This is a genomic window from Halobacteriovorax sp. RZ-2 (assembly GCF_043196685.1).
Lineage (GTDB): Bacteria > Bdellovibrionota > Bacteriovoracia > Bacteriovoracales > Bacteriovoracaceae > Halobacteriovorax_A.
Genome location: NZ_JBEBMR010000004.1, coordinates 1 through 57,211 on the forward strand (window position 1 = coordinate 1; position 57,211 = coordinate 57,211).

A 57,211-nucleotide genomic window follows, 5' to 3' on the forward strand; every position below is an offset into this window, starting at 1 on the left:
GTAACTTCAATGATTCAGTTACGTCAGATCTTTCAAAAACCGTTTAAAACTTATTTTGGATTTCTTCTCATCTTGTTTGCCACCTAAGTAGCAAATCTTTTATACTATATTAAAATGTTAAAGAGCCTCTTGAAATAAATGGTGGACATGACAGGAGTCGAACCTGCGACCCCCTGCGTGCAAAGCAGGTGCTCTCCCAACTGAGCTACACGCCCACAAGATAACTTCTCACTGTTTTAAGCAGTAATTTGTTTCGTTCATCTCTCAAGGTGAAACGTAATTTATGTGACCTCGTTTCATATGTCAACACTCTTTTTTCTTTTTTTTTACTTTTTTTGCATTTTTTTTAATTTCCTATCATAATTTCATTAGAAAAGGAGAATTTAAATAATGACTATTGTAAAGCTTGTAAGAATATCCCTGTTTCTCTTCATCTTTATAGGATGTACTAAGAACACTGATACAAAAACACAGGAAGAGGTATCGGACAAAAAGGTCGATGTCTTTAAAATAAATGTAGATCGTACCGGATTATCTGAATCAGAGGGTATTATTAAGACTTCTCATGGGAATATTACGTTTAAATTTTACCCAAAAAAGGCACCTAATACAGTTGCACGTATAATCCAACTAATTCAAAGTGGATTCTATGATGGTTTATCATTCCATCGTGTAATACCGAACTTTGTTATTCAAACCGGTGATCCTACAGCTACTGGTAGTGGTGGTTCAGGTAAAAAGATTCAGGCAGAATTTAATAATATAAGTCATGTTACCGGAACTATGGCCATGGCACGTACTTTAACAGATGAGAACAGTGCTGATTCTCAGTTCTATATTGCTTTAACAGCACTTCCTCATCTGGATAATAAGTATACTGTATTTGGTCAGGTTGTTGATGGTTTAGAAATCTTAAAAAAAGTTAAGAAAGGCGATAAAATTATTAGCATTGAATATATTGAATAATTTAAATCTATAGACAAACTACATAAGCCTGCTCAATGCAGGCTTTTTTATTACTTATGAATATAAAAGAAATCAAAACATTATTAGATAATTTAAACTGCTCTTATCACTTTTCATATCGAACGAATAAAAGCTTTAACTTAATTGCAAACAATGTTGATACCAAGTTTAAAAGTAATACCTTTCCTATCTATAGTATAACTAAAACAATTATCGCATCTCTAATATTTCATTCAATTGAAAATAAAAAATTAAAACTAGAAGATAAGCTATCTACGTTTATTAGTTGTATGAATTATGAATGGCTAAAGAATACGACAATTGCTGAATTACTTTTACATCGTTCAGGCTTAGGTGATTATGGTTATACAAACGAATATAAGAATGCTGTAACCACTTGTCCTAGCAGGCCATTAAGCGAGAGTGAACTAATTAGTATTGTGACAAAGCAAGGCCAACAATCTAAAACAGAAAATAATTTTTTATATTCGAATATTGGTTATCTTTTTTTGAAAAAAATTTTAGAAAAAATATATTCAAAAACTTTTGAAGAATTGATTGAAGTTTTTTTTATTAAAAAGTTACAACTTAAAAATACCAAATCGATTATTACTCAAGAAGAATTTAAAAGTTTAACTTTTCCAACACAAAAAAGTTTTTACTTAAACGTTGAAGATGCAAGAGAGATTTATCATCCACAATGGGTTTCACATGGCCTTATAAAATCGACTCCTGAAGAGATAACAAAAGTTTTCAATTATATTTTTTTTGAAAACTTTCTTTCAAGTAAAACACTTAAAACTTATACAACTCTTTATAAAATCCCATTCAACGGTAAGTACTTCTCTCCACATTATGGATATGGAATTTTAGGTGATCCAAATTCAAATTTTGGTAGCTATTTTGGTCATGATGGAAATGGCCCAGGATACAGTGCCGGTGTATTTATTAACGAGAATAAGATTTTTTGCTTAGTTTTAGGAATAGAAGGAATTAGTAGTAAGGATTTAATTGCACAATTAATTACGTGTTAATAAAAAAAAAGCCTGCAATCGATGCAGGCTTTTTTTATTTTCCGTGTCTTTTTTTATCTTTTGTGTAAATGAATGTTTTTAAAATCAGGAGCCCAACAATTAAAAATCCAATAATCCAACTTGTCTTTGCAGTAAATTGTCCGTCTTTTACTGGTAATGGCTCTTTACTTGGTACTTGTTGTGTAGTCGTATTCGTGTTTTCAGACATACAAACTCCTTTTTGTCTTATTATCTAAACATTGATTCTAAAATAAGCACAGTAGCGTAAACTCCAGCTGAAATAGGAATTGCAGCAACAAAACGAGTCCACTTTGTTTCTTCATTTAAGTGCATGAAGTAGTAAGCAACTAGGAAAGCTTTTCCTAATGCTAAAAGAACTAGAGCACTATCGCGGTAAAACTTTGCAATATTTGTCATCCCAGGGATGATAAGTTCCACAACTGTTAGGAACGTTAGAACGAAGAAAATAAAAATATATAATTTCTTGTGTGAATGATGTGCGCCTTCAGCCATTTTATTCTCCATTTATAATAAATTAATTTTTTAAGTACTGTTCTTTATTAACTAATAAACCAAGATCAATCATTAGCTTATTAATATCTTTACTAGTTGAATCGTAATAACCTCTGATTTTACCATGTCCATCAACAAGAACAAGTTTTTCAGAGTGTGCAATATCAAACATTGTTACCGTTTCACCATTAACATTAGCTTCAACTTCTTGCATTTTCCCCATCTCAGTTCCAAAGCCGTCTATGATTGTAGCTTGCATATCTTCAGTCTTTCCAGTTAAGAAAGTCCAAATATAAGGGTTCGCTTGATGTTTTCTAGCGTATTTGAATAGTGTTTTAGGATTGTCTGTTTCAGGATCCACAGTAAATGAAACAAGAGCAACTTTTTGTCCTAAACCTCTTACTCTCTTTTGAATCTTTTGCATCTCGGCCGTAAGTCTAAGACAACTAGACGGACAATTTGTGAAAATGAAATTCGCAATATAAACGCGACCTTCTAATTCTTTAGACCCATATGTTTTTCCAAAACTATTAGTAAGTGAAAAGGCCGGCAGTTCTTTTACGACAGGTAGCTCAGGAGGAAGTTCTCTGAAAACCGATTTGAAAAAAGGTACAGAAAAGAAATAAAGAACAAAAACTAACCAAAACGCCTTCTTTGAGACAAGCGTTTCGATTAGTGAATTTGATCTTCTTATACCTAAACTAGTCATTATTTAACTCTTATTGATTTTTAATACGATCCATTAACTCTTTACGAGCTTCTGTATCTTTTAAACTCTTTAGGTAGTCTACATAGTGTGCAACGGCCCAGATTTGGTCATCAGTAAGAGTACCTTTCCAAGCGGCCATAGCTGTACCACCAACACCAGCAGCTAAACGTAGAGCAATCTCTTCAACTGTTTCAGCTGAACGAATTGTGTTCCAAGTAAAATCTGGTGGAAGAGATTTGAATCCCCACTCTGTTTCTTGAAGCTTAGACTGATAATCTGCATCAGAGAAGTCACCTTCACTCATACCTGTAAGCTGAGCAAGCTCCATTTTTGGTACGTAAGCTCTGTGGCATGACCAGCACATTGCATCTGAGTGGTAAACCTTCTTACCTTCTTCAATTGCAGACTGGATGTGAGCAACACCATATGGGTTTTTACCAAGAGTAATTTGTTTACCAAGTTCTTTATCTTTACCTTCCCAAACAGATGGAGCGAAAGTCTTGATGTATTGAACAACTTCAAACATTTGATCTTCAGTTAAGTCCCAAGGAAGCATTGCTGTTCCATGAAGACCTTTCTCAAGAATCTTGTATAAGTGCTTATCGTGTGGAAGAGTTCCTGCTTCAACTTCTCCAAATTTGAAGACACCTTTAGTAAAGTCACGTGGTGGAACTTTCATTGCCTTAGCTGCTACACCTTTTCCGTCACCGTCAACACCGTGACAAGGCATACAGTATTCAGTGTAAATTTGCTTCCCTCTGTTAAGAACATCTTTCTCAACATAGAGGCCACCTGCGAATACTTTATCTTCTTTGAAGTGGTTTTCCTGGCAAGAAACCAAAGATAAAATTGTAAACATTGCTGTTAAAGTTAATGCCATTTTCTTCATAGCTATCCTCTTAAAATACAAACATAACGATAAACATTACTAACCAAACGACACCTAAAAAGTGCCAAAACTTAGATACATTCTCTACCCAAGTTACCTTCTCTACACTGTAACCATTAATCGAAACAGGCAAAAGAAATAAAAGTGCAATTAAACCTAGAACAATATGCGCAGCATGTGTCCAAGTTAATGCATAAAATAAAGATGGGAATACTCCGCCAGAAGCTTGAAGTCCCATCGCGGCCATTGAGTTCCAAAGTTGCCATTGAACAAACATGAAACCAAGACCTAATAAGTAAGTTAATGCGAAATAAAGTCTCATGGCCTTAGTGTTTTGTTTATTGAATGCTGATTCAAACAACACTAGAGTCACAGAGCTTAACGCAATAACTATTGTACTAACCACAGGGATTGTAAGAGGTATTCTCGGCATTCCCATTGGTGGCCATACATCAACAGTTAGACGGTAAACAGAATAACCAAGTAGCATCGTAGCAAAGAGCATTGTAAAAGAAACAAGTAGGACAATCATCGCAATTGATGATGTGATCTTTCTCGCTTCTAGTTCTTTATTCGACATTACTTGGTTCATTCTAATTACGCCTCAACTAATTCTTCAGTTTGATATTGGAAATCCTTACCTTCTGGAAGATTAGGGTTTCCTAATTCGTGTGGTCCACACTTAACAACAGGAACTTCTTTGAAGTTATAAACTGGTGAAGGAGATGGAATTGTCCACTCTAGAGTACCAACATTCCAAGGGTTGTTAGGTACTGGTTCTTTTTCTTTCTTAAAGAAAATTGTGTAAACAAAGTTGATCACGAAAGGAATTTGTCCTAGACCCATAAGTAATGCAGAGTAAGTAACAAATGCATTAATTGGGATTAGTCTTTCCATGAATTCGTAAACAAATGGGTTATAAAGACGTCTGTGCATACCTGCGTATCCAACAATCATCATTCCCATGAATACACCATTTAGACCAATCATTGTGATCCAAAAGTGTACTTTACCCCAGAATTCATTTAGGAATTTACCAAACATTTTCGGCATCCAGAAATAAATTGCTGCGTATCCACCAAGAAGAACAGAAGCTGCCATCGTGTAGTGGAAGTGACCAACTACGAAGTATGTATCGTGTAGGTAAAGGTCAGTTGTAACTGTTGCTAGGTATAGACCAGTTAGACCACCAAGACCAAATACGAATACAACACCAAGTGAGAAGATCATTGGAGTATCAAATTTGATCGACCCTTTCCAGATAGTCCCTAACCAGTTTGCAAAGAAGATTGCAGATGGAATTGAGATCGTCATTGTAAGAGTCATAAACGTTTGAGTTAAAAGTGGACTCATTTGAGTCGTATACATGTGGTGACCGTATACAATTGTTGAAAGAATTGTAATTGAAGTCATTGAAAGCGCAGTTGCTTTCGCACCAAATGCTGGTTTTCTTGCAAAGAAAGAAAGTAAGTCAGATACAATCCCCCATGCAGGAAGAATAAGGATATATACTTCAGGGTGACCGAAAATCCAGAATACGTGTTGGTAAAGGATTGGATCACCTGTCCCAGTAGTTGCAGCAGCACCAGCTAGGAAGAAAGTTGTTCCAAATACACGGTCAAATAATAGAAGTAAAAGACCTGCACCAAGAACTGGAAGGAAAATCGCGTTTAGAATAGCTGTTAGCCATAGACCCCAAACAGATAGTGGCATATCAAAGTATCCCATACCCGGAGCTCTAAGAACGATAACCGTTGTAATATAGTTAACTGCACCCATTGTTGAAGAAACACCAAGAAGGAAAAGAGCAAGTGTCCAAAGAGTTTGCCCGGCCCCTGGTGAACCAATTAGCGTTGATAAAGTTGGGTATGAAGTCCAACCACCTGCTGCAGCACCTAGTGGTAAACATAGAGATGCAACAAGAATTAACGCTGAAGCAGCTGCAATCCAAAAAGAAAGCATATTAAGTAAAGGGAAGACCATATCTCTTGCCCCAATTTGCAGTGGGATAAGATAGTTTCCGAACGCCCCAATTAGAATTGGTGTAATAGCGTAGAAAATCATGATCGTACCGTGCATAGTAAAAAGCATCGCGTACGTATCTGGGGGAACTACTCCTCCTGTTGAAGGGAAAAGTAAGTTACCTAGAATTGGGAATGCCTCTCCAGGAAACGCTAGTGTCCAGCGAATCATAAGGGCCATCATCCCACCTAAACCTAGACCAATGATTCCGTACCAAAGAAATTGTTTTCCGATCACTTTGTGATCATAAGAAAAAATATACTTTGAGATGAAAGTCTTTGGCTCTGAGTGAATATGTTGCTCGAAAAATGCCATTTTATATTCTCCTAAAAGTTATCTTGTAATTAGTACTGCCACTTCCAACCCCAGAATAATTCAGGGTTTTCAGGGTCATTCTCATGAATAGCTTTCTCTTGAGCCTCTGCAATCCAAGCAGCATAGTCTTCTTGAGAGTAAGTAGTAAGAGAAGCTTTCATTCTATAGTGATATGTTCCACACATCTCTGCACAAGCAATATCCCAAGTACCAGCTTTAGTTGGTTCAAACCATAGACGAGTTAAACGACCAGGAATTGCATCAACCTTACGACGAGCATTTGGAAAATATAGTGAGTGAATTACATCTTTTGAAAGTACTTGAATAACAACTTTACGACCAACAGGCAGTCTTAAGTCATTTAACTGAACAACATCATCTTCAGTATTGAAAACATTGTCTGCACCAGCATATCTGAAGTGCCATGCCCACTGCTGACCAAGTGCTTGAATACGAAGTGGATTCTCGTCCTCTTTTGGCCACTTAGCAAAAACATTTACATAGTCTTCATTCGACATTCTTGTAATGTTCATATCGATTCCTAGGAATACCGATAGACCAATTACTGTCGCGATGATGATATGAATCTTCTTATTCCCATAAGTATAGTAAGGCTTTGGGTGTCTCTTTGCTGAATAAAAGTAAGAGAAACCAAATAATCCTGCACATACTAATGCAAAGAAAAAGAGGTTCATGTAAGTAGTGTAGCCAAATAACCAATCGATTAAGTGACCGTGCACAGAGATATCTTCAGGTGGTTTCATTCTTTCCCAAAGACTCATCTGCTTAGAAGTTGTACTAACAACTGTAGCTAAAACAGGTGTCAAAAATCCCATAGACCTTCCTTCTATTGAAATACTTTATTAATTTGAATTGATAAATTTTAACCCTTTTTTATAACATTTTCCACGATTTAGCTAAGGAAAATCATCAATGATAGCAAGAGTGGTAAATAGATTATAGAACCCCAAAAATATTGTCGGGCCCAAGTCACATAACTCGGCTCATCATGAATAAAAAAACTTTGCAAACTCTGTGCGAAAAATACGCCGTTCACGACTAGAGAGGCGATAAAAAAGTTCTTAGAATTAAGATCGAAGAAGTAGCCAGCACTACTAAATAAAAATAAGAGTAATGTCCAAAGAGCAATACAGACCTTCATTTTGGCAATCGAGTAGTAGTGAGGATAGACCTTAATATCCCCTTCCGCGTAATCTTGTTTATGGTAAATTGAGATGGCCATAAAGTGTGGAATTTGCCAGATAAACAGAATTCCAAACAATAAAATTGCTAGACCATCAATCTCGCCAGTTACAATTGTGCGGCCCATTACCGGTGGAATTGCACCAGGTAGAGCACCAACAAATAACGCAGCAGGACTTTTTCTCTTCATTGGCGTATACACATAAAGGTAAGAAAAAAATGCCAACGCACCGAGCAATGCAGTAACTTTATTTACATTTACATAAGTTAGACTGAAGCCAAGGATGAAAAGGGCCCAACCTTGAATAACGGCATAAATTGGTTTTATTCTTCCAGCAGGAAGAGCGCGATCTTTTGTACGGGCCATATTTGAATCAACTTCAATCTCCATGTAGCAATTAATTGTCGTTGCTGACATCACGATCAAAATTGAAAAAATAAGTGCATTAATCAAATAGAAGAAATCGACATATTGTCCTGTTAGAAGAATTCCCGAAACAATTGTCGAAACAACAAGTAAACCTAGACGTGGTTTGGTTAAACTTAATAAGTCACTTGCAACTGTGTGCCTATATCCACCAAAATATGTTTCTTCAAAACGCTTAAACCACTGGAATAAGAACAGTAGATTTAGAGTGATGATTACTGCTAATAAAAGGTGTAGTACTTGAAAGTAAGTTGTATCAGTTAGTAAGAATAATCTCTTTGCATTAAATAAGTGAATGAGAAATAAAGTAACTAAACTTCCTGTTAGCAACGAAAATTGCTTAAAGGCCTTTCCGTGTAAGAGTGTGATCGTTTTTCTGATATTGAAAAGAAAAGCTAGTAAGAAGCCTAGAAATAGAACTCCAAGATACTTATGAAGAGAATGAATTTGCGCAGCTACAGTTGAAGGCCAAAAACTTAGCCCCTCCGCCGTCTGACATAAGATATTAATATTATCCCCTAGCCCACATACATCTTTTGTTGCCGTTTGATGAACGATTCCACCAAAGAAGAACTGTACAAAAGCAATAAGTAACATAATGAAAACAAGGTCTTTTGCTGAAGGAGAATAACCTTTTAAATTCAAATCTTGTTTTTCTACAACTGGATAAAAAAGTTGAGAAAAGATAGCGATATAGGCAAAGCTTAGAATTAAGTGAAAAACACTAACTAAAGTTGGTAATTTATAAATAAAGTTAATCCCACCTAGAAGTGATTGGAGAACGAGAAGGAATAAACCTAAACGAACAGACTTCTCTTTTGGGTGCTTAATAAAGAGAAATGTATTTAAAACAATAATAATTCCAGCAAAAATTCTGTGAAGTATTGGATATATTGACGACTTATCAACAGTCGCCGCATAACAAATTGGCCAAGAAGTACATTCTAGGCCAGTGAAGTCCGCACTCACTAACCCACCAATGACAATTAAACCTAATGTTAATAAGATATTGATGAAGGCAAGTGTACGATACATTACAGCTCCACTTCTTGTGATTTTTTAAGGATGATTAATAATTCATAAATAAAATATGATAGTAAAATTGCAAATAGTAAGTGAACTGGTTGAGCAAATGCTGGGAATGCCAGATACGCTAAGATGACACCTGCTGTGATGACACCAATTAATACTAACATAATAGAGATACACTTCTTTTGGACAAAAGAGTTATCTTTAAACTCTTCCATAATTTTTCTAAGAGTGTAAGAAAAGCCTAAAAGAATTAGAATTGAGAATGAACGGTGGATATAAAAGATCATATCAAGACGATCAACCCAATTTGTTCGCGATAAATTCGGCTCAGTATTAGTAATTAAATCAATTTGCTCTCTAACTTGTGTACCAAGAACAATTTGAATGACAACTAGGCCAACAAGAACCCATAAGAAGTCTTTGTAGCGGTCGACATTATGCTTGCGAAGAAATTCAATTTCCGTCACTTCATATTTTAAATGAGCAAGGGCAAAAGCTAGGAATATCGCCAAGAGCATATGAATCGTAATCACCCCAGGGTGTAAGTGTGATTTTACAACCATTGCTCCTACACCACCATTTAGAACCACTAAGAACAGAGCTAGGCCAGATAGCCAAACAACCTTCTTATTTTCTTTTTTATAAGCAAATGAAAGGACAAATAAGATAATTGAAGCAATTCCAGTCCATACACCAGCCATTCTATTGAAGTACTCAGTCCATGTATGAATAGGATTAAAAACTGCGACTATACGGCCAGGTTTTGCAAATCGAGTCTGATAATCAGCAGGAAGCTGATCAATACTAGTCGGAGGAACCACTTGACCGAAACAAGTTGGCCAATCTGGACAGCCCATTCCAGCTCCAGTACTTCTAACCATCCCTCCAATTAGAATAAGTGCAAAAACAGTGATTATGACTACAGGCAAAAACTTTTTGAATCGTAACTTTTTAGAACTTTCCATTTCAACTTCAACTTGATTTCAACTTTCTTAACCCAACTAGAAATATGAATAATTTTCAATTTCAAAGTGATGGGATAGTATTTCTATATAGGAGTCAATATGCACAAAAATCACGGACCTGTCTATTATGGTGACTATTTAGAACTGAATAAATTACTCGATACGCAAAATCCTCTCTCTAAAAAATATGGAGATGAGGCACATGATGAAACACTCTTTATAGTTGTGCATCAAGTATATGAATTATGGTTTAAACAGATACTTCACGAGCTTAACTCGATAAAAAGCATTTTCTCAGTAGATAAAGTGGAAGAGTCATTTCTTTCAACAGTTTGCTCAAGACTTGAAAGAATTAAAAAAGTTCAAACGCTTCTCTTGGGACAATTGGAAGTCATGGAAACGATGACTCCAATGGACTTTCTTGAGTTTAGGGATTTATTAGTTCCTGCCTCAGGTTTCCAAAGTGTTCAATTTAGAGAAATAGAGATTCTACTAGGACTATCTACTAATCAAAGAAAAGAGGTTGATCGTGAGTACTTCCTAGGAAGACTCAATGAACAAGATAAAGAAAGACTTCTAAAGATTGAAAAAGAGCCTACTTTATTCTCGGCCCTTGAAAAGTGGCTAGAGAGAATGCCATTCACATTTAATGCAGAATTTGATTTCTGGAGTGAATATCAATCATGTGTTGAAGATATGCTATGCGGAGATGAGCTCACTGTCTTAGATAATATGGCAACTCTACCGCCAAAAGCATTAGAGATACAAAAGGCAAATCTTCAAAGTACTCGAGATACATTTGAAACTCTTTTTAATTCAGATGAATATAATAAATTAGTGAAAGAGGGAAAGAGAAGACTTTCTCAGAAAGCTACCCTAAATGCCCTATTTGTTCTTCTTTACCGAGATGAGCCAATACTAACTCTTCCATACACAGTACTAGCTCACCTTATGGATATTGATGAGAATTTTACTACTTGGCGTTACAAGCATGCGCTAATGGCACATCGAATGTTAGGAACTAAAATTGGGACAGGTGGGTCTTCAGGTCATCAATACTTAAAAGATGCTGCTGATAACAATCGTTCGTTTATCGATCTATTTAACCTTTCAACTTTTATTATTCCAAGATCACAAAGACCAGTTCTTCCTGAGAAACTAAAAACAGCGATGAACTTTAATTACAGAGACTAGAATGTATAAAAAATATTTTGAAAGATTTTTAAATGCAAACGAAGGAAAACTTCACTTTGCGGCCCACTCTCACCATTACTGGCCAGATGTCACAAGAGATGCGCAAATCAAGTATTGGGATGATAGTGCTAAATACGTTGACGAAAAGTGGGGTAAGTTTTTTTCAAATGAATTTGCCCAGCTGCAAAGTAATATTGCAAACGTTTTAAATATTTCAAAACCTCAGCAAATTACATTTGCACCAAACACACATGAGTTAGCTTATCGAGTTCTTTCAGCTCTCCCCCATGGTGCAAAGATCTTAACAACTGATAGTGAGTTCTACTCTTTTGATCGCCAAATTAATCGTCTATCAGAAGAAGAAATTTTCGAAGTGACTAAGATTGAGAATACTAATGACGAGAGCTTTATCGAAAATTTCATTCAAGAAGCAAATACTGACAAATATGATCTCATCTTCATTAGCCAAGTATTTTTTAATTCTGCCTTTGCAATTAAGGATCTCGTCTCTTTTGTAAAAGCAATTAATTCTAAGGCAGAAATTGTTATTGATGCCTATCATGCATTTATGGCACTACCAACAGACTTAAGTGAAATAGAAGATCGTATTTTCTACATGGCCGGCGGCTATAAATACTGTGGCTCAGGGGAAGGCTCATGTTTTCTTATCTCTCCTCAAGATACTAACCTAACTCCAAGAAATACAGGTTGGTTTGCCCAGATGGGAGATCTTACAAATTTTAGTGAAGACAAAGTCCCATTTAGTAATGATGGCTTTCGTTTTGCTGGATCGACAATGGACTTTACTGCCATCTATCGAATGAATGCTGTATTAAATCTTTGGAAGCAAGAAAACATTTCAGTACGTGACATTCATGCCCACGTTGAAAAAAATCAAACTGATTTCTTATCTGGTATCTTAGGCACAAAATTAGAAAGTAAAATCGTGACAACAACAAGTAGAGGTCATTTTATTGCTTTCAAATTTTCAACATCACAAGAATGTGAAGACTACGCTGCAGACCTCAAGGCCAATCAAGTGAATGTTGATTATCGCCGAAATATTTTGCGTTTTGGATTTAGTATTTATCAAGATAGTGATGATATAATTAAACTTATTAAAATAATTAAAAATATTGGTTAGGAAAAGATGGAAGAAAAGAAAAAGCAATCACAAGAAGAGCTTCAATCAGGGGCCTCTAACAAGAAAGGCCTTGCTAAAGTATTAGAGAATATTTTTAGAAAGAACCAAGCAATTGGTTATATGGCAGCAATGCTACCTCCGATTGTCGTTTACATTATTTGTATTACTCTTGGATTAACTCCTGGTTATATTTTTTTAACGACAGCATATGAAAGCGTTGCAGGCCAACACTTCCTTATTCAAGCTCTTGCAATGTCATTTGCATTTGTAATGTCTTATGCTGCTTATGCATTAACACTTATCTTTATCGTTCCATTCTTTAACTGGATCTATCCTCTTAAAATGAAACCATTTAAAGGAAGTTGGATTTCATTAGAAACTCTTCCTTGGTACTACCATAATGCGCTAACACAATTAGTTCGCTACACAGTCTTAGACTTCTTTCAAGCAACACCTATTATCACTTTATTCTATCGAATGATGGGGATGAAAATTGGAAAAAACTGTGTCATCAATACAACGAATATTTCTGACCCATGCCTCATTACACTTGAGGACTACGTAACAATTGGTGGCTCAGCAACAATCTTTGCTCACTATGCTCAAGCTGGTTTTCTTGTAATTGCACCAACTGTAATTAAAAGAGGTGCAACAGTTGGGCTAAAAGCTTCAATTATGGGTGATGTCGTTATCGGTGAAAAAGTTGTTGTTTCTCCACACGAAGCGGTACTACCAAAATCAAGACTTGATGCTGAAGAGAGAAAGAAAGCAAAGAAAGAATCTAGTAATTAAGATATTTCAAAAAGAAAAAGATTAAAACACCAGTTACTGAAACATAAAGCCAAATGGGTAAAGTCCACTTTGCCCATTTTTTATGACTCTTAAAACTTCCAGTCAAAGCATTCCAAAGAGTAATTAAAATCATCGGCAACATCACGATACTTAAAAGAACGTGAGAAATTAGAATTGCAAAATACACAGGCCTTACAAAACCTTGTGCGATGAATTTCGTATCACCATGAAAGTGATGATAAAGGAGATATGAAACAAGAAATAATGCAGAAGTAGCAGTTGCCCCCGACATGCATTTAATATGTGCTGAAACATTATTTTTCTTAATAAATCGCCAACCCACAAATAGTAAAGTTGCAGAAATTGAATTCAGTACAGCATTTACCATTGGTAGATAATCAACCCACCAAAGTTTAACGGCCGCTTCAGGCTTAAAATAAATAAACCAAACTAAGAAAAGTGCAATTAACCCACTTAGTATAAAGAGTAATGTATAGATAAAATTACTGTTGTTCTTCTTCATGAATCCTAGAAGCTACTGAGTTTTTTCTATATTTATGAATTGTTTTATAAAGAATAAAAAACGGAATATAGATTAGGCCAATGAAAGTTACGAGAATCCAAACAAGCCTTGCATCCTTTGGATTATCCATCGATCCAGCACAACCAGGACACGCAAAAACGTAGTCTGAAAATAGTACTAGAATTAATATGCCAATTGGTAATAAGAAACTTTTCATATACTTGCCTTATATACTTTTCGGAATGCTTAGTCCATTTTTTTAGCCCAAAACAAAAAAGGCCCTACATAAGTAGGGCCTTTCTTACAACATATGTTCATTCATTAAATTAAGTAAATAAATGTAAATACTAGAATCCAAACAAGGTCAACGAAGTGCCAGAAAAGACCACATACTTCTAGAAGTCCGTAGTCACCTTTGTCAAAGCGTCCCTTAAGAGCAAGTACATACATGTAAATAAGAAATATTACACCTGATAGTACGTGAAGCCCGTGGAAACCAGTAATAGCAAAGAACGTTGACGAGAATAAGTTATTACCATGCTCGTAAGTCGAGAATGTCATACCCATATCTGACATTAGGTGTACGTACTCATATGCTTGGATACCAAGGAAGATTACACCACCAATAATTGTAGCTAAAAGCCATCCTCTAATTGCTTTTGGTTGTCTCATTTTTACAGCATCAATTGCCATAACCATTGAAACAGATGAACAAATTAGAATGAAAGTCATAATCCCTGAAAGGTGTACTCCACCAAGAGCTTCTACAGGGTTTGGCCAATGCTTAGTTGCACGAAGTACAGCATAAGCAATTAGTAAGCCTGAAAATGACATGGCATCAGTTCCAAGAAATAACCACATCCCAATTTTATTTGGACTTGCGTGCCCAAATTGAGGGTCATTTGGATAACTAATTACACCGTCATGAACTAAATCTTTTGTATTAGCATGTCCTGCCATTTATAAACTCCCGTTATCTCTTTCCAGCTTTCTTAGCTTTTGGTGAGTAAAAATCACTTCCTAACTCAAGTACGTACTTAGTAACTGCTTCGATTTGTCTCTTAGCATCACCGTCAAGAAGTTCTGGATCCGCAGCCTCTCCTTCTGGCCAGAAAGATGGCATTGTTGTACCAGGCATAATTTTATCTGGACCTTCAAGCCACTTCTTAATCCAGCTCTTCCTTAATCTTCTCTTAGCAAAGTGAAGATCTGGAGCAAGTGCTTGATCTCTATTAAATCCAGTAGTGTGACATGAAGCACATGCTAGGTCGTTAAATAACTGAACCGCTGCACGTCTTTCTTCCTTACTTTCCCAAACAACTTTTTCATTTTCATCAAAGATTGGTTGGTCAGCTTTTACACGGAACATATCAACTAGTTTTTCTTTTTCTTCTTTACTCATATTGAAAGAAGGCATTCTTAACTTAAGCCATGGACGGATTTCATATACATCACCAAGGAAGTAATGGAACCAATCAGCTTGTACTCTGTGTCCTTGTTCAACTAGACGTGGTGGCGCTTCGTTTACATCATCGTAAATTTTCAGCATATCACCGAACTCACCATCAATTTGGTGACATCCAATACAGTTGTACTTAACAGCAACTTTCATACCTTCATTTGCAACAGTTTCAGCAGCGTCGTATCTCTTAACACCTTTAAGAGGAATCTTCTGATCAACTTGACCGATAAGAGCTGTTGTAATTAGAGCAGCATCTTTTTCGCTCATGTGGAACTGAGGCATTCTTAGTAAGTCTTTAAATGGCTTATCAACACCATTATCCCATCTTCTTGGATTTAATAGGTGCGCTTTAATCCAAGCTTCTCTTGAGTGCTCAACTTTCTCATGAGAGAAACCAAATTGAGTTAGAGGCTTAGAACCAAGTTTAGAAAGCTCTGGACCAATAGGTGCACGATCTTCAAAACCTTTAATATTGTGACATGAGTAACAACCGTACTTACCGATTGAACGACGTCCTAATTCCATTGTTCTTTCGTGATCACTCATTGTTGCAAGCTTAGCTTTAGCAACTTCAATAGTATCGAACGCTGAGAAATAAGTTACAAGGATCTCGTCTCTTGCACCTTTATCCATCTCTGCAAACTTAAGCTTTCCGAATTGATCGTTCTTTAAACTCATTAGGTATGCAGTAATATCATTAACTTCTCTATCAGATAGTCTGAAAGAAGGCATGATTGTATCTTCTTGGAAGTGACTTGGGTTTTTAAGCCATGAAGCCATCCAGTTAGCATCTTTTACTTTAGAACCAATACCATCTAGGTATGGACCTTTGTGAGCATCAACTTTTTGAGACTTAAGAGCAAAATCTTTAACACCGTGACAAGCAAGACATCCGATTTCACCAACAAGTTGCTTACCTTTTTCTTTATTACCACCAGTATATTTCATGAAAGGCTTATAGCTTTCAGACTGTGCGTAAATAACTTCAGCAATTGCATTTACTTCAGCGATATTCTTCTTAACGAACTCTGGTGAGTTATTGTTATCATTGTTAAAGAACTGAGGCATTTTTGCATGCTTATTAAATGCTTTTGGTTCCCAAACCCAGTTTTTAAAGAATTCTTTATCAAGCTTTGCAGCGATCTTCTCTAAACTAGGACCTGGTTTTCTCTTATGCTCCCAACCTTCAATTTTGTGACAAGCATAACAACCAAATTTTTCAAGTGCACGACGGCCTTCATTTAATGTAGTTGCCTGTGGAATATACTGAACACCACTGTGACACTTAACACATCCAGCTTCATAATCACCACGTCTTAATTGTACGATAGGTACCTTGTGTGGTTCATGCCAGTTGTACTTTGCAATCCAGTCTTGTTTTTGTTCTTCAGTAGCTGGCATGTGAGCAGCAGCATTGAAGTCATTAACTCTATGCCCTTCACCACCGTGACATGAAGTACAACCAAAGTTCTTCATTGGGTGCTTACCGTTAGCTCCAACCATTAGGTCTAAGTTAGGGTGAGTCTTATGTGGATTTGCTTGATTTTCGTAACCTGGCTTATCAATGAATGTGTGACAAGTCATACAACGATCAACTTTCGGTACGTGTTGAAAGAATCTATCGTCAGTAATATTTTCTAATACAACTTGTTGAACCTTAACAGTTGGGTCCATAAAGTCGATAAAAGGTAGGTTTCTTAGTGCAAATACAGGAGTTACTTCTTTTCTCTTCTCTGCACCCTTAAGAAGTTCTAGACGACCAACGATTCCGTTGATCTTCTTATTAACTGAATCAACATCAGCATTGAAAGCTGCAAGTTGTCTCTTTAAGTTCTTCTCTTTAGTTTGAAGTGCTTTCTTCTTATCAGTAGATGCAGCAAACTTCTTCTTATTATCTTGAAGTTTCTCAAATAAAGAGTGAGCATTTGGCGCGTGTTCAGCGTGAGCAACACCGTAATTAAATGCAAGGGCAGCAACGTCTGAGTTTAGACGACCATTAACGATCTGCTCTTTTTTAATATCTTTAATTACCTGATCAAGCTCTGCTTCAATTTTTGAAATTTCTTTGCTCTTAGCTTCAACTGATTTCTTAGCTGCCGCTAATTCATCATTAAGAACCTTTACTTTTTCAGCACTGATCTTTGCTTCTTCTTCAGCAATATCTTTGGCAATTTTTTCTTTTTCAATCTTCATTGCCTCGATTTGAATTGCTTTCCATGGTCTCATGTAATCATCTAGGAATACCCATATTACCGTAACCAAAAGAACCAGTGAAAAGATCGCGAAGATCTTATTCAGTTTTTTCATATCATAGGCCATGCCTGGCTCATGTTTCTTTGACATTTTTATATACCCTTTATTACTTCTTCTTTAAGTATCTTTATATATCTATATCCAGATTCGCTTATAGGTTAAGTTCCCACTCTGGTAGAGCGATAATATACTTTAAGCTAAATAGCCATCTAAGAACCATCTTGATTGGTAGTGATGTCATACCAAGTACAAGGATGATGAAAATATAGTATCTAATCTGACCAGTGTTCTCGATAATCTTCTTCCCATACTTCGATTTAGCAATCGCAACAGGAAGTACACAACAGTAACCAAGAGTTAGGATTATACCCACAATCTCTCTAACAACGATATTTGAAGGCATTGGAGTGTTAAGCCACTTAAGCCATACAAATTCAGAAAGGTTTACGTTGTATTCAGAAACAACCTTGTGGAAGTCCCAGAATTCAAATGGACCATAGAATGTCCAGTTTGGTCCACGTAAGAAAGTACCAACGATAATTAGGTACATCCAAAGAACGATCCAACCATATAGAAATCCCCACATAGCGATTGGTCTTTCTTTGATTGTGAAGTAACCATTCCCTTTTGGGTTAGTATCAATATATGGAATTGCAATAAGACCAACAAGAATAAGACCTGGAAGAACAACCCCTGCCATCCAAGGATCGAAATATACAAGCATTTCTTGAAGACCAAGGAAGTACCATGGTGCTTTGGCCGGGTTAGGTGCCCAAGTAGTGTTTGCAGGCTCTTCTAGCGGAGCTTTAAAGATAATTGCCCAAACTACTAAGAAGATAGTCGTACCGATCATACACATTAACTCAGTGAAAACTAAGTTAGGCCATACCCATACTTTCTCTCTATTTTCAGGAAGTGCCTCGATTGGACACTCACCATTCTCAATTCTCTTGTCATTCTCAGCTGCTCTATAAAGTGCATACCAAGTAAGCCAAGCAATAAGAACGATAATAATGTTAATTGGAATATTATCTGGCCATAGGATAATTGCTCTAAAGTTTGCATCCATACAAAACCAAACTGTAATAGGTGCAGCAGCAATAAGTGCCCATTTAGCAAATTTCTTGCTTCCTACTACACGATAGTACTTCATCATGAAGAAGAATAGGACCGTCGTAATCGGGAATGATCTAATCGGATCGGCCAGCCAGTTTATAAGTTCTTTCATTTATATATCCCTTTCTCTCAAAATATATTTTTTAAAGTGGTGCTGAAATCCCACCGTCTTTTCTTACACGCCAGAAGTGAACTGCAATTAGAACACCAACAACAAGTGGAATGAATACACAGTGAAGAATATAAAATCTTAGTAGTGCTGGTTCCCCAACGAAACGTCCTGCTAGAAGCTGGAAACGAACGTCGTTTTTATCAGAAACCATTACGAAGTCACCAATTTGTGCTAAAGCTGCACCTGGACCACCGTGCCCCATAAAAGGAGTCGCTTTTGCCATGTTTGAACCAACGGCAATCGCCCAAATCGCTAGCTGATCCCATGGAAGTAGGTAACCAGTAAATGATAGTAGAAGAGTTAATACTAAAAGGATAACACCAACACCCCAGTTAAATTCTCTAGGTGGTTTATATGAACCAGTCATAAATACACGGAACATGTGAAGCCACACAGTAATAACCATGGCGTGAGCACCCCAACGGTGAATTTCACGCATAATCCCTAAAGGCACGTGCTCTTTAAGTGCAATAATATCGTTATATGCGTACTCTGCAGTTGGTCTGTAATAGAACATTAAAAGTACACCAGTAACAGTTAGTGCTAAGAAAATGAAAAATGTAAGTCCACCCATACACCAAGTGTAACCAAGTTGAACCCCTGATTTCTTAAGTTTGATTGGGTGTAAGTGTAAAAACACGTTACCAGCTACGACAGCAGCTCTGTTTCTTGCGTTCGTTGGAGGCCCATGTCTGAAAATTGATTTCCAAACCTGAGTTTCCCTAATGTAATCAACAACACCTCTTTTAGCCATTGTTATTCCTTCCTATTTATTAATCTAAATTAAACTTTTAAGTAACTTTGTGGATTATCCCACTGACCTTTCTCATAACGATAAATCTTAGTTTTATCGACAATGATTTTTCCTTCAGCATTTAGTGAGATTTTATATCTTTCAAGTGGTCTTGGAGCAGGCCCTTCGAAGTTAATACCATTTTGGTAATATCCAGAACCGTGACATGGACACTTAAATTTTAACTCGGCAGGAAGCCAGTTAGGAACACATCCAAGGTGAGTACAAATGTTAGAAAGAGCGAAAAGACGTCCTTCCATTTTTACAATCCAAACACCGTAACCATTCTTCCAACGCTCGTCTACACCTTCCTCGTAATCGTTAGGACGACCAGCAACGAAATCCATCTCTGGCTCGAAGTTTACGTTTGGATAAGTGTAACGGAAAATTAATGTTAAGAACCCTGCTACCGCAGAAGTGAAGGCTACCCAACCAACAGTTACGAAACTAAAGAACTCTCTTCGGTTTAACTGTTTTTTTACATCATCAGACATTTTAAAAAACCTCTATTTCTAATCATAAATACACAAATTTAAGTCACGATGACCCAATTTATGATTCATAAGTTATTGCAAATTCATTTTATACTTTGAAGGATGTTATCACTATTTCAACGAATTTAAAACTTCCTTTGCAAGACTAACTACTTTTATATCTTTCTCAATATTAATCATTTTCTCAACGCTTGGCGCCATCTTTTTCCATTCAGCTCGCCTTAACGCAGTGAGTACATTAAATTTAAGGCCACTGATCTCCTGAACAGTCAATTTCTTACCCAATGACTCATCGTTTAGGTTTAAAATTTCATTAACTGTCGGGATGGCCTGATCGTTCTTATATGCGATTAACGCTGTCGCTGCAGCATATCTCACAGAAAAACCGAGATCGCTATTAAGCCTCTTAATAAATAAATCTTCTGTACCATCAACTTCATGAGTAGCAAGAGTCAGGATTGTCACCTGGACCATGGCCGCATCATTTTTCTCGATGAAACTTTTTACAAGGTCCCACTTAAATGAAATGCCTTTAGGCATTTTTGACAGTGCTACCATTGCGTGAAAATTAATTTCTGGATTATTTGTTTGTAGAGCATGCTCAAGAACTGGTAGCCCACCCTCATTTCCAAGTGCACCAATGGCCACAACGATGAAGTCGCGTGTTCTTGGATCAACAGTTGTCTTATAAATATCTCTTAAATTTGTAACTAACCATGGAATATCCTCTTCTTTCACCGCACCTGCTGAGATGACTTTAGAAAGCTCAAGTGCTGCAATCCACTTATTACCAAAGGTTTTCGACTTCATCTCATGAACTAGGTCTTTGTAAGAGTGGTCATTAGAAAGCATCTTTGTCACACCAAAAATAATTAGTGCTCCGACAAGTACGATTGCAATAGGAACCATTAAAGAGCCCATTACCGGATTACTTTCGAGTAGTTTTTTATCTAACTTAGTGTTTTGATTTTTCTCGCTCACGAAGAAATTGCCTTATAGTAAATGTTTTATTAAATATGGGATAAGAATTAGCAAATTAGAGTATAGTTGACAATTATAAAAGGTGAAATTATGGCCTATCTACTTAGAGGACTGATCGTTATCATGGTTGCTGCAATTGGATTAACAACTTGCGTAGCACTAGGATTTGTTGATGTTGGCATTAGCCACATTAAATTGGCCATTCCAGCCTATCTTTATACAATCTTCGCACAGGCATTCGTAATGTTTTATTTCATTGGTGTTGCCCGTCTAGTGAATAATATCAATTTAATTCTTACGAGCGAACAAAACTTGAATGAATTATTTGATGAAGCTCCTGGCGACTTAACTCCTTATAGAGAAAAAGTTAAAAGATATGTTCACAAAGCAGATCTTGCAAAGAGACAAACAATTCCTTGGACGATGCTGATGATCATTCTTGGAATGATTGCTTTCTTCCTTGGTGGTGCACACGATACAAACATGGTTGAGAAGACAACACACTCTGGTGTTGCTTATGGATTCATTGCATCGATGTTAATTGGATTTGTTAGACAATGGTGGTTCCTTGGACAGACTCACCAACTACTAAGAGAAGTGAAAACATTATTTAGTATTCCAGATGGGCAGATGTAGGTCCTTCACGACTGTTTTCCAAATCGTCGGCCCTTGAGACGAACCGTCGTGCATAAACGCACTCCTCTCGAATAGTTTTCTAGCTAAAGATTAGTGGGCTAGCACCGCAAACAATAGATTGGCCTTAGCCAATCAATTTTGCGGATGCTTTAGTATTCCAGATGGGCAGATGTAGATCCTGTAGGGTGCCATGCACCCTTTGTTGTGCACATGCGAAACCAAAAGAGCATGGCACCTCATTTCTAGATAGCCTTAAGCCAAATAAATACCTTATTCTTTCCAGCAGGATTTCGACGAGTACGAGTTCTCGATTCGTAAATAATTACGGAGTCGTCCCCTTTTACTTGGGCCATAAATTCTTTTAGATAAGATCTTGGAACATAGAGGTTATAGTAGAACCCACCAGGAACTGCGAGTCCAGGCTTCACATTATCAACTTGAGTTACTTGATAAAGATCCAGAAGTTTACTGAGGCGTTTTCTCGTTTCATCAGTATCGGCTGAGTTCATCATAACACGATAAACTTTTGTATTACCGTAACGACTATCACGATAACCACCACCTTTAATATCTTCTTCAAAAGATGACTGTTCTCTATCGGCCGAAGAAATATCACGTGGAAGGGTATCAATTGAAGTTAGGACAACTTCTGATTCAACTTCATCACGCTCTTCATCTTCTAGAGTTTCACCAAGAAAGTTTTCAGTGTCATCAACATTTTCAATATCTTTAATATCTAATTCAAATTGTGCGATTTGTTCTTGATCAGCAATCGTTTCTTCTGTGAATTTTAAACCTTCATTCTCCCAGCGAAATTGAGGCTCATAGACGCTAATTTTATCCGAGAGATATTTTTCGTAGGTTCTATTGGCAAATTCAATTGCCCAAACGAGAAAGATGGCAACTCCAATAAAGGCAAAAATTTGAGCGAGACTTTGCATCTTTGAACTTAAATTATCTCTAAGTTTTAGCCTCGAGATATTAAAGTTTGTTCCACGAAAGTCTTTCTCCATTTTCTTAACAAAGTAGATCCACTCTTGGTAAAGAGTTACTTCCATAGAAGTTAAAATCTCGTGATTATGACTGCCTGAAAATGATAGATCGATACCAAGGTCAGTAACGAGCTGATTTGCATTAACATTTCGATTGCCTGAAAGAATATCATTTAAAGTAAAATGTTCATTGATATAAGCTTCATGCTGAGGAAAGACCTCAACAAAGAAACTACGTAGTAAGATTGAAGTATCGCGTTCACTTTGATGTAAATTACTAGCAAGCTCTTCAATTGAAACATCACGTGAAATAAAAACAAAACAAATAAATTTATCCCTAAGCCAAGTAAACCATGACTCAAGTGGGCCAACATGAATATTATCGATGATATAGTAGAATCTTTTTGAGATCTCAAAAAGAGTTAAGTCTTCATCAAAGAATACATCCCAAAAACGTTCAAAGTCTTCGCGATACTTTCCCTGCCAAGTTACATTTTGAATATCGAGGCAAAGCCAGTCGCGAAAAGATGCATAATCATGATGAAAGAACTTTAATTCATCGTTAACTTTTTTCATTTAAACTCTTTTAATTAAGATACCAATTCCCTGGCCACCACCAATACAAGCACTAGCAATACCATACTCTTTGCCTTCACTTGCAAGTTGGTTTGCTAAAGTCGTTGTAATACGAGTACCAGATGCAGCAAGAGGATGTCCTAGAGCAATTGCTCCTCCCCAGATATTAACCTTATTTACATCAAGAGCAAGCTCTTTCATACAAGCAAGTGCTTGGGCTGCAAAGGCTTCATTTATTTCCACAAGATCAATTTGATCAAGTTCCATCTTATTATCTGCAAGAAGTTTACGAATGGCCGGAACTGGACCAATCCCCATAATCGTTGGATCGACACCGACAACAGCACCATCGATAATTTCAGCAATTGGTTTTAGCCCATGCTCTTTTACAAAGTCTTCACTTGCCACAAGTGCAACCGCCGCTCCATCAACAATACCAGATGCAGAACCAGCAGTAACAAGTCCATCTTTAACAAAAGTTGAACGTAGTTTATTCATATCTTCAAGAGAAGCACCTTCTCTTAAATGTTCATCCTTTGAAACTGAACCCTTTCTGATTTCGACTTCACAAATTTCTTTTTGAAGCTTTACATCTTCGTAGGCCGCTGTTGCACGCTGATGTGATAAGAGAGAAAATTCATCACAATCAGAGCGAGAAACTTCGTACTTTGCCCCAAGATTTTCTGCAGTTATCCCCATTGGGCAGCCTGCGTGTTGATCAGTTAGAGCATCAAGAAGCATATCCACATTCTTCAATGATCCGTATTTCGTACCAAAACGTGCACCATATGTTAAATGTGGAACCATCGACATATTCTCAGTTCCACCAGCAAGCACACAATTGGCCTCTTCTAATTTAATTAAGCGAACGGCATCTAAGATGGCCTGTATACCTGATCCACAAAGTCTATTAATTGTGATTCCAGGTGTTTCTTGTGAACATCCGGCCTTAAGAGCAAGATGCCTCCCACCGTACATAGTATCAGTTGATGAAGGGACAACATTTCCCAAAATTACTTGATCAATTAAGTCGGCCTTCACACCTGTTTCACTAAGTAGTGAATTTGTGGCAGTAACAGCTAAGTCAACTGGCTTAATATCCGTTAAAGAACCACCAAATTTACCAAATGGCGTTCGTTTTCCACCTACTAAAAATACGCGACGGCCTTTATTTAAGGACATATTTGCCTCCATTCACTTACAGTTAAATACTTACTAAAATATATTAGGACGCTTTTATGTCCTAGTCAAAGAAGAGTAATTTATGTCAACAGAAATCAATCGCCAACAGCTAGAGAGATTCAAACAGCAAGAGTATAAGCGCCATGCCTATCAACTTAAGAAGGCCAAGCTTGAGAACTCTCAGGAATATCAGAAGACTGAGAAGAAGCACCTTGCCGACCTAAAGAGACTCAATAAACACTACGAAACTGAAATTAAAAGTGTTGAAAACAGTACAGAACTTAAATTAAAGCAAATTAGAGACAAGCAAACTGAACTCGTTAAAGAAGAACACGGTCGTATGGAGCTTGAGCTTGAAAATATGAAGAAGACTCATGAGGCGAGAGTTGCAGAACTTAAGGAAACTCATGATAATCAGATCGCGCAAATGAATGAGTCGCATCGAGATACACTTGATCAAGCGCGCGAGAAATACATGAAAGAAAAAATGAAGTGGGAAGAGGCATAATCTCCCAAAGGAAAGTAAATGGAAGCGAATAAGCAAAATGGTGGTGTATTTATAAATGGAAAGGCCCAGATTATTGAGATGCTAAAATTTATGAATGCAGATGAAAGGGCCACTCTCTTGAAGAATATTCAAATGAGAAACCCTACTCTTGCCAAAGAGCTTTATGCTGAAAGTATTACTTTCGATACAATCTACGCACTAGACGAGATTGATCTAAACCAAGTTGTTAAGTTTATTAAAGCACCTGTTATTGGTGTTGCTCTTAAGGAGTGTGAGAAATCTTTTCAAAAGAAAGTTCTTACTATTCTACCAAGAGAAGCTGCAGAAGAAGCTTACTCTTATCTTGTCAAAAACCTTGGAGCAAATGAGGCACGCGATATTCAAAGAGCAAGAAAGCGTGTAACTGACACAATTGTCGCCCTCAATAACAGAGGACGACTAAGTCTATAAATCACATTTATAATTAATTTTTCGATCATCAATTTGGGGGCAGTTCTTAACATTGCCCTCAAATTCTGCCCTCAACTCTTTTGTATTAAGCTGTAAATCAAGTAGTTCAATCTGAAGAAGAATTCCATCATCACTTAACTGATCCAGACATTTCGCCTTAATTGAATATTCACATTTGGCGGGATTAATCTTAGCAAGATTTACAAGGGCCTTCTTAAGCCTCTCATCACCCTTCGTTTTCTTTTCAATCCATGAGTCAATGTCATCACGGACACCATTCTTATTTGAGTCAGCTCCACCGTGCCAATCACTACTCCTATCAGTACAAGAAAATACGAAGAGAGTACAAAATAGAATCAATAACTTATTCATTAATTAACTTCCTAAACTTGGCCTCAACTTCATCTGAAAAAACAAAATCACTACTTTTAGCTGTATCAAATATTTTATGCTCAGCTAAAATATTAATGGCACTATCAAGACGATCAATTGTTGTATTAACAATTTTCTTAAGCCACAGTTCATTTGAATCAATAATCTTTGAGACTTCACTTATTGGAATAGGCACGACTTCAACATCTTCAATAGTAAAGCATGATTCATCATAAACCTTACGGTTAATTCCACCAGAAACTCCAAGGAAGTCACCTTTCTTATGGGTACCAGTTGGCACTAATCTTCCGTTTTGTTCTTTAACTGTTAAAAGAGTTCCAGATTTTACAAGAAAAATAAATTCAGCACTTGTACTCTCTTTAAATAGTAAGTTTTCAACTTCAACCTTACTACTTTCATACGCGGTAAACGTCATCAATCTCTCCCCTCAGTGCTGTACCATAACGAAGCCCATATGTAGAAAAATGGATATTCTTCGCTTCAATCTTGTTTAAAATAGTCTGTGCACAAATTGCTCCAGACTGTATTGTTTTTGATCTCTTTCCTAGGAAAGAAAATTGTTTACCAAGCGCCTTTGCTTCAACTAGTTGAATACGATCCGTACTCTCATTGAAGTCAGCAAGGCCAATACTGTAGTTATTTATTGCATCAGCGTCATATGCCGGGGCACCCGAAAACATCAAGGCAAGGCTTGTTAAGGTACCTGCAACGCCAATAATATCCTGACCAACATATGAATCAAGATTAAACTTTTCAAAAATTTCATCAACCTTAGTTCTTAATTGGCCATCCTTTATCCAATCATCAACTCTCACTGAACCAATTGGTAGTGAAACAGTTTCAATAATTTCGAAAGGTTTTGTTTTAATAAGAATAAGTTCACTAGAGGCACCACCAACATCTAAGATGAGCTGCTTCTTTGACTTCTTCTTCATCATTTCATTAATTCCAAGGGCCGTATAATACGCTTCTCCCTCACCAGAAATAATTTCAATATCCAAACCGAGCTCAGACTTAATTCTAGCGAAAAACTCAGGAGCATTTTTAGCGACACGAGAAGCTTCAGTTGCCGTAATTATCATTTTATCACAACCCAGCCTCTGACACTCTTGCTGATATTCCTTCAAGGCCCTAAAAGTATCTTCCATTGATTTCTCTTGAAAAACACCTTCTTTATCAAGTCCTCTACCGAGCCCTGTAATTGTCGAGATTTCTTGTACAATTTCTTTAGTATCACGATCGATAATAAGTAGTAGTGTAGAATTAGAACCAATATCTACAGAACCAATTAAATTCTTAGTCATTTTTGAAAATACCTTTAAATAATTTTTTTATTTTGCCTTTATTCTTTTCAAGGACTTTATCTGTTTCTTTTTTCAATAAATTCTTAGCAGCACTCTTGGCCAATTTTTCAAGAGTGTACTCATAGTCACTGGTTAAAGCATAGCCTATCCCTTCTAGGCGGTACGGAATCTTAGCAGTTCCATAATCTCTTACAAGGTCATGCTTTAATTCTTCTTCATTTACAACAATAGCACCAAGAAGCTCCCCTGGGGCCTTAAAATCAATCTTTCCATTTCCTTCTAAAGCGTACTTTCCTTCATCTAATACTACTTTATAACTTTTAAATTGATGATAGCGATCATCTAATCGGCCATTAAATGATAATTCAGTAATATCACCATTAATTGAGATATCCTTTTTAGTTAATTTTTCAAGTTTGTTGAATATACTGCCTACAACATTTGCTAAATTTATCTTATGAAGTTTTGCTTCTTTAACATTTAATGCAACATTGAAGTCATAGCCTTTACCAATTAACTTTCCATCAACCTTACCTGATGCTTTCCCCTCAACAGACTTAACAATACCATGTGGGACAAAAAGGGCGGCACTTGAAATATCTACATCACTAAATGAGGCATTTACTTCTGTTGTTTTCCCTTTCTTATGAATCTCTGAATTAACTTTAAGATTTAGCGGTGCGGTTCCAAGTTTTAATCTATTTGATAAAATATTTAATTTTTTACGGTTTACACTCAGGCCTATTTGACCATTAATCGGCGACTCCCCTAGCATAACATTGGAGAACTTAACTTTTGATTTAACTGGATAATTTGAAAAGACTTCTCCGTTTGTACTAGAAATATCGACATCAGAGTTTTCTTCTTTTACTTCTTCCTTAGCAACTTTCTGCTTAGGCATATGCTCTTTCATCTCTGTCGGAATCTGAATGTCTTGCAGATGCATATTAATATCAGAAGTCTTTAAGTAATCAAAACGATCAACGCCAAGAACAAAAGGAGTCGACTGACCAATTTTCACAATCCCCTCTAAAAGCTTTAACTCAATTGCAGATCTTATCTTTTTACTATTTAAGTTATTCTTAACATTAACGACAACAGGGATGCCAAGTGCAACGATATTACTATCCACACTAGTTGTTATATTTGGAAATAATTTATCATTTCTAGAAGTTAGACTTCCCTCGACCTTAAGTTGGCCATCTTTGATTTTCACACCAAAGGCACTTACATTAACAAAGTAAGAAGTAATATTATTTAAATCACTAATAAGATTTATATTATGTAATTTTAAAATTTCTTTACTTAAGTCGTAATCAAGATTTGATTTCATAAATTGATGTTCTTCAAGTGCAACAACAACTTTTGAAGACATAATCTTCTTCTCAACACCACCATCCATTTTTACAGAAAACTTTTTTAGAGGTTTTATAAGAACACTTGATTTAACATTATTAATATCGACTTCAGCATTGAAATTTAGCTTTTTCTCTTCAAGCCACTTATCAAGTACAGTTTCACCAATTATTAAAACATCAAAAGATGTTTCATTTGGCTTCCCTTTTGAAAGAATGAAATGAGACTTCAACTCGAAAACAGACGTTGTATTGAAACCAATATCTCTAAGTGCAAGTTTTTCAATATTAACTTCACCAAAGCTTCCACTTCTAAGAGCATAGTTTGCATTAATATTCGTTACATTAAAATTCAAAGATGCATCAGAAAAAAAACTTAGAACGGCCAAGCCAGAGTCAGAACTTTCATCTTTTCCTTTCTCTTTAGCTGTAATTTTCTTTTCCTCTTTAAAGCTAACCACTTCTTTTGAAGTAAAAGAGTTTTCCCAATTAGAGCCCTTCTTGAACTCGATATAACTTACTTTCGGATTATCAATATTTACAGAGATCGTCCCGTATCCCATAAGCATCGTCCAAAATGGGATTTCAATTTGTAGATTATCAAATGAGCAAAGGGGAAGCTTTCGGCCACCATGGGGATAAAGAATATCAACGCCCCTAATATTAACTTTAGAATTAAGGCCAAGGGAGTAATCAAGAGACTGAGTTAATACTTCAGCATTTGGTAAAGTCTTTTGAAGTTGAGTAGTAAAAGCCTGCCTTATGTCGTCTGGTTTTAAGTTCTTTTTAGCAACAATTAATATGATTGCAGAGAAGACAATTAAAAAACCTAAAAATAAAAATATTATTTTTAATGGTGACTTAGTTTTCACATACCCTCCAATGGTATTTTAGATTAAAGTCAGTGGTGCAAATTTTGCCATGAATTTTTTCTGTGCACCGTCATTAAATTTAATCGTTACCTTTTCATCTCCTGTCGGGCCAATACACTCTAAAACAGTTCCTTCACCATAAAGAGAGTGAACAATTTTTGATCCCTTAGGATAAGTTACTTTCTTTGCACTTATACTTGGCGATTTTTCAACTCTGTAAACAGGCTCATCATCATAAACCGGATCACATAGGTCGTCCCAATCATTATCCATTGATTGCTGACGCCCACCACCTAGTTTCTTCCAGATATAAAATTTATTCGGTATTTCTTGAATGAAGCGGCTAAAGCCATTGAAGCGTAATTGTCCAAATAACATACGCCCTTGTGCAAAGGTGATATAGAGTCTTTTCATTGCTCTAGTCATCGCAACATAGAAAAGACGACGCTCTTCTTCAATTGCAACTTCGCCATTTTCGATTGACTGATAACTTGGAAAGACTGTCTCCTCAACACCTGTAACGAAGACATATTCGAACTCAAGACCTTTGGCGCCATGAATTGTCATTAGGGATACTTCCCCCTGATTTTCTTCCTCTTGTCCAATCACTGAATTATCAAGAGTGATTGTTTCTAAAAAGGCGCCAAAACGGCCGTCAGGATTTTGATCCTCAAATTGAGTAAAGGCACTACCAAGCTCTTCTAAGTTTTCCATACGAGCTTGCGACTCATAGTCTTTTGCTGCTCGAAGCATTTCCCAGTAACCAGATTCATAGAGAAGTTTTTCATAAACAGTCTCTAAACCTTCACCTTCATCATGCGCAACTTTGGCTTCAGTGATTAAGTGAACAAATTGCGAAAGAGAAGACTTCACACGAGACGAAAGTCTAATATGTTTAAAATCTTCTGGATTATCCACAATTCTATTAACAACTTCCCAAAGAGAACTATCAGACTTGATTGCCTCTTCTTCGATTTTTCTTAACGTTGTTGCACCAATCCCACGAGTTGGTACATTAATAATACGACTTAAGGCCAATGAGTCTTTGTCATTAACAAGAAGTCTAATATAGGCAATTAAATCCTTAATTTCTTTTCTCTCGTAGAACTTAATCCCACCGACAACTCGATACGGGATATTAGATTTTCTAAGAGCATCTTCAATTTGTCTTGATTGAGAATTAGTTCGATAGAAAACTGCCATTTCATCGTAATTAACTCCATCTTCATTATGATGATGAATTAATTGTTCTGCGACAAAGTCAGCTTCTTCACGATCACTAGAACATTCGACAATCTCAATTGACTCACCTTCAGGGTTATCAGTCCACATACTCTTTCCCTTACGTTGAGTATTTCGACAGATAACTGCTCCAGCGGCTTCAATGATATTTTTAGATGATCGGTAATTCTGCTCTAGTTTTAAAATTTGAGCATCACTGTACACTTCTTCGAAGTCTAGAATATTTCGAATATCTGCTCCACGCCAAGAATAGATCGACTGATCCTCATCCCCAACAACACAGATATTTCTTCTTTTCATAGCAAGCTTTGTAACTAGATCAAATTGAGCACGGTTCGTATCCTGATACTCATCCACAAGGATATAGCGGAAACGATCCTGGTATCTTTCAAGCACTTCAGAAAACTTTTCGAAGAGCTGAATAACACCACAGATAAGACCACCAAAATCTGTCGCATTGGCCTTGTGAAGTTCCTTTTCATACTCAAGATACATATCGTAGAAGATATCATCTCTTTCTACTTCATAATCTTTATCTGAAATATCACGATCAGGGTAATGCCCGTGATTCTTAAGGTCTTCAATAAAGTATAGTACTTCAGACGGAGCTGTTTCTTTTTGAGAAATTCCACGACGATTCAAGATCGCTTTTACAACACTCTTTTGTTCAGACGTATCATAAATCGTAAAATTACGACTAAGGCCTAAGTAGTTTGCCTCAGACCTTAGCATTTTTGCACAGAAAGAGTGGAATGTAGTCACTTGAAGAGCACCCACATCACAACTAACATCACGTCCGACACGGTCACGCATTTCTTTTGCGGCCTTATTCGAGAAAGTTAGGGCCAATAATTGAAAAGGAGAAATATTCTTTTCTTCTAAAAGATAAGCAATCTTTGTTACAAGCGTTCTCGTCTTTCCTGATCCTGCACCAGCAAGGATCATCATTGGTCCATCAATCTCTTTAACGGCTTGACGTTGTTGAATGTTGAGATGATCTAACTTCATTTAAATTCCTAATTTACTCTTTTTTATTCTACAGTTACTGACTTCGCCAGATTTCTTGGTTTATCAATATCTGTTCCTAAATTCTTAGCAATATAATATGCAAGTAGTTGGTTAACTACGTTTACATAAAGAGGTGCTAAATCTCCAAGTCCTTCAAAGTTAAGTTCGATATAGTGATCTGAAATTTCTCTTAAATCTTCCTTACCTTTTGGACCAATTGAAACGATTAGACCCTTACGAGCTTTAATTTCTTGAATATTTGAAACTGTTTTCTCATATAGCTCTTCACCAACTAAGGCGATATTTACTTTTTCTTCGTCAATTAAGGCGATTGGACCGTGCTTAAGTTCCCCTGAAGCATAACCTTCGGCATGAACGTATGCGATTTCCTTTAGTTTTAAGGCACCCTCAAGTGCAATTGGGAAGTAAGACCCACGTCCTGTATAAAAGAAACCTTTAAACTTATAGATTGCATCTGCAACATCTTTAATAGGCTTCGTATTATCAAGTAACTGCTCTACTCTTTGAGCAAGTAAGCTATAACGTGCTGATAACGAATTTCTTAATTCATCATTCATACTTCCATTTGCAATTACTTCAGAAAGTGTTTTCCCTGTTAGAACTTGTTGAGTGAAAGCCTTTGTTGAAGCAACACCAATTTCAATACCTGCACGAATCATAAGATTGACATCACAATCACGGTACAGCGTAGAGCCTTCAGTATTTACAATTGAAAGAGATTTCATGCCTCTTTCTTTACACATTGTTTGGGCCGCAAGCGTATCTGCAGTTTCACCGGACTGTGAAATAAACATCGCTAATTCATTCTGATTCAGAATTGGATTTCTGTAACGGAACTCACTTGCAACTTCTGCAAAACATCTAATGCGGTTACTTGACTCAAAGTAATCCTTAATCATAAGACCTGCATAGTAAGCAGTCCCACAGGCAGTAATACTAACAGCTTCCATTGGAAGTTTTGTTGCTGCCTCTAAACTCTCTTTCCCTTCTCCTTGAAAGTAGTATTGAGTAAGAGAACGAATTAGCTCTGGCTGCTCGTGAATTTCTTTAAGCATATAGTGCTCGAATTCACCCTTTGAAGCAGGATCGTGATCGATCGTCTGCTCTTTTGACATATACCTTTGAGTCTTTGTTCCATCTAACTCATAGAAGTTCAGTAGTTGATTATTCTTAACACTTAAATGGCAAAGAACATTATCTTCAGGGAAGTAAATACGGTTTGCCATACCTGCAAGAGCATATGGATCACTTGAAACAAATACTTCAGAGTTTACTTCATTACTTCCACATACTAGTGGAGCACCTTTTTTAATTGCAAAGATTTCATCTGTTTCACGATTTAGAATAACAAATGCAGAAAATCCTTCAATTCTTTCAAAAGATTTGATGACTGCTTCTTTAATTGGAGTTCCTTGACGCTTGTGAAAAATAAGAAGCCCAAGAAAAGTCTCAGAATCTGTTTCAGATTCAAAGTAGATTCCATGCTCTTTTAGTTCATTTCTGATTTCAGTAGCATTCTCAATGATTCCATTGTGAACCATTGCAATTCCATCTTTTGTTGATACGTGTGGGTGAGCATTATAATCTGTTACACCACCGTGAGTGGCCCAACGAGTGTGCCCAATGCAAGATCTTGCATGAATATCTTTGCCTTCAAGCTCGGCTTCAAGGTTAGCGATTTTACCTTCTTTTTTATAAACGAGAAGTTCATCATTTTTACTGATGAAACTAACTCCAGCTGAATCGTAGCCACGATACTCTAATCTTCTAAGTCCTTCTAGAACAACGTCAACTGAATTTGATGGCCCTAAATGCCCAACAATTCCGCACATAGTCACTTCCTTATATGTTTAAAAAATACTAATTTAAGAAAGATACCATTTTGCGGGCGAAAATAAAATTTTTGCGGGCCTATTTGTCGCTTTTTTTCCTAATGAAACGCTTTGCCATGCCCTCTTTCGTCTCTTGACGCCCTCTGGCAATTGCAAATGAACCATCTGGCATACTTTTGCTAATAGTTGAACCTGATGCGACATAGCATTCTTTACCAATCTCAATAGGAGCAATCATTTGTGAATCTGATCCAATAAATGATCCATCACCAATAATTGTTTTATGCTTATTGGCCCCATCGTAATTACAAGTAATGAAGCCACAGCCAATATTTACATTGTCTCCAATCTCAGCATCACCTGCATAACTTAAGTGAGAAACTGCAGACTTCTTACCAATCTTAGATTTTTTAATCTCGACGAAGTTTCCGATTTTTGCGCCTTCACCAATATCACTTCCAGGTCGAAGCTGTGCCATAGGCCCAATTGAAGCACCTTTAGATACTTTTGAATCTGTAATATATGAATTGGCCTTAATGATCGCACCATCTTCAATAATTGAATTCTTAATTGTTACGCCTTGCTCGATGACTACATTCTTTCCAATCACTGTTTTGTCATCGATAAAAGCATTTTGGAAAAGGTGTGTTCCTTGACCAATATTTTTTGAATAACAATATGTGTGTGATGGATCTGAAAAGCGCACCCCCGCTTCTAGCATTAGGTAGCGAGCGATTGAGCGTCTTAAATAAATATCTGCATTTGAGAGTTGAATTAAGTTATTTACACCTAAGAATTCACGAGCATCCTCAAATAAAAGTGGAGTAACATTCGCTTCAGGGTTGAATGTATCAGTTAAATAGAATTCTCCTGATTTGTTATTATCTGAAAGATTAAAAACATGATCCATTAAATAAAGAGTTTTAAAAATATAGAGACCAGAGTTAACTTCAGTTACAAGCCTTTGCTCATCTGTTGCATCTTTTTCTTCAACGATTTGAAAGCCAGTACCCTTGCGAATAATTCTTCCGTAACCTGTAGGATTACTTGCTGTAAAAGTTGCACAAACAGCATTTGGACCTTTTTCAATTTCTTCAATCAGAGCGCTAATTGTTTCTTTTGTAATTAGCGGTGTATCCGCACATGTCACAATTGTATAATCATAGCCACGAGAGTTTTCAAAATCGTTCAAATAAGTCTGAACTGCATGCCCTGTCCCTAATTGCTCTTTTTGATAAACGTAATTTATACCTGTAAAGCGTTCATTAACATGTTCTTCAACAAGTTCACGTTGATGTCCTGTTACTAAAGTGATGTCGCCAAAATCTTTAAATGTTTCGATGACATAATCGACTAAAGTATTTTGGTGTAATGGTGCAAGTGGTTTTGGGATATCCATTTTTAATCTTGTTCCCTTACCTGCAGCAAGTACAACTACCGCAACTTTCTTTGTCGTATGTTCTGACATTTTAAAAACTCCTAATAACCGACTATATCGGTCTCTTTTCACTTTATGAAATTACAACACATTAACTAAATCATAGCAAAAAAATCAGTTAAAAAACTCAAAAAAATCACGCATTTTCGCTCTTTTTATTAAAGAGTTTTTTTTATTGCCCGATGTTAATTAAGAACAAATTGCCTATATTGCGCCGACCTGTTGGAGGAAAGATTTATGGTTACAAATTACGAGGGTGAGAACATTGAGTTTAAGGAAGAATTGGCCCTCTTACCAATCCGAGACTTAGTTATTTATCCATTTATGATTTTACCTCTATTTGTTGGTAGAGAAGCATCAATCAAAGCTATTGACCACGCTATTAATCATTCAGATCGTCTGATTCTACTTTCGAGTCAGAAAGATATTGTTGCAGAACATCCTGCACCAGAAGAGATTTATGAACTTGGTACTGTTGCCATGATCATGAGAATGAGAAAACTTCCAGATGGAAGAATTAAAATTCTAGTACAAGGTTTATCAAAAGCTAGAATCACTTCATTTGAACAACAATCACCTTTCTATATTACAAAAGTAGAAAAGGTTGAAGATACAGTGACTGATAGTTCAAATATTGCAACGACAGCACTTATGAGAACGATCAAGGAACAACTTGAAAAAGTTATTCAACTTGGAAAAGTTCTTTCTCCAGATATTCTAATGGTTCTTGAAGATATTACAGATGCCTCGAGACTTGCAGATTTAATTGCATCAAATTTAAATCTACATGTTTCAGAAGCACAAACAATTCTTGAAACACTAGATCCAGTTGATCGTCTACATGCAATCAATGATATTCTAAACCGCGAATTAGAAATCCTAATGATGCAACAAAAGATGAAAACAAATGCTTCATCTGAGAATGCTAATCAAAGAGATGTGTTCCTAAAAGAACAAATCAAAGCGATTAAGTCAGAACTTGGTGATGGTAACTCAGAACAAGATGAGTTTGCAGAGTTCAGAAAAAGAGTTGAAGAAGCAGGAATGCCAGAAGAAGTTCTTAAAGAAACAACTAAGCAACTTGCGCGTCTTGAAAAAATGCACCCAGACTCGTCTGAAGCAAGTATTATGAGAAACTATATTGAGTGGATGTGTGATCTTCCATGGAGTAAAAAATCTGAAGAGCATATTGATCTTAACTCTGCTCTTGAGATCCTTGATGAAGACCACTTTGAACTTACTCAAATCAAAGAAAGAATTCTTGAGCACCTAGCAGTTAGACAACTTAAGGGTGATGATATGAAAGGACCAATCCTATGTTTCCAAGGTCCTCCTGGTGTTGGTAAAACTTCACTTGGGAAGTCTATTGCTCGTGCAACAGGAAGAGAATTTGTAAGAATTTCTCTTGGTGGTGTAAAAGATGAAGCAGAGATTAGAGGTCATAGAAGAACATATGTTGGAGCAATGCCAGGTCGTTTTATTCAAGCGATGAAGCAAGCAAAAACAAATAACCCAGTTGTTCTACTTGACGAAATCGACAAGCTATCTGGTGACTATAAAGGTGATCCATCAGCGGCCCTACTAGAAGTTCTAGATCCAGAACAAAACGTAGAGTTTAGAGATCACTACCTAAACGTACCATTTGATCTTTCAAACTGTATGTTTATTGCAACTTCAAATATGCTTGAAAATATTCCAGGTCCACTAAGAGATCGTATGGAAGTAATCAATCTATCTGGTTACACAAGAGAAGAAAAAGTTGAAATCTCTAAGAGATATATCATTCCAAAGCAAATGGATGAAAATGGGATCAACAATGAGCACGTGGTATTCACTGATGAAGGTGTTGAAAGTGTTATCGAGCACTACACTTCTGAAGCTGGACTACGTAACTTAGAAAGAAGAATCGGTACTCTATGTCGTAAAGTAGCAATGAAGATTGCTAAAGGCGATATGGGTAAAACACATATCGTAAAAGATACTGTTGTTAAATACCTAGGACCACCTATCTTCGTAAAAGAAGATCACAAAGATGAAGATGAAGTTGGTGTATCAACTGGACTAGCTTGGACATCTCACGGTGGTGAAGTTCTTTACATCGAAACAACAAAGATGAAAGGACAAGGACTAACTCTTACTGGTCAGCTTGGTGACGTAATGAAAGAGTCTGCAAAAACGGCAATTAACTACATCAGATCTCGTGCACTTTACATGGGAATCGATGAAGATATTTTTGAAAATCACGAGTTCCACGTACACTTACCAGCTGGTGCCACTCCAAAAGATGGACCTTCTGCAGGTATCACATTAGCAACTGCCCTAGTATCAAATTGTACAGGTGTTCCAGTTAGCCGTGATGTTGCAATGACTGGTGAGATTACTTTAACAGGAAAAGTTCTTCCAATTGGTGGACTTAAAGAAAAAGCACTTGCTGCACTTAGAATGGGAATCTCTACAGTTGTTATTCCATGGGGTAACAAGAAAGACCTTGTTGATATTCCAGAGAACCTAAGAGAGAAAATCAATTTTGTTCCTGTTAAAACAATTGATGAAGTTCTTGATATCGCCCTAGTAGACTGGGCAGGTTATAAGAAAGAAGTTCAAATGAAAAAAGTGGACGAAAAACATCAAGAAAAAACTAAAGCTGGCGTTGCCGCTTAAATAGAGAGGGCCAACAAGGCCCTCTTTTTTTTTATCCAACATTAAATTAAAATGGAATGTATATGGGAAAAGAAGAAATGAAAGTAATGATTGTTGACGACTCTGAAATCTCTAGAACTTCTGTTAAAGATATTTTAGAGCAAGAAAACTATGAAGTCGTCGGTTGTGTAGGTAGTGCACAGGATGCTTTAAAACTTGCTTTTGATAATCCTCCAACACTATTTATTATCGACGTTATTATGCCAGGAATCAGTGGGCTAGAGCTTGCTGAATCTGTTGCCAGCAATTTCCCAAACGCTAAAATCCTAATGATGTCTTCACTTGATATTGAATCTGTATGTATTGAGGCAATTTCTTCAGGTGCTCAAGACTTTTTAGTAAAACCATTTAAAAGAGAAGATCTACTTAGATCTGTAGATAAGCTGACTCATGATATTGCGTCAGAAAAAGCGAGTTAATTGAATGTTTAGGTTTTTAATTTATTTTACAGTTAGTTTTTTAATCTTGGCCTTTCCTGTAGCTAAGAATTCAACAGTATTTGATAGCATTAACAAACCACTGAAACCATATACGCAAAAAGTATATTCAACAATCGCCTTTTATTTGAATACAAGCCTTAGTGAAGGCAAAGAAATGACAGTAAAGCTTTTTAATAATACAGCTAAGAAAGTGGATTACGTCAAAAGAGAATCTTCAGGGATCACTAAGCCAATTGGTAAGAAAGTTCAGGGCCTCGACGCTCTGGATGATTATCAACATGGTGAGTATACTGTTGAAGAACGTGAGGCCCTTTTAAAAGTATTACGAGAAAGTGAATAAATTATTGATTAATAGACTTTGATTCTGTCTCTTTTTCAATAGTCCCACCAGAACTCGCAATTAAATTATCAATTTCTTGCATCTTTTGCTTAAGGTTTAATCCCCTAGTTTCACAAATAGAATCATCAGACGTATTTGTTGTTGCTTCTTTTACTCCGGCAAATACCTGAGATGATAGTAGTGCTAGTACAGATAATAAAAATAGCTTTTTCATAATACTTCTCCTTTTGTAGACACTATATTCAATGCATGAAGTATGCCAACAACAGACATCGTATTTTCAATCACTTACCATATGCATATTGTTTAAGAAGTATACATTTTTTCAACGCTGTTTAGACTTTTAACACTTACCTTACAACCTTAAGTATCTTTCCCGAATCCGTTGTTAAATAGAGCTCTCCGGCCGGAGAAACTACAATCTGGCGCATTCTCTCTTCAAGCTCCTCTAGGTAACTCTCTTGAGAAACAACTTTATTACCATCCATTCTAAGCCTTCTCAGATGCTCACTGCCAAGAGCGGCCAGAAATATATCCCCTTTCCAATCCTTATACTTAGTTCCTTCATAAACAACCATTCCCGAAGGTGAAATACTTGGTGTCCAATAGACAATAGGCTGCTCCATTCCCTTCTTTTTTTCTTCACCTATGCTTGGGCCCCAATACTCCTTTCCATAAGTAATGATAGGCCAGCCATAGTTTAGACCTGGTTTTATTAAATTAAGTTCATCTCCACCGCGAGGACCAAATTCACAACTAAAGATATCTCCATTCTTATTCATCCCAATTCCTTGTGGATTGCGATGACCGTAGCTCCATATCTCCTTTAGAGCACCCTTCTTATTTTCAAAGGGGTTTCCTTTAGCCGGTGTGCCATCAAAATTTAAGCGTAGAATTTTACCATTATGATATGAGAGGTCTTGAGCATACTTTCTTTCTCCGCGATCACCAATAGTCATAAAGAGGTAGTTATCTTTAAATAACAAGCGCGAACCAAAGTGGCGAGTGGTATCACTTATAACCTTTGTTTCTAAAAGTACTTCGGCCTTACTCAGTTGGGCCTTAGCATATTCTGCACGTGCCAATGTCGTTACGACAACACCCTTAACTTCAGAAGAATATGTGAAGTAAGCGTAGTCCTTGTCTCCAATCTTCTTATACACAATATCAAGCATCCCACCTTGACCTCGTGACTTTACTTTTGGAGAGATGAGCTCTTTGGTCTGCTTTGTTGAAAAATTATGATACTTAATTTTTCCACTTCTTTCGGTAAAAAGGATTTCATTATCATTGATAAAACTGATTCCCCAAATAATGTCATTAGTTTTAAAAACTTCTTTTGCATTAATTTTTGCAAACGAAGAAATAGAAATGAGAGAACTGAGAATTAAAAATACAAACGTGAGACTTTTCATAATGAAAGTCTAGCATGTTAAGACTATTACGGAAGTAAAAACATATTAAAGTCAAAACCACTTATTGGAGGATCAATTTCAATGACATCTCCTCCTCCAATTGACTCTTCATGACGACTAATACGAGAAGAAAATTTTAACCTCTTAACTTTTTCATTGGCCATTCGGTAATCTGTTGAAGCGTAGGTTTCATCATATTCTTCAACATCACCAGACTTAAGGTTTAACATCAAATTAAGTGATTCATTGCGATCATTTCTTATAATGACTTCTGGATTTAATTTGTATTTTGAAAGTTCTGATACAATACGATCTTCTAAGCGATATGGTGGCTGACCTCCATATAAACGAACAGAAGTGACATCTCCTAAATTTTTAACAAAGTTAGAAATTGCTTGCCCTACCTTTGTTCCACTATCTAGATGGGCCAAAACTGTGTCCCCTTCAGAATTGTGCATAATTAAAGCAACACAGGTTGCAACACCATAAGTTTGAACAAATGTGTGCTTGGCAGCAGATGTATAGATATATTCTCTTTGAAAAACCTCAGGAATGTCTGCACGGTCTAATACCGTAGATGCAAAAGTTGAGTTAGTGATTGCAATAGTGCTAATTAAAAGAATATAGAAATGGGCCATTTTCATGGCCCTATTATACTAATAATAAATATTTGAAATTGATTTTTGAAAAGCTTTCAATGGCCGTAAAGAATTATGACAGTAAATTCATAATCTTACGTACTAACGATACCTTTTTCTCATAAGGAGGATAGCGTAGATCGTTTTCCAAACAAAAGCTTCTCTTCATAACGGCCTTCTCATGAGAGAATAGCTTAAACGAGAACTCACCGTGATAGGCACCCATCCCCGATTCACCGACACCACCAAATGGCAACTTCTCATTCGACAAGTGTACAATCGTATCATTAATAACCATTCCACCACTGCTAATTGATTCAATGACCTTTTTCTTATCTCCATTAGAATCAACGAAAGCATAACAGGCCAGTGGTTTATCATAGCTTTTAACAAATTCAATGGACTCTTCTAAATTATCAGAATAAACAATTGGCAACAGTGGGCCAAAAATCTCATCCTTCATAATTGCACTATCTTTATCAGCTCTTACATATGTTGGGGAAATATATAATTCTTCCTTATCCACATCTCCACCAATAAGAACAGAATCCTTATCGATTAGAGCTGAAAGTCTATCAAAGTGTCTTTCATTAATGATGCGTCCATAGTCACCACTTCTCTTAATTTCTTCACTATAAAATTGCGTGAGGTACTTCTTTGAAGCAGCTATAAACCTATCTTCATCTCTCTTATTTATTAGGATATAGTCAGGCGCAACACATGTTTGGCCCGCATTGAAGAATTTTCCCCAAACAATTCGCTTGGCCGCTAAATCAATATTCTTAGTCGTTACGATTGCCGGAGACTTACCTCCCAACTCGAGAGTGAGTGGGGTTAAGTTCTTAGCGGCAGCCGCCATAATAATTCGCCCAACATGGCCATTTCCTGTATAGAAAATATAATCAAATTTTAAATTCAAAAGTTCAGTCGTTTCTTCAATTCCACCTTCAATAACTGCTGCAATCTCACTATCAAGTGCACTTGTAATGACATCATCAATTATCTTGGAAGTTGCTGGTGCCATCTCCGAAGGCTTCACAATAACTTTATTTCCTGCTGCGATTGCACCAATAAGTGGAACGATGGCCAATTGAAACGGATAATTCCAAGGGGCAATGACTAAAACTTGTCCATATGGCTCGTAGTGAATCTCACTTCGTGCTGGCATAAATGGGAGTGGCGAAAGAACTCTCTTTGGCTTCATCCACTTCTTTAACTTCTTTTTCATGAGCTTAATTTCATGTAAGCAGAAGTCAATTTCGGAAAGGTAAGACTCAAAAGAACTCTTATTTAAGTCTGCCTTTAAAGCAGCAAGAATCTCGCTCTCACGGGCCCTTATTTCGCTTTCTAAGGCCTCAAGAGCACTGATGCGATCTTCATATGTTAAATTCTCTCGCCCTTTCTGAGCACAGTACGCAGTTGTAATATTATTATCCATAGGCTCATTATAGCTGGTTTTAAATTAATCAGGCAAAAAAAAGCCTGACTCTTGGCCAGGCTTTTTATAAGAAGTGTGGGTTAAGTTTGAGTTAAATTTTATTGTCCCATTGATTGAGTCGATGAGCTTGATCCAGCTGGAGCTACTGCAGGTACCTCTGCTTCAACACTTGCTACATTATCAGAACTTGCATACATATCGTCGCAATTTGTTCCAGACTCATTTAATGCAAATACGTTTGATACACTTAATAGAAATAAAAATACTAATGCTAACTTTTTCATAATTTCCCCCATTATGGTTTTGTTTCTTTGCTATTTATAAAGCAAGGAGGATGCCAACAATTCAAATGTATTTTCAATAGGTTAAAAAGTAGGAAAGTGTAATATTTTGAACAGTGTGTAGATTTTAGACAAAAAAAAGGCCCGTTATTAAAACGGGCCCATTCAATGATTAATTTATGTAATCTTATTTTGAACCAGACTGAACACCACCAGGGTTTGTCACAGGCTCTGTTGATGATGGTACTGCAGTTGTAGGTGTTGTGTTTCTGTTGTCTAAGTTAACCTTAGGACAGTCACCATCTTTCTCACCTGTTACCGCACCATCTGCCGCAAAAATACTAAATGAACCAAGAACCATTAAAAGCGTTAGTAGTTTCTTCATATATCCCTCCAATTACATATTTAGGTTTACACCAGCAGGCTTAACAATTGCTAAGAGTGATTGGAAGGCCTGAGTAACTTGTAAGGCCATCTTATGTCCTGCTTTTGATTCTACTTTAAGAATCTCACCGTAGTTATCATATTTAACGTTGATCTTTCCTACCTTATTCATAGTAATCTCAACTGGCTTACCTTGAGCATTGTATTGAAACTCAAGAGCTCTTTTTTGTTTTGTCTTCTTATTGTAATCCATCATTTTTGAAATACGACCTTTTGAATCGTATAGTAGAACAACAGACATACCTTTAGAGTTATTTGCTTTCTTCAGGTTACCTTTTTTATCGTAGTCAAACTCTGTCCATCCACGTGGGTTTACAACTTTTGTAATCTTCTTAAACTGCTTGTGGTATTCAAGCTCTACAAAGTCACCTCTTGAAGAAGCTTTCTTAACAAGAAGTCCATCTTTATTATATTCAAAGTTAGTTACGTGGTTTCCTCTTTTAATTTGTTTTGGAAGAGAACAACACTCAGTATAAATCGTTTCAGTTTTAAGCCCATTAATTACAGTAAGGATTCTGTAAGTATAGTGAGATCCGTCTGGTTTCTTCTTGATCTCATATTCGTAACGATTTACAACTTCTTTTTTAGTAGGAGATTTCTTTGCAACAAGTGTCCAGTAGTGAAAGTCAGGGTTCTTAGGGTTACTCTCGTAAGAGTACTTAATCACCTCTCCACTTCTTTTCGTTAGCTCTTTTACAAATTGAGTTTTCTTCTCATAAGAAATCTTTTGAGATGATCCATCTTTATAAGTAATAAGAGTCATATTGTGATTTGCATCGTAATCGTACTTAAAGTTATTTCCTGAAATATCCTTAGCATCTACTAAGTTATAATTTGTGTCATAAGTATAAGTTGTCTTCTTACCTGCTCCGGATTCAACAGATTTCACAAGACCATTTGGATACCATTTAAAGAAGATTTGCTTTGCCATTGAATCTTTGATCGACTTAAGAGAACCCTCTTTCGTGTAATCAAGATTAACAACATATCCGTTCTTATCTTTTACTTGAACAAGCTTACCATCTTTATTGAAATGGTTTTCCTTACCGTCGTTATACTTTCTAATATAACCTTTTGCAGTTTTGACAACTTTTTGAAGCCCACGAACATTTGAATAAAGTTCAGTTCCAACTGCTAGGTTTGAAGATACATTGAACTTCTTAGCATAAGCTTGTCTAAGTTCAGCATCATTAGTTAGCTTCGTAACTAAAGTTTTAGCAACCGTCGTTGAAAGTGATGTTTTCTTTCTCATCACATCCACGATTTTCTCAGCAGCGGCCTTAGCGTCAACGGCCTGTCTTGGAGTAAAACGTGTTTTAGCACCTGAACCATTCTCGTGAACTGTTACTGAACCATCTGCAGAAACAACTAAGAAAGTTTCATAGTCAGAACCCCAACCATAACCAAACCATCCTTTTCCAGGTGACTTTGAGTTGTACGTTCTTTCAACAACTAGGTCATTTCCACCACCAGGTACGATAATATCCGTGTACGTAATGTAGAAATTTCCGTTTTTCAGATTTACACCAGCAATCGATGCCAGTGAAAACAAACATAGTACTAATAGCTTTAAACTGATCCTCATGACTTGTATCCTTATTTAGTTAAAGAATCTTCATTCTCTCCATAGTCATATCGGAGGCCTTTAACTAAAACTTAAACATATATTAACTTTATTCCTTGATTTTCACTATTTTAAGAATGAAGAAGGTACCAATACCGTCTAAAACACAGGCGACTACAAATAAGACAATCCCAATGGCCGAAGAAAACATCTTTGGTAGAAGGGTTGGATCATTTGCAGAGAAAATAGCTAGAATTACAAAGGGCATGGCCGCAATAGTAAAACCTTGAAACTTTCCTTGTGCCGTTGCCGTATCGATTTTTTGCTTCAATCTAATTCGTTCACGAATAACAGAAACGATAGTGTCAAAAACTTCGGCAAGATTACCACCAGTTTCGCGTAAAATATTAACACTTGAAACGAACATATCATTATCTTGAGTGGGAATTCTTTCTGCCAAGTTTTCGAAGCACTCTTCCAATGTCACCCCAACTCTATTCTGCTGGAGGATAATATTAAACTCTTCCGAGATAGGAGGTGGCATTTCATCAACAACCATTCCTAGGGCCTGAGGGACTGATAGACCCGCTCTAAGACCATTAGAAAGAAGAGTTAGGCCATCTACCATTTGATTTTGATAAGCTAAAATACGACGATTGACGAGATAATCAACAACAGGCTTAGGGGCCTTAAAACCAACAAAACCTACAACTAGTCCAAGAAAGGCTCCTCCTCCCCAGCTTCCAAGAAGTCCAAAGATAATGAGAGTAAGAGTTCCTAAACCAAATGACAGCGCCAAAAGTGCGTAGGTAACATGATCTGGCTTTACATCAATAAAGAGTAATTCAAACTTTTCCAAGATATAAGTTCTCGTCCCAAAAGTTTGCTTTTCAATGAGATCAAAAATACCAACAGAGTATCGATAACAAAAAAGGAAGAAAATTAAACCAATAAGCCCAATCAATCCACTTCGTCCAATTTGTTCAATAAAAAAGCTCATTTAAACCTCTATCCTCTAAGCCTTCTTCTTTACAGGTGGTGCACCATTACTTGGCCTAGGTCTGCCTTGAGGCTGACCTGGTCGTGGCCTTTGCTGGCCTTGTTGTGGTGGCCTTTTATTTTGAGGCGGTGGTGCTGGCTTCTTTGCAGGAGCTCCCCCGCTTGCACCAGGAGCATTAGAGAATAATCCACGAGGGATATTATATCCCTGTCTCTCAAGCGTTTCGATAAACTTAGGAATGAATCCTGTCGCTTGGTGTGCTCCAATAATCTTTCCACTTTTATCAATATCTTTTTGTTGAAATAAGAAGATATCTTGAAGAGTAACAACCTCTCCTTGAATCCCCCCAATTTCCGTAATGTGTGTAATTTTACGAGAACCATCATCAAGACGAGATGCTTGAATAATCAAGTGAACAGCATTTGCAATCATCTCTCGAATTGCTTTAGGTGTAAGACCTGCTCCCGCATATTGAACAAGGGTTTCAATACGGCCAATACATTCTCTTGGATTATTCGAGTGAACCGTTGTAAGTGAACCATCGTGACCTGTTCCCATTGCCTGTAACATATCCAGCGTTTCACCACCACGACACTCACCAACAACAATACGCTCTGGACGCATTCTTAGACACTGCTTAACAAGACAACGAATATCAATTTCTCCATCACCTTCTAGTGATGGTGGACGTGTTTCAAGACGAACCACGTGTTCTTGAGGGAAACTAAGTTCGGCCGAGTCTTCACAAGTAATGATACGCTCATTGGCCTGAATAAAACTTCCAAGAATATTAACGAGAGTTGTTTTCCCGGAACCGGTACCACCAGAGACGATAATATTTTTATGTCCTTCAACTGCGATACGAAGAAAGTCCGCCATATTTTGTGTGAATGAACCAAATTGAACAAGGTGCTTATAAGTTAATCGCTCTTCTGGGAATTTACGAATGGTGATACAACATCCATCAATGGCCGAAGGTGGGATAATAGCATGCACCCTTGATCCATCGTGAAGACGGGCATCGACATAAGGAGTTTTCTCATCGATACGTCGACCAATTGGTGCAACGATTCTTTCAATAACATTTAAAACTTGTCTATCATTTGAAAAAGTTACTTTAGAAAGTTTAACCTTTCCATCTTCTTCATAGTAAATCTTGTTAGGGCCAACAACCATAATTTCAGAAATGGCCGAATCAGCAAGAAGATCTTCTAGAGGGCCTAGACCTAGGGCCTCATCGAGAATTTCCTTTACGATACTATTCATATCATCGCGGTTATTTAAAATACCTTTAGTGTCTTCTTTACCAAGAAGATCAATAACGACCTTCTTCGTTTTCTCTTTAAGAATAATCTTAGCTTTTGGATCATTGTCGTCATCTTTTGAAAGATCCATCTCTTCAACAAGGCCTTTATGAATCCTAAGCTTAAGGTCACGCCAACCATTTGCAGCTGCACCAGTTGGTCGGTCTTGTTTTGCTCCAACTTCACTAGGCTTATTCAGCTTAGCTAGTTGACTTAAGATCCCCTTTCCATTGATCGTACGAACTAACTCTGTAACACCTTTTGCAAAAGCACTATTCTTTGCAGCCAACATAACAGGTTTTTTCTGATTAATGGCCATTGCACATGTTTGCTCGTCTTTTAAGATTTGCGCTAGAACTGGACGTCCAACAGACTTCCCTGCAACATCTGCAGTAACGGGATGTCCCTTTTGTGCCTGATTAAAGACAAAATGAATCATTTCCTTAGGAAACATCATTGTAATCAGTTCTGAAACAAGACGCTTCGTTTGATTTAATGCCAGTAAATCAGGCGTGATCACAACCAAGATCATTGTAGAATGTTCAAGGGCCTTTGCTGTAAGATCGGTAATTTCAGTACCCACATCAATTACTGTAAGTGGATACATACTCTTAACGGCCTTTAAAACTTTACCTGCTCCATCAACACTCATGCCTTCCGTTGCAACAGGATCATTTGGTAAACCTATATAGTGAACCCCACTTGGGTGCATATTCACGAAAGGTTGAAACGTTCGAGGATCAATATTTCCATTGAAGTTAAATAGATCCTTTAGGTTCTTATTTGTTTTAATACCAGTTAATAAGTTTAAGTCCCCACTTGCTCTTTGATCGAAATCAAGCAGTAGTGTTTTAGATCGCTTTTCACCACTAAAGGCAAAAGCTAGGTTAGTGGCAACTTGGGACTTCCCAACACCGCCTTTACCACCAATAACTGTAATAATATGACCTTCGGCCACTATGGCCCCCTCTTTCTAAATTTTCTTTTAATATCTTCAGTCCCTGTCGAAGCACTCTCAATAATTTCAGGAGTGATGAAAACAACAAATTGCTCTTTTGACTTAGAGACATCTTTGGAACGAACGAATGAGAAGAGTGAAAAGACTTGTCCTTCCTCACTTCCATCACTTGTCGTAGTAGAAACACCATCTGGTGGATCTTTATCATATTCAGTTGCTGTTTTATTAATCGAAATACCACCAACAACCGCTGATTCACGAGACTTTACAATAATTTTGGTATCGAGATTGTTAGTTTGTTTATCTGTTCCCTGAGAAGAAGAAACACCAAGAATAATATCCAGGTTAATTTTTTCTTCCTGCAGAATTTTTGGAGTTACATCCAAGTTAAATCCTGCTTCAATAACCTTTGCTTGTTGAAATTCACCCGTACCAACAGCAACGTTTCTTTCCGAACCTTTTGAAAGCTTCGCTTTTTCACCGTCTTTAGTAATAACCATTCCCGACTGAACAATACGTGCATACCCCGCAGCCTTTGCAGAACTTAGCTTAGGGAATAATTGAGAAATCGTTCCACCAAAGTTACCGGCCGATGAAGTCGTTACCGTTCCACCATTTTCAGTTCTACCGAAAACAATCTGTCCACCAGTTGTCCCAACACTTGGGTTCCATTTGAAACCAAAAACACGGTTATAGTCTTTCGATAGCTCTACAAATTGAGCAGTAATTTTAATTAGCTTTGCTGCCTGTGGAGGCTGAGGTTTTCTATTAATTGCAAGAAAGTTTCTAATGATCTCACCCTTATCAAGTTGTTGAACCGAGTCAGTTCTTCTTGCTAAGCTTTGGATTCGATCAGGTAAGTAAGTTGCAGCAATCTTAACGGCAAGATTACTCTCTTCTTCAGAGTTGACGATCCCTTCTAGTAGGTAAGAGTTGTTAAAGAACCTAACCGTCACATCTTTTAAATTATTTCTTCTTAGACCTTCTTGCATTTCGCGAGAGATAATTAAGTAAGTTTGTGGAGAAACTTCAACGAGGTTTTTCACATCTGGGTAATCTTCTAAAACTTTTACGATTCGGCCAATGTCACCAGGAACAATAATCTTTCCTTCAACAAAAACTTTTCCACCTTTGAGGTTGATCTCTAGCCCTTCAATAGGTCCTAGTTGTTCCTTGATTTCTGCAATAAGCTTCGATTTCTCTGTTGCCGTAACTGTGACAAGGTAACGTTTTTTAATTGCCCCTAATCGATCACGAACTGTAACAGATGTAATCCCTGGAGCCTCACCTTTTAGAACAAGCTCACTAGTTCCCGCTGCAGTATTAACAGGTTGTACTTTTAGAATTCTCTGATTAGCGATTTGTACACTTCGAGAAGTGATTGTGAAATCGATTGGTAGAACCTTATCAATTCCAAGAACTACTTCAACTTTCTCTTCAGATACTCCAATACCAGAAGAGGCCTGCTGAGCGCTGGCCGTGAATGCAAATATAAATAGAGTTAAGTACGTTAAAATTCTCATTAATTCTTTTTCTTATATTTTTCGTTAAAGAAGGCCCTCGCTTCGTTCTTATCTGAATCTGAAAGAATATCGTAAAGTCTAGTTCCTTCAATCATTGCCTTCTCACCATCATTAATATTTCTTAGAGTTAAGATTGGTTTATTTGGTTGGAAGACATAAAGGTGTGCAATCTTCTGTGCTTGGAATGGGCTTAGCTCAAGTGTTACCGTCGTATAATTTGAGTAAGTGTTAAGCTTCATCTTTCTAACAACTTCTTCAGTTTTAACACCAATAAGTGGAATATTATTTGAAACACTCATCCCCGTTGAAAGGACACGAACATCTTGAAGAATCGTTACAATCTTTTCTTGATCCTTTCTCGCTCCACCTGTGTAATCAATAGGTGCAAGAACATCAACACGATCTCCAGGACGAATTAGTTTACCAACAGAGCTTCTTTCATCAACCTGGAAAGCAATCGCTCGCATTCCAACTGTTACCTCTCTTGAAAGACCAGTACTCTCTCCAGGGTAAGTTACACGAGGCTTTGTAATTTGCTCACCTTTTAGAATTGGAACTGTTGCAATTGTATTTTCAATTTCTTTAACTGTTTTAAAACTTCCAGGAGCTAGGAATTTTTGAGGAACTGTAATGATTGAAACCTTCGTTTCATCTAATAGATCGAACTCTCGGATATCTTCTTTAGCAACAAGAACAGAACTCATCGTTCCGTATTTTTTAATCAAAGCAGATTGTTGATCTTCGATATAAGTGTGGACCATAAACATGGCAACACCTGCAATAATAAGGGCCAGCGTAAAAGCTCTAGTATTCATAAAACATCCTGTTTTACTTTGTTAAGTAATCAATTAATATTTTAACAAAAAACAAGCATTTAGTTGCAATGAGGCATTTTTGGCTACTTATAGCTACAAGAAGTTACCGGCGAGAGAATAGTGGCGTCATTGGCCCTAAATAAAACATCACCTGGTTTAGTAAAGGTTTCACCACAGACTCCAAAAAGAGTGAACACCTTAATACAACTTGTATCCTCAGGATCACCCGCCTCTTCACAATTCTCTTCTTCAGCAGGGGCCCACGGCAAACTAGGAATCTTAAAAGTTGATGAGATTGGTGTACTATTAGATTGTAGTGTCTTATTCCATCCAATCATAAAGCCACCTATCTCACTAAAAGTTCCGCCTAAACTTCTAATATCGTTTGCACCGATACCATCTGAGTTCCCTTTTAAGATAAAGAATGTATAAGTTCGAGTTGCTTTATTTTGATTAATTGAAGCATTGATTGAGTTACCAACAGTGATAAGCATCACAACCATATAAAGAAGTATTGGAATAAAGATCATTGCCTCAAATAAGGCCTGACCTTCTTCATTTTTTAAAATAGTTTTTTTCTGATTAGGATTCAATCTAACATCCATTATCATAAATAGTTGAGTTCGTACTTGAACAATTTCCATTTCCTAGATCGGTCGCAACTTCAGAAAAGGCACGACAAACCTGAGCTAGGCACTCCCTTATTGTAGGCTCCTTTCCGAGAAAGGACTCTATTCTAAAATCTAAATCAATATCTCCTGTTAATACCTTCATAACTGAAAACTTAGTTTTATAATCTAAGTAGGTACCACTTAAAAACCATTGATTCGTTGATTTTGAATTAAATTTAATTTGGCAGTCAGTACCGCAATTAACCATATTATAAGAGTTGAAAACTGCTGTTGCATTTTGGCGAGCAAGAGAATCATTTTGAATCTTATTATCAGCAACGAGATAAGCTCTTGAGGCCATAAAATTTGCATATTGTAATAGATAAGTATTTGTGTAGTTTATTGCAATCTTTGCAAAGACAAAGAAGAAAGCAATAACAAAGGTAAAAGTCGATAAGAATTCAATTGTCGACTGACCTCTTTGATTTTTTATTTTCCTATGGAGCTTCATCATAAACTCCTACAGGTGAGAAGAAGTGAGATCTTCCTTCATCATTATTGTAATAAAGTGGATGAACTGGATTACCGTAAGTTTTTCCATATGTATCGACACTGCCCTTATCACCATAACGAGCAGAGTATTCCATCGAACGGGCCAATGTACCAAACATCCCCTCGCCAACCATATTTTGAAAGCCTTCACTTTTAAAAACAAGCATCGCAAAAGATGTAACAACAACAAAGAGTAGAATGTACTCAACTGTTGATTGTCCTCCTTGGCCTAAAAGAATATATGCTTTTTTATTTTCCATCCTAGAAATATCCATGAAATAAGTATAACAGGGGCAAATGCAAATTTCTTCCCAAAAATCTTTTTAATCTGAACAACATTACCTTCCTTAAAAGCCTGAATGATAAACTCAAGATTCTTAAGAATATTTGTAATGAATACAGAAAGTCCTACAATGACTGTAACAACAGAAAGTGAAATCAGGGCCTGATCCTGATGAGCAACAGGAATTAAAAGAAATAAACTTGCTAGATATTTCGAATCCCCGCCTCCCATTATCTTTAAGATGAATAACAGAAAGCCCGCGAGAAATATTCCCAGTGGATAAAGAAGTGTCTCAATTCCAATAATGTAGTTATTTGGGAAAAAGAATACGAGAACTAGAAATAAAAAAATATTTCCAATGGACCACACATTCGCAATCTTACGTGATTGGATATCGATATACGATACATACAATAATTGAATAAAGATAAAAATATAGACACTAACTGGCACTCAAACCTACCTATCTTGGTTTACATAAGGTGAATGCCAACATCCTCTCGGACATGAGCCAGTTGCAAGTTCTTGCGATAAATGGAATGCAAAGCTTTTAAAAAAGCCTGTTGTATAGACTCCTATTCCCCTTGCCATAGCAATGGAAATACCAGCGAAGAACGCTAGGATAAATATATACTCTATTAAAGCCTGACCGCTTTGAGACTGACGTGACATACTTAATATTCTACATTAAGTATGCAAAAGGTTTTGGTGAGAAAGTTTTTCCTCCGCTCTCTAGAATAGAGTGCTAAATAGTCGCATCAGACTAAAGAGCGGAAGAATTAGTTCCCTTGTAGTTCACGAAGTAGGTTGTCTGTGTTCCCAAAAACACCATCTGTCAGAGTCGTAATACCTTCAGACGCCTTTTCCTTAAACTTCATAACAAGCATCGCTGCAACAGCAACAAGTAGAATATACTCTGTTGATGTTTGACCTTCTTCGTCTTTTAGAAACGCTAGTAAGGTTTTCATTTCATACTCCTTTCAATCACCCCCAATCAGTGGGGTTGAAACTTAAATAACTACTTGAAAGTTTCGGCAATATCTGAGTAAAGCTTTAACTTTTCTTAATAATATTTTAACACTTTGCGAAACTAGCACAAAAAAAACCGCTATTTGTTCATAAATACATGTAATTACTACCGTCAAGTGCTTTTAATTATGCCTATTATTGTTGCCGTTTGCGGTTTTCGGGTATAATTTATGAGTGAGCTAGATGGGTACCAAATAAAGTTGTTTCGCCCTACAAAGCTTAGAAAGGAAGTGGTCACTGGTCACGGTGAGCAGGCCCATGAATCAGTGGGAAGCCTAAAGTGATTATCACTACATCCACCTGTCGTACGACGGGCGGAAACTTTCATCGCTCATCTAGCTCATTCACACTGCCCTTTCAATTGCGCAATCCAAAAAAATCTTTTCAAATCATCAATATCTAGTAGAATTTAAGTTATGGATATTACAAAATTTGAAAGAAACACGGAAGTATCAACAAAATGGATCGAAAACCTTGCTCTCGAAGAGATCAATATGGACGAAAGTGGTGTTGTTAGTTTTAACGACCATTTAAATCCGGCATTCCAACTTGAGGAATCTTCAATTAACTTCATGAATAAGCTCAGAGATCTTTTTGAGATTTATGTCCATAAATTTAATGAATACCGCGGTGACAATAATACGATCAAGATTTTTAAAATCGCTAATACGATTAATGACTTTATGATCTATCGCAATTCACTTCGTCTTATTTTTGCAAGAAAGTCGGATGATCTCATTTCAATTGGCTTCCTGGCCAATGGAAAAGACGTCTTCAGTGCAAGAACAAATGAATCACAAGTACACGGTGGCGGTCACCTACATGAAATTCGCGCACATATTGGGCCATTTAATCAAATTACTTGGCGCTTTGAGAATGAAGTTGTTGATTGTGATGCTCTTGTAAGACACTACTTAAGCGAATTCATCAAGCTTTCAGCTCGCTAAAAAACTTAGATATAGTTAATAGTATCTTTAGACTCATGTGCTTCTTTAGCATCAAGGCCTACACGTAGCTTTTGAACAGAATACTCTAACGACTCTTCTACTGAAGGAAGACGTAAATGGAGATAGCCTTCAGCATTAGTGATATTCATATTAAAGTTAAGTACTCCGGAGCTATTATCACTAACTTTTGCGGAACTCATAATTGGATAAGGCCACTTCCCAGAAGAAATTAGTTTTCCTGGTTCTTGAAACTTTTGACAGTAAAGTTTTCCAAAGGCATATGTGGACATAAAGTCATTGGAGCTTATTTGTAATAGGCGATTCTTAAGACCTCTTTCAACACAGATTTTAATAACCATTCCAAGATAATCAATATCAAGAAAGCCAGTCTTAATATAATCATCTAACTCTATTTCTTCTCTTGCATGCAGCTTTGCTTGAATTTTTTCAAAGAGGTTTTTTCTAACGTGAACACCTCCGCTTCCATAAAGTCTACAAACTCTAAACACTAAATAATTGAGTGAAGACTTTTGAATATAAAACTCTGCTGCGGCCTGAGTTTTTCCGTAAGTTGTTGTTGGATCCGGAATATCTAATTCAAAATTCTCAGAAGACTCACCAGAAAAAACAAAATTCGAAGAGAGATAGATAATTTGTGATTTATAGCGCTGACAAATATCTGCAACGGTGAAAAGGCCACTGGTATTAAGTGCGTCAGCTCTTCTCTCACTTAAGGCACAATCAACAATTGATGAAAGCCCTATTGCATAAATAGTAATGTCCGGCTTGAAAGTGTACATGATTAACTGAACTTCTTGTTTACTATGAATATCACAAGGAACAGTTGTGATGCCATCAATAGAGACAGGATTCTTATGGTATGTACCAACGATTTTGTAGTCTTTCTTTAAGAAGCTTGCAAGCGATGAACCCACAAAAGAAGAAATACCAAAGATTAAAATTGTCTTGGTTCTTTGTTCAGTCATGTTTCTATTATATAGGTAAGATTTGATTTTTGAGAAAAAAAAGAGGAGGCAACTATGTCCTATTCAGGACCATAGTCGCCTATATGATTAGTTTATCCGATTAGTTTTAATGCCACATTTGGCACTTGGTTTGCCTGTCCAAGAACAGAGGCTCCCGCCTGAATTAAGATGTTGTTCTTAGTCATGTCGGCAGTTTCTTTTGCCACATCAACATCTCTGATTCGCGATTTAGCTGCACTTAAGTTCTCGTCGCTAACACCCAAGTTGTTGACTGTTGATGTAAGTCTATTCTGTAACGCACCCATATTAGCGCGATAACCGTTGACTGCGACCAACGCATCGTCAAGTTTCTTAAGAACTGCTTGCGAGCCTTCTTTAGTAGCAACACTTTCTGAGGAAAGTCCCAGCGCTGTAATAGTTGCGTCAGACCCTGCTGCATCGTACGTGAGTCGATCAAGCATTGGATCATTGTTGACACCAACTTGAAATTCCAGCCTGCCTCCTGTCCCATCGAGCAGTTGCGTTCCGTTAAAGTTTGAAGACTTTGCGATCCTATCGATCTCGTCTTTAAGCTGTTGGAACTCGATGTCTGAAAATGCCCTTTCAGTATCCCCAATCGTGTCAGAGGCAGTTTGTACTGCAAGCTCTCTAAGACGAATGATGATATTTGAAACTTCATTTAATCCACCTTCTGCTACTTGGACAAGTGAGATTGCATCGTTTGCGTTTCTCTTTGCTTGCCTCATACCTCTGATCTGTGCTTTTAAGTTTTCACTAATTGCCAGTCCAGCGGCGTCATCTCCAGCTCTTGTAATACGTTCACCTGAAGATAATTTTCTTAAGTTGTCCCCAACTCTTTTATTTGTAAGTGACATTGCTCTTTGTGCTGCGATAGATGCCACGTTTGTATTAATTCTGATACCCATGATTAGTCTCCTTCAATCATCATATAAACCTCCTGTTTGATAATTGAGCTTCCAGCTCAATAAATTCGTTAATAATTAAATAATGCTTCTACGGATAAACCAATCATTCCTCTTTATATATTTTGCCAAGCAATCAAAGGTTGCAGTCTCCAATTGCCGTACATAACTTATCCAGTAGTATGCATATTATTGACTCCGTGTTCTTTACTCTAAACTTTTCTAAACAATGCTAGTGCCATCCGGCGCTGTCAGGGATTATTACCCTTGAGCAGCAGCCTGGATTAAGCTTAGTGCACTGTTTGTACTAGTGTTCGCTTGAGCAAGAACCGAAGTACCGGCAGTCATTAGAATGTTTTGTTTTGTTAAGTTTGCAGTTTCTGCTGCTACGTCAGTGTCTCTTACACGAGAGTTTGCTGCACTTAAGTTTTCAATCGACGTTGCAATATTATTTACCGTTGACTGAAGTCTGTTTTGAAGAGCACCAAAGTCCGCTCTAATACCAGATACAGAGATAATCGCCTGATCAATTGATGATAGAGAGTTCTGTGCAGAAATCTTATCAGCAACTGATGCTAAGTTAAGACCAAGAGCTGCTACGTTTACGTCAGCTGATGATGCATCAAACGTTAAACGATCTGATATAGGGTCATTACGCGTACCGATTTGAATATCAAATACTGCACCTGTACCATTTAGTAGTGGTACTCTGTTGAATTCTGTTGAGTTAGCGATACGATCAACTTCAGAAGTTAATTGTTCGAATTCTACGTTTAGGAACTTTCTTTCAGTTGCTCCAATAGTATCCGAAGCTGCTTGTACTGATAGTTCTCTAAGTCTAATTAAAATATTTGAAACTTCACCTAAAGCACCTTCAGCAATCTGAACTAGTGAAATACCGTCTTCTGCGTTTCTTTCAGCTTGTCCAAGACCTCTAATTTGAGCCTTTAGGTTTTCAGAGATTGCTAGACCTGCGGCATCGTCACCCGCTCTGTTAATTCTCTGACCTGATGATAATTTTTCTAGGGATTGTTGCATACCAAGACGTGTTCCACGTAGGTTTCTCTGTGCGTTTAGAGATGCAACGTTCGTGTTAATTCGTAGTCCCATTCTATCCTCCTTGACTGGGTACCGACAAGATTCCTTCCTGTCAGTCAGCTGAAATCCATACAGCTGTACAATTGTTACACCACCTTATCGCTCCAAATTCTTAACTCTTTAGAAAAAAATTGTATATTTCTTATACGAAACTTTTTGCCTAGTTAAGAAGTTAACCCAGTGTTTATGGGGCTTTTGAAATCTGGATTAATTTGTTCAAGATTTTAATTAGAAAAAACTGTAAAATATATGGACATGATACTTACAACTTTAGATCAATATTCTCACTTAAAAGACATACTCAATAAAGAAATTGAAAAAGCTTTTCATTATAAAGATGGCAATAGCTTTAACACTGATTTCTTCCAATTAATGAAAGAGAGCAATCATAATAACTGTCATCTTCTTCTTGATGAGAATGAGAATTTAATCGCCCATATAGGAGTAAGGCCAGTCACACTACATTATAAAGGCCAAGAATTAAAAACATTACTTCTTGGAGGTATTGTCACTAAAGAAGAGTTTCAAGGAAAAGGACACTTTAAAGAACTCTATAATCATATAAAGAGTATCTATAAAGATAACTACTCACTCGCTATTCTTTGGAGTGATAATATGAGTGTCTACAAAAAGCTTGGCTACTCTCAATTCGGTTTAACGGCCGTAATTGGTGACATTCCTTCAACTGAAGAAGAAATTAAGCGTAGAGGCTACCAGGACATATCTATCCAAGAGATTCCAAAAGACAAATTGGCCAAGAAATACAACGAGTCTTATAAAGAGACTATTTCTATTAAAAGATCTTTAACAGAATGGAATGATATTCAAAAAATCTCTTCGATGAAAATATATATGAATGAATATGATGACTATCTCTTCTTTGAGAAGGGGCAAGATTTAAAAGGAATTATTCACGAGTGTTCTTTTGCTAATAATAAAGAAGAGCTTTCTAAATTCAAAGGTCTACAGTTACTTAACCCAACCCCTTTAGACGATGATTCATTCTATATTCATCTAGCATGGGGAAAAGTTATAAATACTTCGGACTTTTCAAAATTCTTAAGTGCCATTACAAATGGTCAGGTTTCGATTTCAGAATTTCTAGCAGATTCAA

Annotated in this window: 59 protein-coding genes, 1 tRNA gene and 1 other RNA gene (1 of these 61 cut by a window edge); 14 read left to right on the forward strand and 47 right to left on the reverse strand. The window is 36.9% G+C overall.

From position 1 onward, the window contains the following. Positions 1-139: 139 nt before the first annotated feature. A tRNA-Ala gene (locus ABMA78_RS14300) sits at positions 140-215 on the reverse strand. Between the two features lie 175 nt (positions 216-390). On the opposite strand from ABMA78_RS14300, the gene ABMA78_RS14305 reads away from it, so the two are divergent. Together ABMA78_RS14305 and ABMA78_RS14310 are read left to right on the forward strand one after the other, a co-directional pair. Beyond that, positions 391-966 (forward strand): peptidylprolyl isomerase, encoded by a 576-nt coding sequence (locus ABMA78_RS14305; RefSeq protein ID WP_392861026.1) that lies wholly within the window; start codon positions 391-393, stop codon positions 964-966. A 56-nt stretch (positions 967-1,022) separates the two neighbouring features. After that, a complete protein-coding gene (locus tag ABMA78_RS14310) occupies positions 1,023-2,000 on the forward strand; it encodes a serine hydrolase domain-containing protein (RefSeq protein ID WP_392861028.1) in 978 nt (325 codons plus the stop codon). A gap of 34 nt (positions 2,001-2,034) precedes the next feature. On the opposite strand, the gene ABMA78_RS14315 is transcribed toward ABMA78_RS14310, so the two are convergent. The 9 genes from ABMA78_RS14315 to ABMA78_RS14355 all read right to left on the reverse strand — a co-directional run bounded on the left by ABMA78_RS14315 (position 2,035) and on the right by ABMA78_RS14355 (position 10,075). Continuing rightward, positions 2,035-2,208, reverse strand: a complete 174-nt coding sequence (locus ABMA78_RS14315) for a hypothetical protein (RefSeq protein WP_392861029.1) — start codon at positions 2,206-2,208, stop codon at positions 2,035-2,037. A 20-nt stretch (positions 2,209-2,228) separates the two neighbouring features. Further along, on the reverse strand, positions 2,229-2,513 hold the full coding sequence (locus ABMA78_RS14320; protein ID WP_392861031.1) for a cytochrome C oxidase subunit IV family protein: 285 nt from the start codon (positions 2,511-2,513) through the stop codon (positions 2,229-2,231). Positions 2,514-2,535: 22 nt separating this feature from the next. After that, positions 2,536-3,222 (reverse strand): SCO family protein, encoded by a 687-nt coding sequence (locus ABMA78_RS14325; protein WP_392861033.1) that lies wholly within the window; start codon positions 3,220-3,222, stop codon positions 2,536-2,538. A 10-nt stretch (positions 3,223-3,232) separates the two neighbouring features. After that, the gene (locus ABMA78_RS14330) at positions 3,233-4,111 is read right to left on the reverse strand and encodes a c-type cytochrome (protein WP_021267527.1); all 879 of its coding nucleotides are present in this window, start codon (positions 4,109-4,111) and stop codon (positions 3,233-3,235) included. 10 nt (positions 4,112-4,121) lie between these two features. Then, entirely contained in the window at positions 4,122-4,703 is a 582-nt protein-coding gene (locus ABMA78_RS14335; protein ID WP_392861035.1) for a heme-copper oxidase subunit III, read from the reverse strand. A 5-nt stretch (positions 4,704-4,708) separates the two neighbouring features. Continuing rightward, positions 4,709-6,448, reverse strand: a complete 1,740-nt coding sequence (locus ABMA78_RS14340) for a cbb3-type cytochrome c oxidase subunit I (RefSeq protein WP_021267663.1) — start codon at positions 6,446-6,448, stop codon at positions 4,709-4,711. A 29-nt stretch (positions 6,449-6,477) separates the two neighbouring features. Then, entirely contained in the window at positions 6,478-7,284 is an 807-nt protein-coding gene (locus tag ABMA78_RS14345) for a cytochrome c oxidase subunit II (protein WP_392861038.1), read from the reverse strand. A gap of 77 nt (positions 7,285-7,361) precedes the next feature. Then, entirely contained in the window at positions 7,362-9,113 is a 1,752-nt protein-coding gene (cyoE, locus tag ABMA78_RS14350; RefSeq protein ID WP_392861040.1) for a heme o synthase, read from the reverse strand. Further along, positions 9,113-10,075 (reverse strand): heme A synthase, encoded by a 963-nt coding sequence (locus tag ABMA78_RS14355; RefSeq protein ID WP_392861042.1) that lies wholly within the window; start codon positions 10,073-10,075, stop codon positions 9,113-9,115. The genes cyoE and ABMA78_RS14355 overlap by 1 nt, the downstream gene beginning before the upstream one ends. 99 nt (positions 10,076-10,174) lie before the next feature. Between ABMA78_RS14355 and ABMA78_RS14360 the strand changes: the two genes are divergently transcribed. Genes ABMA78_RS14360 through ABMA78_RS14370 form a run of 3 tightly spaced genes read left to right on the forward strand, consistent with a single transcriptional unit; the run spans position 10,175 to position 13,205 of the window. Beyond that, on the forward strand, positions 10,175-11,269 hold the full coding sequence (locus ABMA78_RS14360; protein WP_392861044.1) for a tryptophan 2,3-dioxygenase family protein: 1,095 nt from the start codon (positions 10,175-10,177) through the stop codon (positions 11,267-11,269). 1 nt (position 11,270) lies between these two features. Beyond that, the gene (locus tag ABMA78_RS14365; RefSeq protein ID WP_392861045.1) at positions 11,271-12,413 is read left to right on the forward strand and encodes an aminotransferase class V-fold PLP-dependent enzyme; all 1,143 of its coding nucleotides are present in this window, start codon (positions 11,271-11,273) and stop codon (positions 12,411-12,413) included. 6 nt (positions 12,414-12,419) lie between these two features. Then, the gene (locus ABMA78_RS14370) at positions 12,420-13,205 is read left to right on the forward strand and encodes an acyltransferase (protein ID WP_392861047.1); all 786 of its coding nucleotides are present in this window, start codon (positions 12,420-12,422) and stop codon (positions 13,203-13,205) included. Here the strand turns inward: ABMA78_RS14370 and ABMA78_RS14375 are convergent. The 8 genes from ABMA78_RS14375 to ABMA78_RS14410 form a co-directional block, all read right to left on the reverse strand. After that, positions 13,195-13,728 carry a DUF420 domain-containing protein gene (locus ABMA78_RS14375; RefSeq protein WP_392861049.1) on the reverse strand — a complete coding sequence of 178 codons (534 nt, stop codon included), beginning with the start codon at positions 13,726-13,728 and terminating at the stop codon, positions 13,195-13,197. The two genes, ABMA78_RS14370 and ABMA78_RS14375, sit on opposite strands and share 11 nt — an antisense overlap. After that, complete coding sequence (locus ABMA78_RS14380; protein ID WP_392861050.1) at positions 13,709-13,945, reverse strand: hypothetical protein; 237 nt, start codon at positions 13,943-13,945, stop codon at positions 13,709-13,711. Before ABMA78_RS14380 ends, ABMA78_RS14375 begins: the two co-directional genes overlap by 20 nt. 104 nt (positions 13,946-14,049) lie before the next feature. Next, positions 14,050-14,688 carry a cytochrome c oxidase subunit 3 gene (locus ABMA78_RS14385; protein ID WP_021267400.1) on the reverse strand — a complete coding sequence of 213 codons (639 nt, stop codon included), beginning with the start codon at positions 14,686-14,688 and terminating at the stop codon, positions 14,050-14,052. Positions 14,689-14,701: 13 nt separating this feature from the next. After that, positions 14,702-17,533 (reverse strand): c-type cytochrome, encoded by a 2,832-nt coding sequence (locus ABMA78_RS14390; RefSeq protein WP_392861052.1) that lies wholly within the window; start codon positions 17,531-17,533, stop codon positions 14,702-14,704. 61 nt (positions 17,534-17,594) lie between these two features. Beyond that, the gene (locus tag ABMA78_RS14395; RefSeq protein WP_021267606.1) at positions 17,595-18,671 is read right to left on the reverse strand and encodes a putative membrane protein; all 1,077 of its coding nucleotides are present in this window, start codon (positions 18,669-18,671) and stop codon (positions 17,595-17,597) included. 31 nt (positions 18,672-18,702) lie between these two features. Further along, on the reverse strand, positions 18,703-19,485 hold the full coding sequence (locus tag ABMA78_RS14400; protein ID WP_021267697.1) for a cytochrome b N-terminal domain-containing protein: 783 nt from the start codon (positions 19,483-19,485) through the stop codon (positions 18,703-18,705). Positions 19,486-19,514: 29 nt separating this feature from the next. Then, the gene (locus ABMA78_RS14405; protein WP_021267552.1) at positions 19,515-20,018 is read right to left on the reverse strand and encodes a ubiquinol-cytochrome c reductase iron-sulfur subunit; all 504 of its coding nucleotides are present in this window, start codon (positions 20,016-20,018) and stop codon (positions 19,515-19,517) included. Positions 20,019-20,129: 111 nt separating this feature from the next. Next, positions 20,130-20,999, reverse strand: coding sequence for a HEAT repeat domain-containing protein (locus tag ABMA78_RS14410; RefSeq protein WP_392861055.1), 870 nt, complete (start codon positions 20,997-20,999; stop codon positions 20,130-20,132). Between the two features lie 90 nt (positions 21,000-21,089). Between ABMA78_RS14410 and ABMA78_RS14415 the strand changes: the two genes are divergently transcribed. Next, positions 21,090-21,635: a hypothetical protein gene (locus tag ABMA78_RS14415; protein ID WP_392861057.1), complete on the forward strand. Its 546-nt coding sequence runs from the start codon at positions 21,090-21,092 to the stop codon at positions 21,633-21,635. A gap of 242 nt (positions 21,636-21,877) precedes the next feature. On the opposite strand, the gene ABMA78_RS14420 is transcribed toward ABMA78_RS14415, so the two are convergent. Further along, the gene (locus ABMA78_RS14420; RefSeq protein ID WP_392861059.1) at positions 21,878-23,203 is read right to left on the reverse strand and encodes a hypothetical protein; all 1,326 of its coding nucleotides are present in this window, start codon (positions 23,201-23,203) and stop codon (positions 21,878-21,880) included. Further along, the gene (locus ABMA78_RS14425) at positions 23,204-24,385 is read right to left on the reverse strand and encodes a thiolase family protein (protein WP_392861061.1); all 1,182 of its coding nucleotides are present in this window, start codon (positions 24,383-24,385) and stop codon (positions 23,204-23,206) included. Positions 24,386-24,467: 82 nt separating this feature from the next. On the opposite strand from ABMA78_RS14425, the gene ABMA78_RS14430 reads away from it, so the two are divergent. After that, entirely contained in the window at positions 24,468-24,893 is a 426-nt protein-coding gene (locus tag ABMA78_RS14430) for a hypothetical protein (RefSeq protein ID WP_392861063.1), read from the forward strand. An 18-nt stretch (positions 24,894-24,911) separates the two neighbouring features. Further along, complete coding sequence (locus ABMA78_RS14435) at positions 24,912-25,343, forward strand: FliG C-terminal domain-containing protein (protein ID WP_103218405.1); 432 nt, start codon at positions 24,912-24,914, stop codon at positions 25,341-25,343. On the opposite strand, the gene ABMA78_RS14440 is transcribed toward ABMA78_RS14435, so the two are convergent. From ABMA78_RS14440 to glmU, 7 genes are all read right to left on the reverse strand, one after another. After that, positions 25,338-25,715 (reverse strand): hypothetical protein, encoded by a 378-nt coding sequence (locus ABMA78_RS14440; protein WP_392861065.1) that lies wholly within the window; start codon positions 25,713-25,715, stop codon positions 25,338-25,340. The genes ABMA78_RS14435 and ABMA78_RS14440 overlap by 6 nt on opposite strands. Continuing rightward, positions 25,708-26,151, reverse strand: coding sequence for a cyclic nucleotide-binding domain-containing protein (locus ABMA78_RS14445; RefSeq protein ID WP_392861067.1), 444 nt, complete (start codon positions 26,149-26,151; stop codon positions 25,708-25,710). The genes ABMA78_RS14440 and ABMA78_RS14445 overlap by 8 nt, the downstream gene beginning before the upstream one ends. After that, the gene (locus tag ABMA78_RS14450; protein ID WP_392861069.1) at positions 26,132-27,040 is read right to left on the reverse strand and encodes a hypothetical protein; all 909 of its coding nucleotides are present in this window, start codon (positions 27,038-27,040) and stop codon (positions 26,132-26,134) included. Before ABMA78_RS14450 ends, ABMA78_RS14445 begins: the two co-directional genes overlap by 20 nt. Continuing rightward, a complete protein-coding gene (locus ABMA78_RS14455) occupies positions 27,033-29,267 on the reverse strand; it encodes a hypothetical protein (RefSeq protein WP_392861070.1) in 2,235 nt (744 codons plus the stop codon). Before ABMA78_RS14455 ends, ABMA78_RS14450 begins: the two co-directional genes overlap by 8 nt. An 18-nt stretch (positions 29,268-29,285) precedes the next feature. Then, complete coding sequence (locus ABMA78_RS14460) at positions 29,286-31,517, reverse strand: ATP-dependent helicase (RefSeq protein WP_392861072.1); 2,232 nt, start codon at positions 31,515-31,517, stop codon at positions 29,286-29,288. A gap of 23 nt (positions 31,518-31,540) precedes the next feature. Beyond that, complete coding sequence (gene glmS / locus ABMA78_RS14465; RefSeq protein ID WP_392861074.1) at positions 31,541-33,370, reverse strand: glutamine--fructose-6-phosphate transaminase (isomerizing); 1,830 nt, start codon at positions 33,368-33,370, stop codon at positions 31,541-31,543. 79 nt (positions 33,371-33,449) lie between these two features. After that, entirely contained in the window at positions 33,450-34,838 is a 1,389-nt protein-coding gene (gene glmU / locus ABMA78_RS14470) for a bifunctional UDP-N-acetylglucosamine diphosphorylase/glucosamine-1-phosphate N-acetyltransferase GlmU (protein WP_392861075.1), read from the reverse strand. 207 nt (positions 34,839-35,045) lie between these two features. Here glmU and lon point away from each other — a divergent pair, with 207 nt between their 5' ends. The 3 genes from lon to ABMA78_RS14485 all read left to right on the forward strand — a co-directional run bounded on the left by lon (position 35,046) and on the right by ABMA78_RS14485 (position 38,288). Beyond that, complete coding sequence (gene lon, locus ABMA78_RS14475) at positions 35,046-37,469, forward strand: endopeptidase La (protein ID WP_392861077.1); 2,424 nt, start codon at positions 35,046-35,048, stop codon at positions 37,467-37,469. 62 nt (positions 37,470-37,531) lie between these two features. Further along, positions 37,532-37,927 carry a PleD family two-component system response regulator gene (locus tag ABMA78_RS14480; RefSeq protein WP_392861079.1) on the forward strand — a complete coding sequence of 132 codons (396 nt, stop codon included), beginning with the start codon at positions 37,532-37,534 and terminating at the stop codon, positions 37,925-37,927. Positions 37,928-37,931: 4 nt separating this feature from the next. Continuing rightward, positions 37,932-38,288 carry a hypothetical protein gene (locus ABMA78_RS14485; RefSeq protein WP_392861081.1) on the forward strand — a complete coding sequence of 119 codons (357 nt, stop codon included), beginning with the start codon at positions 37,932-37,934 and terminating at the stop codon, positions 38,286-38,288. A gap of 1 nt (position 38,289) precedes the next feature. Here the strand turns inward: ABMA78_RS14485 and ABMA78_RS14490 are convergent, their stop codons facing one another. The 17 genes from ABMA78_RS14490 to ABMA78_RS14570 form a co-directional block, all read right to left on the reverse strand. Next, positions 38,290-38,502 carry a hypothetical protein gene (locus tag ABMA78_RS14490; protein ID WP_021267597.1) on the reverse strand — a complete coding sequence of 71 codons (213 nt, stop codon included), beginning with the start codon at positions 38,500-38,502 and terminating at the stop codon, positions 38,290-38,292. A gap of 136 nt (positions 38,503-38,638) precedes the next feature. Beyond that, positions 38,639-39,703: a PQQ-dependent sugar dehydrogenase gene (locus ABMA78_RS14495; protein WP_392861083.1), complete on the reverse strand. Its 1,065-nt coding sequence runs from the start codon at positions 39,701-39,703 to the stop codon at positions 38,639-38,641. A gap of 26 nt (positions 39,704-39,729) precedes the next feature. Further along, positions 39,730-40,347, reverse strand: a complete 618-nt coding sequence (locus ABMA78_RS14500; RefSeq protein ID WP_392861085.1) for a hypothetical protein — start codon at positions 40,345-40,347, stop codon at positions 39,730-39,732. 67 nt (positions 40,348-40,414) lie between these two features. Then, complete coding sequence (locus tag ABMA78_RS14505) at positions 40,415-41,779, reverse strand: aldehyde dehydrogenase family protein (protein ID WP_392861087.1); 1,365 nt, start codon at positions 41,777-41,779, stop codon at positions 40,415-40,417. A gap of 98 nt (positions 41,780-41,877) precedes the next feature. Continuing rightward, the gene (locus ABMA78_RS14510; protein ID WP_392861089.1) at positions 41,878-42,063 is read right to left on the reverse strand and encodes a hypothetical protein; all 186 of its coding nucleotides are present in this window, start codon (positions 42,061-42,063) and stop codon (positions 41,878-41,880) included. 184 nt (positions 42,064-42,247) lie between these two features. Beyond that, the gene (locus ABMA78_RS14515; protein WP_392861091.1) at positions 42,248-42,445 is read right to left on the reverse strand and encodes a hypothetical protein; all 198 of its coding nucleotides are present in this window, start codon (positions 42,443-42,445) and stop codon (positions 42,248-42,250) included. 12 nt (positions 42,446-42,457) lie between these two features. Beyond that, the gene (locus ABMA78_RS14520; protein WP_392861093.1) at positions 42,458-44,089 is read right to left on the reverse strand and encodes a DUF6531 domain-containing protein; all 1,632 of its coding nucleotides are present in this window, start codon (positions 44,087-44,089) and stop codon (positions 42,458-42,460) included. A gap of 88 nt (positions 44,090-44,177) precedes the next feature. Next, positions 44,178-45,068, reverse strand: a complete 891-nt coding sequence (locus ABMA78_RS14525; protein ID WP_392861095.1) for a type II secretion system F family protein — start codon at positions 45,066-45,068, stop codon at positions 44,178-44,180. A gap of 15 nt (positions 45,069-45,083) precedes the next feature. Further along, positions 45,084-47,330, reverse strand: a complete 2,247-nt coding sequence (locus tag ABMA78_RS14530; protein WP_392861097.1) for an ATPase, T2SS/T4P/T4SS family — start codon at positions 47,328-47,330, stop codon at positions 45,084-45,086. Beyond that, positions 47,330-48,853, reverse strand: coding sequence for a hypothetical protein (locus tag ABMA78_RS14535; protein WP_392861099.1), 1,524 nt, complete (start codon positions 48,851-48,853; stop codon positions 47,330-47,332). The genes ABMA78_RS14530 and ABMA78_RS14535 overlap by 1 nt, the downstream gene beginning before the upstream one ends. Next, positions 48,853-49,668: a Flp pilus assembly protein CpaB gene (gene cpaB, locus ABMA78_RS14540; RefSeq protein ID WP_392861100.1), complete on the reverse strand. Its 816-nt coding sequence runs from the start codon at positions 49,666-49,668 to the stop codon at positions 48,853-48,855. The genes ABMA78_RS14535 and cpaB overlap by 1 nt, the downstream gene beginning before the upstream one ends. 83 nt (positions 49,669-49,751) lie before the next feature. After that, positions 49,752-50,261, reverse strand: a complete 510-nt coding sequence (locus ABMA78_RS14545; protein ID WP_392861102.1) for a hypothetical protein — start codon at positions 50,259-50,261, stop codon at positions 49,752-49,754. A gap of 1 nt (position 50,262) precedes the next feature. Continuing rightward, a complete protein-coding gene (locus ABMA78_RS14550; protein ID WP_392861104.1) occupies positions 50,263-50,790 on the reverse strand; it encodes a hypothetical protein in 528 nt (175 codons plus the stop codon). Then, positions 50,777-51,091: a hypothetical protein gene (locus ABMA78_RS14555; protein ID WP_392861105.1), complete on the reverse strand. Its 315-nt coding sequence runs from the start codon at positions 51,089-51,091 to the stop codon at positions 50,777-50,779. Before ABMA78_RS14555 ends, ABMA78_RS14550 begins: the two co-directional genes overlap by 14 nt. Further along, complete coding sequence (locus tag ABMA78_RS14560) at positions 51,061-51,567, reverse strand: prepilin peptidase (RefSeq protein WP_392861107.1); 507 nt, start codon at positions 51,565-51,567, stop codon at positions 51,061-51,063. The genes ABMA78_RS14555 and ABMA78_RS14560 overlap by 31 nt, the downstream gene beginning before the upstream one ends. Positions 51,568-51,573: 6 nt before the next feature. After that, positions 51,574-51,786 carry a hypothetical protein gene (locus tag ABMA78_RS14565; protein WP_021267615.1) on the reverse strand — a complete coding sequence of 71 codons (213 nt, stop codon included), beginning with the start codon at positions 51,784-51,786 and terminating at the stop codon, positions 51,574-51,576. A gap of 107 nt (positions 51,787-51,893) precedes the next feature. Then, positions 51,894-52,082 carry a Flp family type IVb pilin gene (locus tag ABMA78_RS14570; RefSeq protein ID WP_021267549.1) on the reverse strand — a complete coding sequence of 63 codons (189 nt, stop codon included), beginning with the start codon at positions 52,080-52,082 and terminating at the stop codon, positions 51,894-51,896. 234 nt (positions 52,083-52,316) lie between these two features. On the opposite strand from ABMA78_RS14570, the gene ssrS reads away from it, so the two are divergent. Both ssrS and ABMA78_RS14580 read left to right on the forward strand, forming a co-directional pair. Continuing rightward, positions 52,317-52,489, forward strand: a non-coding RNA gene (ssrS, locus tag ABMA78_RS14575) — 6S RNA. Positions 52,490-52,559: 70 nt separating this feature from the next. Beyond that, a complete protein-coding gene (locus ABMA78_RS14580; RefSeq protein ID WP_021267415.1) occupies positions 52,560-53,090 on the forward strand; it encodes a hypothetical protein in 531 nt (176 codons plus the stop codon). Between the two features lie 5 nt (positions 53,091-53,095). Here ABMA78_RS14580 and ABMA78_RS14585 read toward each other — a convergent pair whose 3' ends face one another. From ABMA78_RS14585 to ABMA78_RS14595, 3 genes are all read right to left on the reverse strand, one after another. Then, positions 53,096-54,076, reverse strand: coding sequence for an SDR family oxidoreductase (locus tag ABMA78_RS14585; protein WP_392861109.1), 981 nt, complete (start codon positions 54,074-54,076; stop codon positions 53,096-53,098). A 92-nt stretch (positions 54,077-54,168) separates the two neighbouring features. Beyond that, positions 54,169-55,002: a flagellin gene (locus tag ABMA78_RS14590; protein WP_021267659.1), complete on the reverse strand. Its 834-nt coding sequence runs from the start codon at positions 55,000-55,002 to the stop codon at positions 54,169-54,171. A 258-nt stretch (positions 55,003-55,260) separates the two neighbouring features. Then, on the reverse strand, positions 55,261-56,109 hold the full coding sequence (locus ABMA78_RS14595; RefSeq protein WP_021267425.1) for a flagellin: 849 nt from the start codon (positions 56,107-56,109) through the stop codon (positions 55,261-55,263). A gap of 243 nt (positions 56,110-56,352) precedes the next feature. On the opposite strand from ABMA78_RS14595, the gene ABMA78_RS14600 reads away from it, so the two are divergent. Beyond that, positions 56,353-57,211: the 5' portion of a GNAT family N-acetyltransferase gene (locus ABMA78_RS14600; protein ID WP_392861111.1), read on the forward strand. 143 nt of this gene lie beyond the right edge of the window; only the first 859 of its 1,002 coding nucleotides appear in the window; its start codon is at positions 56,353-56,355; its stop codon lies beyond the right edge, outside the window.

What these genes read in the sequence shown, in the direction of transcription:
- ABMA78_RS14305 (WP_392861026.1), top strand. Translation starts at nt 391, where the DNA reads ATGACTATTGTAAAGCTTGTAAGAATATCCCTGTTTCTCTTCATCTTT.
- ABMA78_RS14310 (WP_392861028.1), top strand. Translation starts at nt 1,023, where the DNA reads ATGAATATAAAAGAAATCAAAACATTATTAGATAATTTAAACTGCTCT.
- ABMA78_RS14315 (WP_392861029.1), bottom strand. Translation starts at nt 2,208, where the DNA reads ATGTCTGAAAACACGAATACGACTACACAACAAGTACCAAGTAAAGAG.
- ABMA78_RS14320 (WP_392861031.1), bottom strand. Translation starts at nt 2,513, where the DNA reads ATGGCTGAAGGCGCACATCATTCACACAAGAAATTATATATTTTTATT.
- ABMA78_RS14325 (WP_392861033.1), bottom strand. Translation starts at nt 3,222, where the DNA reads ATGACTAGTTTAGGTATAAGAAGATCAAATTCACTAATCGAAACGCTT.
- ABMA78_RS14330 (WP_021267527.1), bottom strand. Translation starts at nt 4,111, where the DNA reads ATGAAGAAAATGGCATTAACTTTAACAGCAATGTTTACAATTTTATCT.
- ABMA78_RS14335 (WP_392861035.1), bottom strand. Translation starts at nt 4,703, where the DNA reads ATGAACCAAGTAATGTCGAATAAAGAACTAGAAGCGAGAAAGATCACA.
- ABMA78_RS14340 (WP_021267663.1), bottom strand. Translation starts at nt 6,448, where the DNA reads ATGGCATTTTTCGAGCAACATATTCACTCAGAGCCAAAGACTTTCATC.
- ABMA78_RS14345 (WP_392861038.1), bottom strand. Translation starts at nt 7,284, where the DNA reads ATGGGATTTTTGACACCTGTTTTAGCTACAGTTGTTAGTACAACTTCT.
- cyoE (WP_392861040.1), bottom strand. Translation starts at nt 9,113, where the DNA reads ATGTATCGTACACTTGCCTTCATCAATATCTTATTAACATTAGGTTTA.
- ABMA78_RS14355 (WP_392861042.1), bottom strand. Translation starts at nt 10,075, where the DNA reads ATGGAAAGTTCTAAAAAGTTACGATTCAAAAAGTTTTTGCCTGTAGTC.
- ABMA78_RS14360 (WP_392861044.1), top strand. Translation starts at nt 10,175, where the DNA reads ATGCACAAAAATCACGGACCTGTCTATTATGGTGACTATTTAGAACTG.
- ABMA78_RS14365 (WP_392861045.1), top strand. Translation starts at nt 11,271, where the DNA reads ATGTATAAAAAATATTTTGAAAGATTTTTAAATGCAAACGAAGGAAAA.
- ABMA78_RS14370 (WP_392861047.1), top strand. Translation starts at nt 12,420, where the DNA reads ATGGAAGAAAAGAAAAAGCAATCACAAGAAGAGCTTCAATCAGGGGCC.
- ABMA78_RS14375 (WP_392861049.1), bottom strand. Translation starts at nt 13,728, where the DNA reads ATGAAGAAGAACAACAGTAATTTTATCTATACATTACTCTTTATACTA.
- ABMA78_RS14380 (WP_392861050.1), bottom strand. Translation starts at nt 13,945, where the DNA reads ATGAAAAGTTTCTTATTACCAATTGGCATATTAATTCTAGTACTATTT.
- ABMA78_RS14385 (WP_021267400.1), bottom strand. Translation starts at nt 14,688, where the DNA reads ATGGCAGGACATGCTAATACAAAAGATTTAGTTCATGACGGTGTAATT.
- ABMA78_RS14390 (WP_392861052.1), bottom strand. Translation starts at nt 17,533, where the DNA reads ATGTCAAAGAAACATGAGCCAGGCATGGCCTATGATATGAAAAAACTG.
- ABMA78_RS14395 (WP_021267606.1), bottom strand. Translation starts at nt 18,671, where the DNA reads ATGAAAGAACTTATAAACTGGCTGGCCGATCCGATTAGATCATTCCCG.
- ABMA78_RS14400 (WP_021267697.1), bottom strand. Translation starts at nt 19,485, where the DNA reads ATGGCTAAAAGAGGTGTTGTTGATTACATTAGGGAAACTCAGGTTTGG.
- ABMA78_RS14405 (WP_021267552.1), bottom strand. Translation starts at nt 20,018, where the DNA reads ATGTCTGATGATGTAAAAAAACAGTTAAACCGAAGAGAGTTCTTTAGT.
- ABMA78_RS14415 (WP_392861057.1), top strand. Translation starts at nt 21,090, where the DNA reads ATGGCCTATCTACTTAGAGGACTGATCGTTATCATGGTTGCTGCAATT.
- ABMA78_RS14420 (WP_392861059.1), bottom strand. Translation starts at nt 23,203, where the DNA reads ATGAAAAAAGTTAACGATGAATTAAAGTTCTTTCATCATGATTATGCA.
- ABMA78_RS14425 (WP_392861061.1), bottom strand. Translation starts at nt 24,385, where the DNA reads ATGTCCTTAAATAAAGGCCGTCGCGTATTTTTAGTAGGTGGAAAACGA.
- ABMA78_RS14430 (WP_392861063.1), top strand. Translation starts at nt 24,468, where the DNA reads ATGTCAACAGAAATCAATCGCCAACAGCTAGAGAGATTCAAACAGCAA.
- ABMA78_RS14435 (WP_103218405.1), top strand. Translation starts at nt 24,912, where the DNA reads ATGGAAGCGAATAAGCAAAATGGTGGTGTATTTATAAATGGAAAGGCC.
- ABMA78_RS14440 (WP_392861065.1), bottom strand. Translation starts at nt 25,715, where the DNA reads ATGAATAAGTTATTGATTCTATTTTGTACTCTCTTCGTATTTTCTTGT.
- ABMA78_RS14445 (WP_392861067.1), bottom strand. Translation starts at nt 26,151, where the DNA reads ATGACGTTTACCGCGTATGAAAGTAGTAAGGTTGAAGTTGAAAACTTA.
- ABMA78_RS14450 (WP_392861069.1), bottom strand. Translation starts at nt 27,040, where the DNA reads ATGACTAAGAATTTAATTGGTTCTGTAGATATTGGTTCTAATTCTACA.
- ABMA78_RS14460 (WP_392861072.1), bottom strand. Translation starts at nt 31,517, where the DNA reads ATGAAGTTAGATCATCTCAACATTCAACAACGTCAAGCCGTTAAAGAG.
- glmS (WP_392861074.1), bottom strand. Translation starts at nt 33,370, where the DNA reads ATGTGCGGAATTGTTGGGCATTTAGGGCCATCAAATTCAGTTGACGTT.
- glmU (WP_392861075.1), bottom strand. Translation starts at nt 34,838, where the DNA reads ATGTCAGAACATACGACAAAGAAAGTTGCGGTAGTTGTACTTGCTGCA.
- lon (WP_392861077.1), top strand. Translation starts at nt 35,046, where the DNA reads ATGGTTACAAATTACGAGGGTGAGAACATTGAGTTTAAGGAAGAATTG.
- ABMA78_RS14480 (WP_392861079.1), top strand. Translation starts at nt 37,532, where the DNA reads ATGGGAAAAGAAGAAATGAAAGTAATGATTGTTGACGACTCTGAAATC.
- ABMA78_RS14485 (WP_392861081.1), top strand. Translation starts at nt 37,932, where the DNA reads ATGTTTAGGTTTTTAATTTATTTTACAGTTAGTTTTTTAATCTTGGCC.
- ABMA78_RS14490 (WP_021267597.1), bottom strand. Translation starts at nt 38,502, where the DNA reads ATGAAAAAGCTATTTTTATTATCTGTACTAGCACTACTATCATCTCAG.
- ABMA78_RS14495 (WP_392861083.1), bottom strand. Translation starts at nt 39,703, where the DNA reads ATGAAAAGTCTCACGTTTGTATTTTTAATTCTCAGTTCTCTCATTTCT.
- ABMA78_RS14500 (WP_392861085.1), bottom strand. Translation starts at nt 40,347, where the DNA reads ATGAAAATGGCCCATTTCTATATTCTTTTAATTAGCACTATTGCAATC.
- ABMA78_RS14505 (WP_392861087.1), bottom strand. Translation starts at nt 41,779, where the DNA reads ATGGATAATAATATTACAACTGCGTACTGTGCTCAGAAAGGGCGAGAG.
- ABMA78_RS14510 (WP_392861089.1), bottom strand. Translation starts at nt 42,063, where the DNA reads ATGAAAAAGTTAGCATTAGTATTTTTATTTCTATTAAGTGTATCAAAC.
- ABMA78_RS14515 (WP_392861091.1), bottom strand. Translation starts at nt 42,445, where the DNA reads ATGAAGAAACTACTAACGCTTTTAATGGTTCTTGGTTCATTTAGTATT.
- ABMA78_RS14520 (WP_392861093.1), bottom strand. Translation starts at nt 44,089, where the DNA reads ATGAGGATCAGTTTAAAGCTATTAGTACTATGTTTGTTTTCACTGGCA.
- ABMA78_RS14525 (WP_392861095.1), bottom strand. Translation starts at nt 45,068, where the DNA reads ATGAGCTTTTTTATTGAACAAATTGGACGAAGTGGATTGATTGGGCTT.
- ABMA78_RS14535 (WP_392861099.1), bottom strand. Translation starts at nt 48,853, where the DNA reads ATGAGAATTTTAACGTACTTAACTCTATTTATATTTGCATTCACGGCC.
- cpaB (WP_392861100.1), bottom strand. Translation starts at nt 49,668, where the DNA reads ATGAATACTAGAGCTTTTACGCTGGCCCTTATTATTGCAGGTGTTGCC.
- ABMA78_RS14550 (WP_392861104.1), bottom strand. Translation starts at nt 50,790, where the DNA reads ATGAAGCTCCATAGGAAAATAAAAAATCAAAGAGGTCAGTCGACAATT.
- ABMA78_RS14555 (WP_392861105.1), bottom strand. Translation starts at nt 51,091, where the DNA reads ATGGAAAATAAAAAAGCATATATTCTTTTAGGCCAAGGAGGACAATCA.
- ABMA78_RS14565 (WP_021267615.1), bottom strand. Translation starts at nt 51,786, where the DNA reads ATGTCACGTCAGTCTCAAAGCGGTCAGGCTTTAATAGAGTATATATTT.
- ABMA78_RS14570 (WP_021267549.1), bottom strand. Translation starts at nt 52,082, where the DNA reads ATGAAAACCTTACTAGCGTTTCTAAAAGACGAAGAAGGTCAAACATCA.
- ABMA78_RS14580 (WP_021267415.1), top strand. Translation starts at nt 52,560, where the DNA reads ATGGATATTACAAAATTTGAAAGAAACACGGAAGTATCAACAAAATGG.
- ABMA78_RS14585 (WP_392861109.1), bottom strand. Translation starts at nt 54,076, where the DNA reads ATGACTGAACAAAGAACCAAGACAATTTTAATCTTTGGTATTTCTTCT.
- ABMA78_RS14590 (WP_021267659.1), bottom strand. Translation starts at nt 55,002, where the DNA reads ATGGGTATCAGAATTAATACAAACGTGGCATCTATCGCAGCACAAAGA.
- ABMA78_RS14595 (WP_021267425.1), bottom strand. Translation starts at nt 56,109, where the DNA reads ATGGGACTACGAATTAACACGAACGTTGCATCTCTAAACGCACAGAGA.